Below are 55459 nucleotides of genomic sequence, written 5' to 3'. Positions count from 1 at the left end.
TTCGGCGACCGGAACACCGACTGACTTGGCAATCCGCTTGGCCTGCTCCTTGTTCATGGCCAGCGCCGAGGCGAGCACGCCGGAATGGGTGTAGGGAATGCCGAGATATTCAAGGATGCCCTGGATCGTGCCATCCTCGCCGAATGGACCATGCAGCGCGTTGAAGGCGACATCGGGCCCGAGTTCGGCGAGCACCGACCCGACATCACGCCCGACATCGACGCGTGTGACCTGATAGCCTTCCTTCTCGAGTTCATCGGCGCAAGCCTTTCCCGAGGACAGAGACACGGGCCGCTCGGACGAAAAACCACCCAGCAGGACGGCCACATGCTTGCTTTTCATTCCCCGGCATCCCCTCTCACGGCGGACCAAAAACCAAGATTTTCCGCAACATTGAGTCCGAGTCTCCCGGCAGGTTGCCCCCCAGACGGAAAACGCGGGTAACGCGTCGAACGACTCAAATCAGGAAACGCTTTCCAGCAGAGAATCAGAGAGTTGATTCACTGGCAAGTGCTTACGATTCCGAGAGATTCACTTTCTGAGAAAATGGATGCGAAAACCGTGCCGTTGAGCCATTACGGCAACGGTCACACGGCTATTTTTGGCCTCGTTGAAGTTCATGCATCACTTGAACTTCAACGGTGCTAAAGTAGCTGTCCAAGAAACTCCTGGACGGCATGGCCCGGCCGGAAATTGCCGATGCGCTTGATTTCCCACTGCAGCCGGATGCCCGAATTCTCCAGCACCCGCGTGCGCACCGTCTCGCCGAGATATTCGAGGTCGTAGCCGGTCGCGGTTCCGGTGTTGATCATGAAGTTGCAGTGCATCGGCGACATCTGCGCGCCGCCGATCATCAGACCGCGGCAGCCCGCCTTGTCGATCTCCTTCCAGGCCGACGTGCCTTCGGGATTCTTGAAGGTCGAGCCGCCGGTCTTCTCGCGGATCGGCTGCACGGTCTCGCGGTGGCTCTGCACCGCATCCATCGCCGCCTTGATCGCCGCCTTGTCCTCGGCAAAGCCTTCGAAGACGGCCGAGGTGAAGATCAGCCCGGAAGGCGCCGACGAATGACGATAGGCGTAACCCATTTCGGCGTTGCTCAGGGTCTGGATATTGCCCTTGCGGTCGAGCGCCCGCAGTTCGACGACGCGCTCACGCGTTTCGACACCGTTGGCGCCAGCATTCATGACAAGCGCGCCGCCGATGGCGCCTGGAATGCCATGATAGAAATGGAAGCCGCCGATGCCAGCCTCGCAGGCGACTGCCGCGACACGCTTGTCAGGCGTCGCGGCCCCCGCCTTGATCGTGGTAGGGCCAATCACCTCGGCCTCGCCAAAGCCCTTGGCCGAAAGCCGGATGACGAAGCCCGGAATGCCGCCATCCCTGACCAGGAGGTTCGAGCCGATGCCGACGACGGTCAGCGGGATCTCTTCGGGAACCGCGCGCAGGAACGCGGCAAGGTCCTCCTCGTCGGCCGGCTGGAACAGCACTTCGGCCTGCCCGCCGGCGCGGAACCAGGTGATCTTGTCCATCTCCGCATTCGGCGTGAGCCGGCCGCGCAGGCCGGCGAGCCGGTCGCCAAGTCTGTCGATCAACGCCTGGCCGTGCATCATGAGACGGTCCCGCCCAGCTCCTTGGGCAGCGCATAGGCCCATTGGGTGATGTTGCCGGCGCCGAGGAAGACGACGAAGTCGCCGGGCTTGGCCAGGTCGCGGATGATCGGCGCGATTGCTGCCGGACCGTCGATGTAGCGGGCGTCGCGATGGCCGCCGGCGCGGATGCGCGATACCAGCGCGTCCGAGGTCACTCCCTCGATCGGCTCTTCGCCCGCGGCGTAAACCGGCGCCACCATCACCGTGTCGGCGTCGTTGAAGCAGGTGGAAAACTCGTTGAACAGATCATGCAGGCGGGTGAAGCGGTGCGGCTGGGCAATGGCGATGACGCGTCCCTTGGTGGCACTGCGCGCCGCCTTCAGCACCGCCGCGATCTCGACCGGATGATGACCATAGTCGTCGAAGATGTCGACGCCGTTCCAGGAGCCGGTATGGGTGAAACGGCGCTTGACGCCGGCGAAGGACGACAGGCCCTTCTTGATGGCCTCGGCGGACAGGCCGAGCTCATGCGCGACGGCGATCGCCGCCGTCGCGTTGGAGACGTTGTGACGGCCGGGCATCGGCAGGCGCAGGCCCGATATCGTCGTCTGGCCGCCGGTCTTGCGGTCGCGGATCACGACGTCGAATTCCGAAACGGCACCGGCCATGCGATGGTTGGTGAAACGCACATCGGCCTGCGCGTTCTCGCCATAGGTGATGACGCGGCGGTCCTCGATGCGGCCGACCAGCGCCTGCACCTCGGGATGGTCCGTGCACATCACTCCGAAGCCGTAGAACGGCACGTTCTCGACGAACTGGCGGAATGCCTCGCGCACCTTGTCGAAGCTGCCATAGTGATCGAGATGCTCGGGATCGATGTTGGTGACGACGGCGATCTCGGCCGGCAGCTTGAGGAACGTGCCGTCGCTCTCGTCGGCTTCGACCACCATCCACTCGCCATCGCCCATGCGCGCGTTGGTGCCATAGGCATTGATGATGCCGCCATTGATGACGGTCGGGTCGAGTCCGCCGGCCTCGAGCAAGGTGGCGACCATCGAGGTCGTCGTCGTCTTGCCATGCGTGCCGCCGATCGCCACCGCCTGGCGGAAGCGCATCAGCTCGGCCAGCATCTCGGCACGGCGCACGATCGGTAGCAGCTTCTCGCGCGCGGCCTTCAGCTCGGGGTTGGATTTCTTGATCGCCGTCGAGACGACCACGACCTCGGCATCGCCGAGATTCTCGGCCTTGTGGCCGACGAAGCATTCGATGCCCTTGTCGCGCAGCCGCTGTACATTGGCGCTCTCGGCCTGGTCGGACCCTTGCACCTTGTAGCCGAGATTGTGCAGCACTTCGGCAATGCCGCTCATGCCGATGCCGCCAATGCCGATGAAATGCACAAGGCCGATCGTCTGCGGCATCTTCATGCGTGCGTCCCCTTCCTGAAATCCGAAACGGTTTTTTTCGACGCAATAGCCTCTGTGAGATCGGCGAGCAACCGTGCCGCGTCCGGCCTGCCGGCCGATTTCGCGCCCGCGGCCATTGCCGCAAGCCGCTCGGGATCGTCCATCAGTCCGCCGACGAGCGTTGCGATGCGCTCGGGCGAAAGCGAGGATTGCGGGTGCACTTCGCCACCGCCGGCGGCGGCAAGGGCCGCCGCGTTGGCCGCCTGGTCGTGGTCCAGCGCATAGGGATAAGGCACCAGCAGCGCCGGCCGGCCGATGACGGCGATCTCCGAAACGGTCGAGGCGCCGGAGCGCGAGATCACCAGATGCGCCGCCGCGATGCGCGCCGCCATGTCGGTGAAGAAGGGCGAGACCTCGACACTGACACCAAGGGCCGCATAAGCCGCCTTCACCCGCGCCACGTCATCGGCGCGCGCCTGCTGCGTGATCACCAGCCGCCTGCGCTGGGCATCGGAAAGCAGCGCGATGGCCGCCGGCACGGCATCGGAAAAGAACTGGGCACCCTGGCTGCCGCCGAACACCAGCAGGCGGAACGGCTGTTCCCCGGTCGACGCCACATAAGGCGTCTTGGCCGCCTCCAGGACTTGCGGGCGAACCGGGTTGCCGGTCGTCACCGTCTTGGCGCCGGCCGCACTCGTGTCCTGCGGCAGGAAGCCGCCGGCGATTGCATCGACGCGGCCAGCCAGTGCCCGGTTGGCGCGACCCATCACAGCGTTCTGCTCATGAATCAGCGTCGGCACCTTGCGCCGCGTCGCCGCATAGAGCGGCGGCAGGGTCGGATAGCCGCCGAAACCAACAACGGCATCCGGCTTGATCCTGGCAATGATGGCCGAGGCCTGGCGCACGCCGCGCCAGATTTTCCAGAAGGCGCCAAGCAGGGCGAAAGGGTTTTTGGAACCCATCGTCGCCGACTGGATAGGATGGACGGCGGCAGCCGGGAAGTGGCCGGCAAAACGCTCGGCGCGGTCATCCGTCGCCAGATGCACTTTCCAGCCGCGCTCGTTCAGCTCATGCGCCAGCGCCTCGGCCGGAAAGAGATGTCCGCCGGTTCCGCCCGCCGCGAGAAGGATGACGCCCTTGGACATCCAGCCTCATTCCGCCGGCACGGCGCGTTGCGACAGGGCAAAGCCCATCTGCTTGCGCTTTTCCGGCCGCTTGCGCGTCAGCGCCAGAACCATGCCCATCGAGATGGCGATGGCGATCTGCGAGGAGCCACCATAGGAGATGAAAGGCAACGTCATGCCCTTGGCCGGTACCAGCTGCAGGTTGACGCACATGTTGATGACAGCCTGCAGACCAAAGACGGTCACGAGCCCGCCGACCGCATAGCGCGTGAAATCGTCATGCTCCTTCAGCGCCGTATTGAGGCCGCGCAGCACGATGAAGGCGAAGATCGACATGATGAAGAAGCACATGATCAGCCCGAACTCCTCGCCGGCGACCGAGAAGACGAAGTCGGCATGGCTGTCCGGAATGACCCGCTTGACTGTACCCTCGCCCGGCCCGACGCCGAACCAGCCGCCATTGATCAGCGCCTCGCGTCCCATGTCGACCTGAAAAGTGTCGCCTTCGCCGGTGAGGAACTTGTCGATGCGCAGGGCAACGTGCGGAAACACCGAATAGGCGGCGAACACACCGCCGACGCCCGCGCCGCCAAGCGCGATGATCCACAGCCATGGCAGCCCCGCCATGAAGAACATCACGCCCCAGGTGCCGGTCACCAGCATGGTCTGGCCGAGATCCGGCTGCGCGACCAGCAGCGAGACGACCAGGGCAAGCAGCAGCATTGCGAACAGATTGCCCGGAATGTCGGGCTGGCGCTTGTGCTCGGCGAACAGCCAGGCGCACATGATGACGAAGGCGGGTTTGAGGAATTCCGAGGGCTGGATCGACAGGCCGGCAAGCGACACCCAACGGCGCGCGCCCTTCACCTCGACGCCGATGTAGAGCACCGCCACCATCAGCACCAGCATGAGGCACAGCATGATCAGCGCCATGCGCCGGATCTGCCGCGATTCAAGGAAGGAGACGGCCAGCATCACGCCGAGCGCCGGAACCGTGAAGATGATCTGCCTGGTGGCGAAGTGGAAACTGTCGAGGCCGATGCGTTCGGCCACCGCCGGGCTGGCTGCAAAGGAAAGCACGATGCCGAGTCCCATCAGCGAAAGGAACGCCGCCAGGAACCAGCGATCGATCGTCCACCACCATGTCGCAACCGGGCTTTTGTCGAGACGGCTCTGCATTATCGTGCCCCTCCGATGGGTTTCACACCCTCGATAGCATTCGCAGCTTGCCTGAAGGCTTCGCCGCGAACTTCGAAATTCTTGAACTGGTCGAAACTGGCGCAGGCCGGCGACAACAGCACCACGACCTCGCCGCTGTCGTCACGAGCCGCATCATGCGCGGCGTGCTCGACCGCCGCCGCCAGCGTGCCCGATATCTCGTAGGGCACGGCCTCGCCCAGGGTCGCCGAGAAGGCAGGCGCCGCCTCGCCGATCAGATAGGCCTTGGCGATGCGCGGGAAGAAGCCGCGCAGCGGCTCGATGCCGCCTTCCTTGGGCAGGCCGCCGGCAATCCAGTAGATGCGCGGAAAGCTCGACAGCGCCGGTGCCGCCGCATCGGCATTGGTCGCCTTGGAATCGTTGATGAACAGCACATGGTCCTTGCGGCCGACCTGCTCCATGCGATGCGCGAGGCCGGGAAAGCTCTCCAGTCCCGACTGGATCTCGCCGAGGTCCAGCCCGACCCTGAGGCAAGCGGCAACCGCCGCCAGCGCGTTCTGCGCATTGTGCTGGCCGCGCAGCGAGCCGATGCCTTCGAGGAAGGCGACACGGCTGTAGCGGCCGTGCACCGCTTCCATCAGATTGCCGGCGTCGGCGAAATAGCCATCGGTCAGCGGCAGGCGCTTGGAAATGCGGATCACATGCCGCCCCGCCCGCTCCAGACGCTCGGCGATCTGCGCGCACCAGGAATCGTCGATGCCGATGATGGCCGTCTCGCTGCCGGCCACCAGCCGCTCCTTGATCGAAGCGTAGTGCTGCATGGTGCCGTGGCGGTCGAGATGGTCGGGCGTCAGATTGAGCAGGATGCCGGCCGTCGGGTTGATCGAAGGCGCGAGGTCGATCTGGTAGGACGAGCACTCGACCACATAGTGCCGACCGGGCTGCGGCGGATCGAGCGTCATCACCGCGCGGCCGATATTGCCGCCCATCTGGGTGTCGCGGCCAGCGGCTTTCAGGATATGCGCGGCCAGCGCGGTCGTCGTCGACTTGCCGTTGGTGCCGGTGATGGCGATGAAAGGTGCCGTCGGCGCCTGCAAAATCCGCTCGCGGCAGAAAAGTTCGATGTCGCCAATCACCTCGACACCTGCGCCCTTCGCCAGTTCCACCGTCCAGTGCGGTTTGGGATGTGTCAGCGGCACGCCCGGCGACAGCACGAAAGCCGAGAACTTCGCCCAGTCGGCGCCACGCAAATCGGCGGTTGCGATGCCGACATCCGCCGCCTTGGCGACGCTGTCGGGATTGTCGTCCCAGGCCAGCACCTCCGCGCCGCCGGCAATCAGCGCGCGCGCCGTCGCGATCCCCGAGCCACCGAGCCCGAAGAGTGAAACGCGCTTGCCTGCGAAGGATGCGGCGGGGATCAAAGGAGTTTCCTATCTCAGCTTCAGGGTGGACAGGCCGACCAGCGCCAGGATCACGGCGATGATCCAGAAGCGGATCACCACCTGGCTTTCGGTCCAGCCGAGCTTTTCGAAATGATGGTGGATCGGCGCCATCAGGAACACCCGCTTGCCGGTCATCTTGAAGTAGCCGACCTGGATGATGACAGACAGGATTTCGACCACGAACAGGCCGCCGACGATAACCAGCACGATCTCGTGCTTGGTGGCGACCGCGACGGTGCCGATCAGGCCGCCCATGGCCAGCGATCCGGTATCGCCCATGAAGATCGCCGCTGGCGGCGCATTGAACCAGAGGAAGCCGAGGCCGGCGCCGATGACCGAGCCGAGCACGACAGCCAGTTCACCGGTGCCGGGCACGAAATGGATCTGCAGATATTCGGCGAACACGGCGTTGCCGGACAGATAGGCGATGACGCCGAAGGAAGCCGCGGCGATCATGATCGGCACGATCGCCAGCCCGTCGAGGCCGTCGGTCAGGTTCACCGCATTGCCGGCGCCGACGATGACGAAGCAGGAGAACGGAATGAAGAACCAGCCGAGATTGATGATGAATTCCTTGGCGAAGGGAAATGTCAGCGACGACGAGAACGGCGCCTGGCCGTTATGCATGATCGCCCACGCGGCGATGCCGGCGATGACGAATTCAAGCGCCAGCCGCGCCTTGCCGGAAAAACCGAGATGCGACTGCTTCGTCACCTTCAGATAGTCGTCGTAGAAGCCGATCGAGCCAAAACCCAGCGTGACCAGCAGCACCACCCAGACATAGATGCTCGACAGGTTCGCCCACAAAAGCGACGAGCCGATGATGCCCGACAGGATCATCAGCCCGCCCATGGTCGGCGTACCGGCCTTCTTGAAATGCGTCTGCGGCCCGTCGGCGCGGATCGGCTGGCCCTTGCCTTGCCGCAGCCGCAGCGAATTGATGATCGTCGGTCCGAAGATGAAGACGATCAGCGCCGATGTGATCAGCGCCCCGCCGGTGCGGAAGGTGATGTAGCGGAAGACATTGAAGACCGAGATCTTGTCCGCAAAATCGACGAGCAGTGTAAACATGCGCTTTTCGTCCCCCGACTTGACCTAGGTCTGTTTGCTGGTTGTGGATTCCGCCGGGAATTTGCCCAGCAGCGCATCGACCAGTTTCGCAAAACCGATGCCCTTCGACGATTTGATCATTACCACGTCGCCCGGCTGCAGGGCGGCAAGCAGCACCGGCTTCAGATCCTCGACGCCGGCGCGGTATTCCGTCTTGACCTCGCTTGGCAGTGCCTCGGCCAGCGCCCGCATCTCCGGGCCACCGAGAAAGACGGTCTGCGTCCCGGTGCCGACGATGAGATCGGCGAGAGCGGCATGCAGCTTGGCCGAATGGTCGCCGAGCTCCAGCATGTCGCCGAGCACGGCGATGCGCCGGCCCTCGCCCGTCACCGGCGTCGCGTTGAGCAGCGCCATCGCGGCAGCCATAGACGCCGGATTGGCATTGTAGCTCTCGTCGATCAGCGTGATCGGCCCTTTGGGATGACGCAGCACATGGCGCTTGCCGCGCCCGCGCTCGGCCGAAAGATCAGCCAGCGCCAGGGCTACCCTGTCGAGATCGGCGCCGACCAGATGCGCCGCCCCCAGCACCGCCAGCACGTTCTGCACCATATGCCGGCCGGGAGCTCCGATACGAGCGATCATATCGTGGCCGCCGATCCTGGCGGCGATGTCGGAATGGTCGGCATGCAACTCGCATTTGACCAGCTTGAAGGTCGAGCGCGCATTCTCGCCGAAGCCGTAGACATGCTCGACGCCGGCGGCATGCGCCATCTTGTCGAGAAGCTTGAAACGCGCGTCGTCGCGGTTGAGGACCGCCGCGCCATCGGGCTCCAGCCCTTCGAAAATCTCGGCCTTGGCCCTGGCGATCTCGTCCAGGTTGCGGAAGAAGCCGAGATGCGCCGCCGCGATCATGGTGACGATCGCAACATGCGGTCTCACCATTTTCACCAGCGGCCGGATCTCGTCGGGATGGTTCATGCCGATCTCGAACACGGCATAGTCGCAATCATCAGGCATGCGCGCCAGCGTCAGCGGCACGCCCCAGTGGTTGTTGAACGACTGCGCCGAGGCATGCACCTTGCCGACGGCCGACAGCACGTGGCGCAGCGCTTCCTTGGTGGTGGTCTTGCCGGCCGAACCGGTTACCGCGATGATCTTTGCCGCCGAGCGGGCGCGTGCCGCGATACCAAGCTTTTCCAGAGCGGCCAGCACATCCTCGACGACGATGATCGGCGCCGTCAGCCGGCCGAGCGATGGCAGCTTGCCTTCGGCCACCACCAGCACGCCGGCACCGGCCTTGATGGCTGATGTGGCGAAGTCGTGACCGTCCATCGCCTCGCCCTTGATGGCGAAGAAGGCATCGCCCGGCTGCAGGCTGCGGCTGTCGATCGAAATGCCCGATATGCCGTCCGGCATCGGCCCGAGCGGCCGCCCGTCCATGGCAGCAACCAGAGCCTCGGAGGTCCAAAGCAAGCTCATGCGGCACGCTCCCGCAACGCGGCGCGCACTTCCTCATGATCGGAGAAATGCAAGGTCTCGGAGCCGATCGTCTGGCCTTCCTCGTGGCCCTTGCCGGCCACGATGAGCGTGTCGCCGGCATGCAGCATGCCGACGGCCTCGTGGATCGCCTGGCGCCGGTCGCCGATCTCGATCGCCCCGGGTGCGGCGGCAAGAATGGCGGCGCGGATCGTCTCGGGTACTTCCGAGCGCGGATTGTCGTCGGTGACGATGACGACATCGGCGAGCCGCGTCGCGATCTCGCCCATGATCGGCCGCTTGCCGCGGTCGCGGTCGCCGCCACAGCCGAACACGACCATGACACGGCCGGTGGTGAACGGGCGCACCGAGGCCAGCACATTTTCCAGCGCGTCGGGCTTGTGGGCGTAGTCGACATACACAGGCGCACCGTTGGCAGTGGTGCCGACGAGATCGAGCCGGCCCGGCGCGCCCTTCAGTTTCTCCAAGGACATCAAGGCCTTGGCGACAGGTGTTCCGGTTGAAATGGCAAGCCCCGCCGAAACCAGCGCATTCGAAATCTGGAAATCGCCCGCGAGCGGCAGGTCGATCTCGTAAAGCACGCCGTCAGCCTCGACCTCGGCGCGCTGGCGATGGCGCTCGTGTTCGACCCGCTTCAGCGTGAGGAAATCGCCATGGCGGCCAACCGTCAGCACCTCGAGCCCGGCCGCCTGCGCCGCCTGGATCGTCGGCGCCGACCACGGATCGTCGGCGAAGATGACGGCCGGTGCGCCCTTCGGCAGCAGCGTGTCGAACAGGCGCAGCTTGGCGCGGTGATAGTCCTCGATCGTCGGATGATAGTCCATATGATCGCGGCCGAGATTGGTGAAGCCGCCGGCGGCGAGCTTCACGCCGTCGAGGCGGCGTTGGTCGAGCCCATGGCTGGAGGCTTCCATGGAGGCGTGCGTCACGCCGGCATCCGCCAATTCCCTGAGCAGCTGGTGCAGCGCGACCGGATCGGGCGTGGTCAGCGAGCCATAGTCGTTGCGACCCGGCGCCACCACGCCGGTGGTGCCGATCGAAGCGGCGGCATGGCCTGCCTGTTCCCAGATCTGCCTGGTGAACGCAGCGACCGACGTCTTGCCGCTGGTGCCGGTCACCGCGACCATGGTCTCTGGCTGCTTGCCGAAATAGCGGGCCGCACTCAGCGCCAGCGCCAGACGCGGATCATCGACTGCCAGCACTGGAACCTGTAGCCCGGCAAGGGCGCTGCCGTTGCCTGCAACGATCGCGACCGCACCGCGCCCGGCCGCGTCGGCGGCGTAGGCCGCGCCATCCGCCTTGGTGCCGGCGAGCGCAAAAAAGACGACGCCCGGTTTTACCTGGCGGGAATCCGACGAAATTCCGGTAACCTCCAGGTCGGCGGAAGCTGTTCCTTCGACTGGCAGGATACCGGCTAGATCTTTTAGCTTCATCGAGTCCCGTTCACCGCAACAAAATAGCGCGCAGTTGCCGGCGCGCCCCAAGAATCACTGATAGGAAACCAGCGTTGCACCATTTTCATGGCTGAAATCTGGCTTGACGCCAAGTATGGCCGCTGAACGCCTGATGATATTGCCGGCTATAACCCCCGCATTCGCGGCCGCGACATCTGTCATGCCAGGCTTTTCCGGGTGCGGAGCGTCGGCAATGGTAAACACCAGGTATTGCGGATCGTCCATCGGGAAGGCGGCGACGAAGGTATTGAAATTCAAGTCCTTCGAGTAGCGACCATTGATGACCTTCTCCGCCGTTCCGGTCTTGCCGCCAACGCGGTAGCCGGGGACTCTGGCGTTTCTGGCCGAGCCCTTCTCGGCGTTGAGCGTATAGAGGTAGCGCATGCCTTCGACCGTCTTGTCGCTGACCACTTTCTTGGCCACCGCCATCGCATCCTGCTCGCTGCGGACCAGGAATGTCGGCTCGATCAGGTAGCCGCCATTCATCAGCGCCGCGCAGCCGACAGCCGCTTGCAGCGGCGTCGTCGACACACCATGGCCGAAGGCGATGGTGAACGAATTGACCTGTTTCCAGACCTTCGGTTCAGTCGGGCGGGCGACTTCCGGCAGTTCGGTCTGCATCCTGTCCAAAATTCCAAGGCGATGCAGGAATTCGCGGTGCCCCTCGATGCCGACCAGCTCGGCCTCCCTGGCCGACCCGATGTTGGACGAATAAAGGAACACCTCCGGCAACGACAGCACACGGTTCTTGCCGTGGAAATCGTGAATGGCCTGATGGCCGACCCGGATTGGATGCGAGGCGTCGAAGCGGCTCGCCATCGTCGCTTTGCCGGAATCGAGCGCCATGGCCGAGGTGAAGCTCTTGAAGGTCGAGCCCATCTCATAGAGGCCCGCCGACATCCGATTCAGCCGGTCCTTTTCCTGTGCATTGTAGGGATTGTTCGGATCGAAATCCGGCACCGAGCCCATGGCCACCACTTCGCCGGTCTTGACGTTGAGCACAACGGCGCCAGCACCGATGGCGCGATAGCGTTCCAGGCCGGCGGCGATCTCGTCGCGCACGATGTGCTGGACGCGCAGATCGATCGACAGCTTCACCGGCTTCAAATCCTTCGCCACCGCCAGGCCCGACGCCTGCAGGTCGCTCAGGCCCTGCTCATCGATATACTTCTCCATGCCGGAGATGCCCTGGTTGTCGATGTTGGTGAGGCCGACAATGTAAGATGAGGTCTCGCCGCTCGGATAGAAACGGCGCTTTTCGGTGCGGAAGCCAAAGCCCGGAATGCCAAGCTGCATGATGTCGGCCTGCTGCTTGGGTGTCAGCTGCCGCTGCAGCCAGACGAAGCCGGCGCCGCTCTTCAGCTTGTGGTAGGTCTGCTCGTAGTCGATCTCGGGAAGTACCGTCGACAGCTTCTCGATCGCCTCGTCGGCGTCGACGATGCGGCGCGGTTCGGCAAACAGCGACGCCGTCTTGATGTCCGTCGCCAGCACCTCACCATTGCGATCGACAATGTCGGGCCGCGATGCCGTCACCCGGCTCTGCGGGCCGCCCGACATGTCGGGGGTCTGGAAGCCGAGATAGACCAGCCGCCCGGAAATGATCGAGAAGATGCCGAAGAACACCGCCATCGTCATCACGATGCGCGTCCTGCCCTTGCCGCCGGTCGCCTTGCGGGCGCCCTCGACCACGATCGATCCGGCTTCACCCGTGCTCACGCGGCGCTTCAGCAGTTTGCCGATCATTGGGCGATGCCTCCGGTCATCACGGGATCCTTGCCGCCCGAGGGCGCCTTGTCGGAATTGTCGGCCATGCCGTCCTGGCGCCCTTTCAGGATGTCCTGAATGTCCAGGGCTTTGGCCGGCAGATCACCGATACCGACGATCTGGCGGGCACTGACCGGCTCGAGCTCGAGCTGCGATTTGTAGAGTTCAGCCAGCTTCTGCAGCCGCGACGGCTGGGTGAGCAGGCTCCAGTCGGCCTTGAGCAGGTCGATCGTGTCCTCCTCATAGCGGATCTGGGCGTGGATCTTCTGCACCGCCGCCAGCTGTTCCTCGGCCTCGCGCTTGGTCTTGTAGGTCAGGGCCGCCGCCGAAACCATGACGGCGATCAGGACAATGTCGCTGGTACGAAACACGTGCTCACCTCTCTCCCGGCCGGTCGATGCCAGGAAGCTTTGGAAGGCCGAAGATCGAAAAGTCGCTGCTGCGCGCCGGCGCCTCGGTACGGATCGCCGCGCGCAGCCTGGCCGAACGGGCGCGCGGATTGGCCGCGACCTCGGCGTCGCCGGCAGTCACGCCGCCACCCGCCTTGCGGAAGGTCGCGGTGCGCGCATGAGCCTCGGGCAGGTGACGCGAGCCGGTCGCGACGTCAGCCCGATCGGCGATGAAGCGCTTGACGATGCGGTCTTCCAGCGAATGAAACGTCACCACGGCGAGCCGTCCGCCCGGCTTCAGCGCGCGTTCGGCCGCGAACAGGGCCTTGGCCAGTTCGCCGAGTTCGTCATTGACGAAGATGCGCAGCGCCTGGAAGACGCGCGTGGCCGGATGGATCTTGTCCTTCGGCGCGCGGCCGACATGCGTCTCGATGGCGTCGGCAAGTTCCAGCGTGCGCTCGAACGGACGCTTTTCGCGGCGAGCCTCGATCATGCGCGCAATGCGCCCGGCATGACGTTCCTCGCCGAGGAAGCCGAAGATGCGGGCAAGGTCGCCCGGCTTGAAGCTGTTGACGACATCGGCGGCGCTGAGGCCCGCCTGCGCCATGCGCATGTCGAGTGGTCCATCGGTGCGGAATGAAAACCCGCGCTCGGCCTGGTCGAGCTGCATCGAGGACACACCGATGTCGAGCACGACGCCGTCGGCGCTCTCGACATGCTCGTCCAGCGTCGAGAACGGCGCCTGAACCAGCCTCAGCCTGCCGCCTGATTGCGCTTCGAGATCGCGCCCGGCGGCGATGGCGTCGGGGTCGCGGTCGATGGCCACCACGGAAGCCCCGGTGGCCAGAATGGCCCTGGTGTAGCCGCCCGCGCCGAACGTGCCGTCGATGATGATGTCGCCCTCCGCCGGCGCCAGTGCCTCAAGCACTTCGCCAAGGAGGACCGGAATGTGGCGGGCCGATCCGCCAACGGCGTGAAGGTCATCGCCGTGGCCCACCGTCATTCCGGTCGCTCCCCAGGCTTCGTCCCCTGCCGAAGCTGCAAAAGCCGGGCCCGCGCCTGCGCGCCATAGGCAGCAAGCCGTCCCGGCTCCCAGATCTGAAAGAAATTGCCGCGTCCGACAAAGGCCACTTCCGCCGAAATGCCGGTGTGCTCGCGAATGAAATCGCTCATCGTGATGCGGCCGTCCTGATCGAGCTTCAGGAAGGTGCCGTCGCCATGGCAAAAGAACGACATGTCGTCCGCCGTCTGCAAGAAGGGATCCTCGAGCGCGATTCGCTGCTCGTAGCGGTCGAGCAGGTCCAACCCGCCGACATCCATCGCCGGCAGGTCCAGGCAGCGCAGCGCGTAGAGCTCCGAATAGCCGCGCTTCTGCACGACGGCGCGGAAATGCGCCGGAACGGACACCCGTCCCTTCGCATCGATTCTGCTCACCGTGTTTGACAGAAACCGGTCCATCACGCGTTACAGCCGCTTGCGCCGCCGCACCCCTCTCCATCTTGTCAAACGCACCGCCGCAGCGCGTTCCCTGCCCCGTACCAACCTCATCCGCATGGGCAAAACCCGGCAAACGCGCAGCCGCCGCGGCTGCCCGATTGGCGTACGCTTTACCCTGACGCGGAACGAAGGCTTGAGTATGCAAATGGGATATCATGGGGCACTATGGGCGTCAACGGGAATAGGCTTCACAAACATGCGCATCGCGGCCAATGAGAGCAGCCTTGAAGGCACGTCTCGTCTTTATGGTCCATTAAGCCTAACGAAGCGTTTAGAGCCGCCTGGCCCAACCGGACGAAGCTTGCCGAGACCCGCTGCCGGGCATAGCGTCGCGCCACATCTCGTCGGTCGCCAACAGGGTTAGAAATTCGATGTCTGAAACAGCAAAATCCCGCGCGGCGGCACTTCCTCATCTGCGTCGCAGCGGGCTTGCGACAGGCGATTCCATCCCGCTGCCCCTGACCATGGCCGCCATTTTTCACGCGCCTGGCGACGCCACCGGTTTCAACCAGTACGGCCGCTTCAGCAACCCGACCTGGGACGCGGTTGAGCATATGCTGGCCCACCTGGAAGACGCGCCCTGCGTCGCCTTTCCTTCGGGAATGGCGGCAATCTCGGCGGCGTTTTTTGCCGTGCTCAAAGCCGGTGACCGCATCCTGCTGCCTTCGGACGGCTATCACACGACAAGGGCGCTGGCCGACCGCTTCCTCAAGCCGCTCTGCATCGCCTACGATGTCAGGCCGACCTCGACCTTCCTCGATGGCGGCTTCGAAGGCTACCGCCTGGCGTTTGTCGAAACTCCCGCCAATCCGGGGCTGGACATCTGCGACATCGCGGCCGTCGCCGAAGCCACTCACGGAGCGGGCGCGCTCCTTGTCGTCGACAACACGACGATGACGCCCTTCGGCCAGCGGCCGCTCGACCATGGGGCCGATATCGTCGTTGCCGCGGACACCAAGGCGCCCAATGGCCATTCCGACGTGCTGTTCGGCCATGTCGCTAGCCGCAATGCCGATATCATCAGCGCCGTGACCGGCTGGCGCGAAGTTTCCGGCAGCATTCCCGGACCGTTCGAAGCCTGGCTGGTGCATCGCGGCCTCGAAACACTGGATGTGCGCTTCGACCGCATGTGCTCTTCGGCGGAAGTGATCGCGCGGCGGCTGAAAGGCCACCGGGCGATCAGCGGCCTGCGTTTTCCGGGCCTCGAAAGCGATCCGTCGCACAACCTTGCCCGCGCCCAGATGGAGCGCTTCGGCTTTCTGATCTCCTTCGAACTCGCCTCGGAAGACAAGGCCGAGGATTTCATCAACAACTGCGACCTGATGCAGGCGGCGACATCTTTCGGCGGCGTCCACACCTCCGCCGAGCGCCGGTCAAAGAGAGGCGATGCGGTGCCCGCCGGTTTCGTTCGCCTGTCGGTGGGCTGCGAGCCTGTGGAAGAACTCTGGAAGGCGATCGAGGCGTCGCTGGATAAAATCAGCGGCTGACAAATCGACTACGAGCCGAGATCATCGGCTTCGATGTTGCGCTTGCCGTGCAGCACGCGGATGATTTCGATCGCGCCACCGCCGACACGATACAAGGTGAGGTAGTCGCCAACGACCAGATGACGGATTCCGGGCGCGATATCGTCGCGCGGCGCGCCTGAGAAAGGATAGATCGCCAGTTGCTGCCACCGTGCCTCGATGCGGTCGAGCAACCGATCAGCTGCAGCCTCGCTGTCGCGCGCAACATGGAGCCAGATCGCGATCAGATCGTCTTCAGCGCGCGCGTTCCGAACGATGGGCAGCAAATTCATGCCGCGTCGTCAGATCGCAAACGTCTCCGTGCCTCGGCCTTGATTTCATCCATCGACGCAAATCGTCCGGGTCCACTGTCGATCCCCTCTTGCACAAGCTTTCGCAATTCCTCGACGGTATAGCCATGCAGATCGCGCCGGTCCTTCCATTGCCTGAGCGCATCGCGGATCACTTCGCTCGCCGAGGCATATTCGCCGGCAGCGACCACATCGTCCACCGCGGCCGCCAGTTCCGGCGACAGCGTGATGCTGCGTTTGTCGACCTGTCCCATATTTAGGCTCCTGATGGCATTCGATGATCGATGGTACGATTTAATCGTACCAGGTTCAAGCAACGACCAGTCCTCCATCGCCCGGATGACCAGCTGACAGCTTGAATCAACAGCCGCGCCGGAGGGCGCAACCTGCTGATCTCAAGAGATTTCTCTTCGATATCGCGGGAGAAAATTGCCAGCTGGCCTGTAAGCCGGGTTCTGTATGGCCCTCGCCCCTTGCGGTGCGAGAACGTGGCGGCCATTCATCTTGGGCACATGTTGCCATGCGCCTCACGCAACCTACCCGGACGGTGAGCCGGAAACAGCCCTCGAGGGTTTCCCCTCGCACCGCCCCTATTCGGTCTTGCTCCCGGTGGGGTTTACCGTGCCGCTCCTGTTGCCAGTCGCGCGGTGGGCTCTTACCCCACCCTTTCACCCTTGCCCCGAATCCGGCAAGCCGGATCGTGGCGGTTTGCTTTCTGTGGCACTTTCCCTGGGGTCGCCCCCGCCGGCCATTAACCGGCACCGTGTTTCCATGGAGCCCGGACTTTCCTCACCCACAGCCTTTCGGCATTTGTGGGTGCGGCCGCCCAGCCAGCTGGCAAGGCGTATAAAGGGGTTCACGTCCGAAAACGCAAACGAAAAAGCCGGCATAGCTCAAAGTGTTAGAGTGTACTTTGTGCGGTCGAATGACCACACGTCGGTCCAAGCGGCCGGCTTCTCACAGGCAGTCGACTACAGCGCCGCCATCTGCACCTTGACCTTGCTGCAATAGGCGGCCGACACCGGGTTCATCCGCGTCGCGGCATGGCCGGCATTGTATTTCAGGATCGTGCCGCAGGTGGTGCCACCGCCCAGATCCTGCGCCATGGCGAGATACTTCATCCCGTATTTGATGTTGGTATCCGGATCGAAGAGCCCCTTGGCCGAACCGCTGTAGCCCATCATCCGTGCCGTTGCCGGCTTGATCTGCATAAGGCCGATCTCGCCGGCGCTGCCGACCATGTTCGGCCGGTAGTTGCTCTCGATCCTGATGACGGCCTGCGCGAGTGAAACCGGTACGCCGTAGCTCGCGGCATAGCGTGCGACGATCGCGGAATACTGACCGCTGTTGGCCACCGCGGCCGTCGACGCCGCCGCGTTCCTGAGACCAATCGATGCCGTTGTCGTCATGTCGATGGTCTTGCGGCCGCGCTTCGTCTGCCTTTTGGCGGTGGACTTCTTTTTCCAGCTCACCTTTTCCGCTTTGGCGGAAACCCGCTTCGCGCCGTGGCTTGCCTGCGTCTTGCCGCCTCTAGCCAGCGTGGCCTTGCCGCTTTTTGCCGATACCGCGATGAACCCTTGATCGGCCCGCTGGCTGAGTGGCGCGGCATTGGCGGCGCTGAAGGCAAAAGTCACTACGCCGGCAGCAAGAGCTGCCGTTACAACGGTCAATTTTCGCATGTGATCCTGTTCTGTCTGAACCGCGCGAAGACATTCGCGCAGCAACGCTCAATTAATATCGGAACATCCGGGGGGGCTGGAGGTCCGATATCTGCACGTCAGCCGTTTGACGCTCGATTTGGTGCCAAACAAGGCCAGGCAAGTCACTTTGCGTGACACGTTGTAACTAAGGATTGGAAAAGGATTACTTGGCCGAGACCTTCCTTCGGGTCAGGGTCTCACGGAAGCCAGCAGCCTTTGCAGCGTTCGCAGCGTCGAGCCATCGGCAACGCCATCCACTTTGCGCGGCCGGAAATGCCGCTGAAACGCCTCGACGACGATCTCCGTTCGCCGGTCGAAAATGCCCGATATTTCGACACCATAGCCATAGAGCGCCAGCATCGACTGCAGCGCCTCGACCTCGGCGCCCACGGCGCCGACCTCGAGCGCGGCCCCTCGCCTGACCGGGGCTGCCGGCACGAAATGGCCGATACCGGCTTCGAACAGGGCTTTCCACGGAAATTTCTCGCCCGGATCGATCTTGCGCCCCGGCGCCACGTCGGAATGCGCCAGCACCCGCTCGGCAGCGATCGAATGCCGCCTGGCGATCCCCCTGCACAGGTCAATCACGGCGTCGATCTGTCGCCCGGGGAAATCGCGATAGCCGAGCGAATGTCCCGGATTGACGATCTCGATGCCCACCGAACAGGAATTGATGTCGGTGCGTCCGAACCACGAGCCCTTGCCGGCATGCCAGGCGCGGTCGCTTTCCCTGACCATCTGCACGATGTGGCCATTCTCATGGACGAGATAGTGCGACGAGACTTCGCTGGCCGGATCGCACAGCCACGCTTCAGCCCCGGCCCCTGTCGCCATGCCGGTGTAGTGCAGCACGATCATGTCGGGTCCGAGCATGTCGCGCCTTGGCCCGAAATTCGGCGACACCCTGACCTCGGCACGTGGCTCGTCGGGCAGGAAGCCGCTCATGCGTGCCGCAGGCCCCGCTCGATCATCTCATAGGCCGCATTGATCGCAGCGACCCTGGTCGTCGCAATCTTGATGAACTCCTGCGGCAGGCCGCGTGCGATCAGCCGGTCGGGATGGTTGTCGGAAACCAGCTTGCGATACCGCTTCCTGACCTCCTCGAACGGCTTGCCGCGCTCGATGCCGAGAACAATATAGGGGTCCCCGGCGCCGAGATTGACGTGCCGCGCCATGATGCTTTCGTAATGCGCCTCGTCGATGCGGAAAATCTCGGCAATACGGTGCAGGAAAACGCCTTCGCGCTCATGCACCAGCCCGTCGGCCTTGGCGATGTGGAACAGGCCGTCGAGTATGTCCTCCAGCATCACGCAGTTCGAATGGCCCGAGCCGCAAAGCTGCGCCATCCGCTCGGCATAGGTCTCGAAACCGGCCACGTCGCGCTGGGCGAGGTCGAACAGCCGCGCCACGTTGCGCGCTTCTTTCTGCGGCACTTCGAATATTTCCTGGAAGGCACGCACCTCATCCTGGGTGACGATGCCATCGGCCTTGGCCATCTTGGCCGATAGCGCGATCATTGCCACCGAGAAGGCGACGCGGCGACGCAGATCGGCATCGCCGGAGAAAACCGTGCGCACGGCCTCGACGACGTCGGCGACACCCGACGTGGCTGAAGACGAAACCCGCGTGATGAAGTCGCCGAGGCGATCCCAAATCGACATGGCCCGCTTCATAGAGCCAACCGGTCCCCGCTATCAAGCCAATAACGGCCGGTATCGGGGTTGTGAAGGGCTGGCAAAGAGGACCCCGGCAAAGAGAAGGCCGGCGCGAGGCCGGCCTTCTCTCCCAAGACACACTTACCGATACAAGTACTGCTACTGAGACTAACTACTGCGCGGGGGCAGGAGCAGGCGTTGCCGGAGCCGGCTCGGCGGGCTTGGTGGAATTATCGGCCGGAGCAGCGGGCTTCATCGGCTGTTCGGCGGCCGGCGGGTTGGTGCTCTGGGTGGTGGTGTTATCTTTGCCGCTGTCGCTGCAGGCTGCGACGCCAAGCAAGGCAAGAGCCGAAACTGAAGCAAGAATAAGTTTCTTCATGATATCTCTCCTTCTAGCAACGCCCCCGTTGCCGGTAGGCGGTTGAAGAGAAAATGCATCAGATGGATATGAGTTTCGTAACGTTGCGTGTCCGCATGTAACATCATGCGCATGGCCGTTGCAGGCCAAGCCATTGCGAACTAACAGATTGCATCGACAAGAATGCCGGAGCATGCCGCATGACCCCGAAGTGGGATTTCTGGATCGACCGCGGCGGCACCTTCACCGATGTCATCGGTCGTGACCCGCAAGGCGGGCTGCATCCGCGCAAGCTTCTATCGGAGAATCCCGAAGCCTATGCCGATGCCGCCATCCAGGGCATTCGCGACCTTCTCGGCCTGCGCTCCGGCGCCGCGATCCCGCCCGGCCTGATCGGCGACATCAAGATGGGCACCACGGTCGCCACCAACGCATTGCTGGAGCGCAAGGGCGACCGCGTCCTGTTGCTCATCACCAAGGGGTTTCGCGATGCGCTCAGGATTGCCTACCAGGCGCGGCCCGACATCTTCGCCAAGGAGATCATCCTTCCCGAGCAGCTCTACGAGCGCGTCATCGAGGTCGACGAGCGCGTGCTCGCCGACGGCTGCGTCGAACGATTGCTCGACGTCGCAGCCTGCCGGCCGGTGATCGAGCAGGCGAAAGCCGATGGCATCGATGCCGTGGCCATCGTCTTCATGCATGCCTGGAAATATCCCGATCACGAGAAAGCGGTGGCAAAAATCTGCCGCAAGCTTGGATTCGGCCAGGTTTCGGTCAGCCACGAGGTGTCGCCGCTGATCAAGCTGGTCGGACGCGGCGACACCACCGTGGTCGACGCCTATCTGTCGCCGATCCTGTCGCGCTATGTGCAAAGGGTGGCGGGGGAACTGGGCGTCACGGCGGGAGAGAGCGGCCAATCCCCGCATCTCATGTTCATGATGTCGTCGGGCGGCCTCACCGCCGCCGACATGTTCCAGGGCAAGGATGCGCTGCTGTCCGGGCCGGCCGGCGGCGTTGTCGGCATGGTCGAGACGGCGAAGCTCGCCGGCTTCGACAAGGTCATCGGCTTCGACATGGGCGGCACGTCCACCGACGTCGCCCACTATGACGGCGAGTATGAGCGCGCCTTCGATACCGAAGTCGCCGGTGTGCGCGTTCGGGCCCCGATGATGCGCATCCACACCGTCGCCGCCGGCGGCGGCTCGATCCTGCACTACGAGGCAGGCCGCTTCCGTGCCGGGCCGGACTCCGCCGGCGCCAATCCAGGCCCGGCAGCCTACCGGCGCGGCGGCCCCCTGGCCGTTACCGACGCCAACGTCATGCTGGGCAAGCTGCAGCCGGAATTCTTCCCCGCGATCTTCGGCCCCGGCCAGGACGAGCCGCTCGATGTCGGGATCGTGCGCGAGAAACTCGCGGCGCTCGCCGCCGAGATCGGCGACGGCCGGCCGCCGGAAGCGGTTGCCGAAGGCTTCATCACCATCGCCGTCGAGAACATGGCCAACGCCATCAAGAAGATTTCCGTGCAGCGTGGCTACGACGTCACCGAATATCTCCTGAACTGCTTTGGTGGCGCCGGCGGCCAGCACGCCTGCCTGGTTGCCGACGCACTCGGCATGGAGGCGGTGCTGATCCACCCGTTCTCCGGTCTGCTTTCAGCCTACGGCATCGGTTTGGCCTCGGTCTTTGCCTCACGCCAGCAGGCACTGCTCAAGCCTCTTGCCGAAGAGTCCAGAACCGAGATCGACACCCTCATTGCTACCTTGAGAAAAGCCGTCATCGCCGAGCTCGCGGCGCAAGGCATCGCCGAGGGTGCCGTTGCCGCGAAACCCGTGCTGCACATCCGCTATGACGGCACTGACACGACATTGCCGGTGAGTTTCGAGGCGGACTCGATTTTCCAGGCCAAGCGCGATTTCGAGATCGCCCACAAGGCGCAGTTCGGTTTCGTCTATGACGACAAGCCGATGATCGTCGAGACAGTCGGCGTCGAAGGCACCGACACCGGCAGTGCCCGCCGCGACGAGAATGATTCAGCGACCGAAGATCTCACCTTGAGCCCTTCGCAGGCCCGCGAAATCTTCACCGAAGGGGCGTGGCGTGCTTCCGGCGTCTTCCTTCGCGACGCGTTGAAGCCGGGCAACAGGATTGCCGGTCCCGCCTTGATTATCGAGCCGAACCAGACCGTTGTCGTCGAGCCGGGCTGGCAGGCCCAAATCACCGCCAGGAACCATGTGCTCTTGCGCCGCGTCGAGAAAAAGCGCCGGCAGGCGGCGCTCGGCACCGAAGCCGACCCGGTCATGCTGGAAGTCTTCAACAACCTGTTCATGTCGATCGCCGAACAGATGGGCGTGACGCTGCAAAACACCGCCTATTCCGTCAACATCAAGGAAAGGCTGGATTTTTCCTGTGCCGTCTTCGACCACAGCGGCGCCCTGGTCGCCAATGCGCCGCACATGCCGGTGCATCTGGGCTCCATGGATCGTTCGGTCGAAACCATCATCCGGCTCAATTCCGGCGACATCCACCCCGGCGACGTCTTTGCCCTCAATGCTCCCTACAATGGCGGCACGCATCTGCCCGATATCACCGTGGTGACGCCGGTGTTCGACGACATCAAGCAGAACATCCTCTTCTGGGCGGCCTCGCGCGGCCATCATGCCGACATCGGCGGCACGGCGCCCGGCTCGATGACGCCGCTCGCCACCACGGTCGACGAGGAAGGCGTGCTGTTCGACAATTTCCGCATCGTCGATCGTGGAAAATTCCGCGAGAAGGAATTGCATACGCTGCTCACGGACCACCGCTACCCGGCCCGCAACCCGCACCAGAACATCGCCGACCTCAAGGCGCAGATTGCCGCCAACGAGAAGGGTGTCGCCGAACTGCGCAAGATGGTCGCGCATTTCGGCCTCGATGTCGTCGAGGCCTATATGGGTCATGTCCAGGACAATGCCGCCGAAAGCGTGCGCCGCGTGCTGGAACGGCTGCCGGATTCCTCGCAATATGAGTACCCGACCGACACCGGCCAGGTCATCAGGGTGAAGATCACGATCGACCGGCAAAAGCGCGAGGCAACCGTCGACTTCACCGGCACCTCGCCGGTGATGAAGAACAATTTCAACGCGCCCGAGCCTGTGGCGCGCGCGGCGGTGCTCTACGCCTTCCGCGTCATGGTCGAGGACATGATCCCGATGAATGCCGGCTGTCTGCGGCCCATCAACATCATCATCCCCGACGGTTGCATGCTCAAACCGTCCTATCCGGCGGCAGTCGTCGCCGGCAATGTCGAGACCTCGCAGCATGTCACCAACGCGCTGTTCGGCGCCATGGGAGCCATGGCCAATGCGCAGGGAACGATGAACAACCTCACCTTCGGCAACAAGCAGTATCAATACTACGAAACGATCTGCTCCGGCTCACCGGCCGGGCACATGAACTCCGGACGCGGCTTTGCCGGCACCTCCGGCGTCCACACCCACATGACCAATTCGCGCCTCACCGACCCGGAAGTGCTGGAACTGCGCTTTCCCGTGCTGCTCGAGGATTTCCACATCCGCGAAGGCTCGGGCGGCAAGGGCCGATGGAATGCCGGCGACGGCACCAAACGCACCATCCGCTTCCTCGAAAAGATGGAATGCGCGATCCTGTCCTCGCACCGCAACCGGCCTCCGCAAGGCCTGGACGGCGGCGGCAACGGTGAGGTCGGCTCGACCAGGATCCGTCGCAAGAACGGCACGATCGAAATGCTGAAGGCCTGCGACCAGACCGTGCTTCAGGCGGGCGACGCCGTCATTCTGACGACGCCGACGCCGGGCGGGTTTGGCCGCGCCTGAGGAAGCTTCGAGAATTCGCTGCGGCGAGTCAGGTGACGTGGCTTTCGAGAACCGGAGCGGAGCGGACATTGAAGTCCGTGAGCACCGGAAGCGCAGAAAGCCGCGTCAGATGACCGCCGCAGTAGAATTATCGATGCTTCCGACTGTCACCGGGCTGTCATGACCCTGGGTTACCCGCTTGCGACAAAGCAAATGGGGAATCACTTTGTCATGACGGACGTCTCCTCGGATCTGGTTTTTCGCCGCGGCAAGGAAGTTGGAAAAGCCGTCTACCAGAACCGCCCGCTCTCAAAAGCCGGCATTTCCGAACGGCTGTTCGCCTTCCTGTTTTCCGGCCTCGTCTATCCGCAGATCTGGGAAGATCCCAATGTCGACATGGAAGCGATGCAGCTTGGCCAAGGCCACCGCGTCGTCACCATCGCCTCGGGTGGCTGCAACATCCTCGCCTACCTCACCCGCTCGCCGGCACGGGTCGACGCAGTCGACCTCAACGCGGCCCACATCGCGCTGAACCGCATGAAGCTGGAGGCGGTGCGCCATTTGCCGTCGCAGGGCGACCTGTTCCGCTTCTTCGGCGCCGCCGATACCAGCCACAATTCGCAAGCCTATGACCGTTTCATCGCACCGCATCTCGATCCAGTCAGCCGTCACTATTGGGAGCGCCGCAACTGGCGCGGCCGCAGGCGCATCGCAGTCTTCGACAGCAATTTTTACCAGACCGGCCTGCTCGGCCTGTTCATCGCCATGGGCCATCGCACGGCGAAATTCTTCGGCGTCGACCCGGCCGGCATCATGCAGGCCCGCAACATTGGCGAGCAGCGGCGCTTCTTCAATGAGGAACTGGCGCCGGTCTTCGACAAACCGCTGCTGAAATGGGCGACCTCGCGCAAGGCTTCGCTGTTCGGCCTCGGCATTCCGCCGGCACAGTACGATTCGCTGATCACCTCGGGTGACGGCACCATGGCCAGCGTGCTGAAAGCCCGGCTGGAAAAGCTCGCCTGCGATTTTCCCTTGCAGAATAACTACTTCGCCTGGCAGGCTTTCGCCCGCCGCTATCCCGAACCCGGCGAGGCCGCCCTGCCCGCCTATCTGGAAAAGCAGAACTACGACACCATCCGCGGCAACATCGACCGCGTCGCCATCCACCATGCCAATCTGATCGAGTTCCTCGCCGGCAAGGATGCCGGCTCGGTCGACCGTTTCGTCCTGCTCGATGCGCAGGACTGGATGACCGATGACCAGCTCAATGCCCTGTGGTCGGAAATCAGCCGTACCGCCTCGGCCGGCGCCCGCGTCATCTTCCGCACCGCCGCCGAGCCCAGCCTGCTGCCGGGCCGGGTCTCAACCTCGCTGCTCGATCAGTGGGACTATCAGGACGAGGCCTCGCGCGAATTCTCGGCCCGCGACCGCTCGGCCATCTATGGCGGCTTCCACCTCTATGTGAAGCGCCCGGCATGAGCACGACGGAGCTGCCGGCCAGCCACGCCGAACTGATGGACGGCGTGTACCGCTGGCAGCGTCACATCTACGACCTGACCCGCAAATACTACCTGCTTGGCCGCGACCGGTTGATCGACGGGCTCGATGTACCGGTCGGCGGCAGCGTGCTGGAACTCGGCTGCGGCACCGGCCGCAACATCATCCTCGCCGCCCGCCGCTATCCCGATGCCCACTTCTTTGGCCTCGATATTTCAGCCGAAATGCTGGAGACGGCCAGCGCTGCGATTGCCCGCGAGGGCTTGCTCGATCGCGTCACGCTTGCCCAGGGCGACGCCACGGCATTCGATGCCAAGGCGCTGTTCGGACGCGTTGGCTTCGATCGCATCTTCGTGTCCTATTCACTGTCGATGATCCCCGGCTGGGAGAAGACGGTGTCGGCGGCACTTGCCGCCCTCTGCCCCAGCGGTTCGCTGCATGTCGTCGACTTCGGCCAGCAGGAGGGCCTGCCGCGCTGGTTCCGGACCCTGCTGCGCGGCTGGCTCAGGAAATTCCACGTCGCACCGCGCTCGACCCTGCGCGAGGTTCTGGAATCGGAATCGCGGCGAACCGGCGCAAGCTTCCGTTTCCGCACGCTTTATCGCGGTTACGCCTGGCTGGCGGTCATCAAGATCGCCAGATAATATTGCGGTTGGGACGACGATCCAATCCGTCGATGGTGCGATGGCAACTGTGCCGCGCTGGGTCGCACGTTGTTTTTTGACCCCAGGAGTGGTACACCGCCTCCATGCTGGAAGCATGTAATGATCGTCGGCTTTAGGGACGGATGGCTGCGGGCCTTCTTCGTGGAAGACGTCCATTCCCGCAACATCCCGTCCGATCTCGAAAGCCGTCTGTTCCGTAAGCTCCAGATGATTGACGACGCGATGATCGATCAGGATTTGCGTGTCCCGCCCAGCAACCATTTCGAGAAATTGCGCGGCAATCTCGAAGGCTTGCATTCGATCCGCGTCAACAAGCAATGGCGGCTGGTCTTCCGCTGGGATGGCGGCCGGGGTGAGGCATCGGACATCTATCTCGACGACCACAGCTATAGGTGAGGTGAAACATGTTGATGACCGCACGCAAGCCAGCAACGGTTGGCGAAATTCTCACGGAAGAATTCATGCAGCCGCTTGGCTTGACGCAGGCGGCTTTGGCCGAGGCAATGGGCGTTCAACGCAAGCATGTGAACGAATTGTGCAACGACCGCCGTAGCGTAACGGCGGCAACCGCGCTTATTCTGGCGCGGGTGTTTGGCAACAGCCCGGATTTCTGGTTGAATACCCAGCGCCGCAGCGATCTTTGGGCAGTTATGAATTCGCCCGACGAGCGGGCACGTGTTGATCGCGCCAAGCCCTTGCCGACAGCTGCCTAGACAAGAATTGCGGCGATCGACCGCCGTGTTCCTCTAATGCAGCGCCTTCACCAGCGCCCCCACCATCGTCTGCGGGCGGTAGCCGAGCTTGGTCGGCGTCAACCCAAGCCGCACCACGACCAGTTGCTCTGATGGAATGATGGTGACCGTCTGCCCGTCATGCCCTTCCATCCAGTAGGTGTCCTTGGGCAGGCCGGCGGCCACGCCTGCGCCGGGGCTATCCTCGTCGCCCGGTGCCTCGATCCACAGCTGGCCCTTGCCGTAGACTTTCGAGGCGGGCGCCGGCTCCCGCATCCAGTCGACGAAGCCGGCCGGCAGCACCTGGTTGCCGTTCCACACACCACCCTGCAACAGGAACTGGCCGAAGCGCGCCCAGTCATGCGCCGTGGCGTAGAGATAGGACGAGCCGACGAAGGTGCCCTGCTCGTCGGTCTCGAGCACCGCGCTGTGCATGCCGAGCGGCTCGAACAGCGCCGTGCGCGGCCACGTCAGCGCCTTGGCCTTGTCGCCGATCGCGCCCTGCCACAGCCGCGACAGCATCACCGCCGTGCCGCTCGAATAGGAAAACACCTTGCCCACTTCGGCCGCCAGCGGCTTTGATTCGGCAAAGCCCGCCATGTCGGGTTCGAGATAGAGCATGCGCGTGACATCGGCGACGTCGCCATAGTCCTCGTTGAACTCCAGCCCACTCGACATCGCCATCATGTCGGCAAGGCTGATCGCGGCGCGACCGTCGGCCTTCCACGGCGCGAACAGCCCCTTGTCGGTGACAGCCATCTTGCCGTCCTTGACCAGCGTGCCGATGAGCGCGGCATTGACCGTCTTGGTCATCGACCAGCCGAGCAGCGGCGTCTTGGCCGAAAAGCCGTCGCCATAGCGCTCGGCGACGACGCGGCCGTTCTTGACCACCACCACCGCGCGCATGCCGGTGCCGGTCAGCGCCGCATCGTCGAGCAGTTTTGCAATCACCGGGTCCTGCGATGCATCGACCCGCTCGCCGTCCGGCCACAGTGCATCCTGGCTAACCGCCGACGGCTCGCTATGGATCGCCGTGTGCCGCGCCTTGCCGACATCGCCATCGGGAACCGAGGCGCAGCCCAGCCCGTCGCGGGCAACGGCGACGCTCTTGCCGAGGAAGCCAAGCAGTCCCGCCGAGACCGTGCCCCGGTTCTTGTCGACCGAGACCCGCATCAGCCGCAGCAAAGGATGCCCGGGCGCCTGCACGTCGACGGCAAGCACCTCGTTGGGGTCGCGGCCGGCGATGAAGACGTTCGAGCACACGATCTTGGCCGAATAGCCCGCGCCGACACGGATCAATTCGGGCGGCGCGATGTAAAGCCAGGCAAACAAAGCAGCGACCGCCAGCACGATCAGGCCGAGAAGCCATTTGATGAGCTTGACGACAAACCGCATTTATTTCCTCCCAGGCTCTCGCCTGAGCCTTATGTCATCGATTTGCCGCCATTGCTTCCGCAAATCGTGGTGCTTGTCGAGCGCCGTCAACCGATTATCAACCATGATCGGCGATCACAGGGATGCATGTCGCCCAAAAGTGCGCAGCGGTTTTGGGACAACGACATGCACGAGAAAATGAAGATGCTGGGCGATGCTGTGGGGCGATCGCTCGGAGGGGGCCAGACCAAGCGGCGGCCATCAGTGCACAGACCCATCAGCGACCGGCTGAATCCGGCTCGGGAATTGCGATGCGCCGTCTTGCGGCCCTTTTCATGCTGACGCTGCTCGGCGCCTGCTCGACCGTGGACGATCTCTCGCCGCTGTCGCCGTCCAGCAGCCAGACGGTCGCCGTGCGCGCGCCCCGCTTTGCCGATTCCAAGCCGCATGAATGGGACAGCGGCGCGCCGTGGAACTATGCCGTTCACGGCACCGACGTCTCCAAATACCAGACCTCCGTCGACTGGCCGGCGGCCAAGGCCAGCGGCATCTCCTTCGCCTTCATCAAGGCGACGGAGGGCGGCGACCGCTTCGATGAATATTTCAACGAGCATTGGGCCCGCACGAAAGCCAACGGTGTTCCGCGCGCGGCCTATCATTTCTTCTATTTCTGCACTCCTGCTGCCCAGCAGGCGCGCTGGTTCATCCAAAATGTCCCTGTCGATCGCTCGGCGATGCCGCCGGTCCTCGACATGGAATGGAACCCGAAATCGCCGACCTGCAGGCTGCGCCCCGACGCCGCCACGGTGCGCGCGGAGATGACCACCTTCCTCGAAATCGTCGAACGGCACTACGGCAAGAAGCCGATCATCTACACCTCGGTCGATTTCTTCGACGACAACCAGCTGTCGACCTTCCGCGGCTACCCCTACTGGCTGCGCTCCGTCGCCGGCCATCCGCGCGAGAAATACGGCAGCCACCCCTTCACCTTCTGGCAGTATACCGGAACCGGCATCGTTCCCGGCATGACCGGCAAGTCCGACATCAACGTCTTCAACGGCAGTGAAGCCGCCTGGAACAAGTGGCTGCGGCAGAACACCCGTTGACACCGGGCTTGCCGCCTGCTTTTCGACACAGCCAGCGGTAAAGTCTGCAACCGCCGGTACTCCAGAGCTCCGCGCCCCGATTGCTGCGCAAGGACGCCCTGGAATTCTGAATGTCGAAAGGAAGCCGATGCGACTGCGTTCGAAAGCCCTCGCGGCGCTGTTCTTGTGCGCCACGGCCTTGCCGGCGATGGCGCAGGAATGCGGCGGCGACTTCGAAGCCTGGAAGCAGGGCGTGGCGGCGGAAGCCAAGGCGGCCGGCGTCGGCACCGCCGGCCTCGACGCGCTGGAGGATGCGACCATCGACGACAAGGTTCTGGCGCGCGACCGCGCCCAGGGCGTCTTCACCCAGACCTTCATCGAATTCTCCAACCGCATGATCTCGGCCTACCGGCTGAAGCAAGGTGCGGCAAACCTGAAGAAATACGCCGACGTCTTCGCCCGCGCCGACCAGCAGTTCGGCGTCCAGGCACCGATCATCGCCGCCTTCTGGGCGCTGGAAACCGATTTCGGCGCCGTTCAGGGTGATTTCCACACGCTGAGCGCCCTGGTGACGCTCTCCCATGATTGCCGCCGCCCACAGCTTTTCCGACCGCAACTCATTCCTCTTTTGACGCTGATCGATCGCGGTGTGCTGCCGGAGAACGTCACGGGCGCCTGGGCCGGCGAGATCGGCCAGACACAAATCCTGCCTTCGGACTATCTGGCGCGCGGCGTCGACGGCGACGGTGACGGCAAGGTCGACCTGCGCGACAGTGTCCCGGACGTCATCATGACCACGGCCAACAAGGTGCTGTCGCGCGGCTGGAAGCGCGACCAGCCCTGGATCGAGGAAGTCCGCCTGCCCGACGACATGCCGTGGGACCAGACCGGACGCACCAACAAATTGCCGCTGTCGCAATGGGCGCTGTGGGGGGTCACCAACCCGAACGGCACGCCGCTGGTCGACAACGGCCTGAAGGCCGGCCTGGCCTTGCCGATGGGGCGCAAGGGTCCTGCCTTCCTCACCTACGACAATTTCGACGTCTATCTCGAGTGGAACCAGTCCTTCACCTACGCGCTGACCGCGGCCAATCTCGCCAACAGGCTGGCGGGCGCGCCGCAGTTCGATCCGCGCGATCCCGAGACCGGCCTCGACAACGACCAGATGAAGGCTTTGCAGACCAAGCTGGAAGCCAGGGGCTACGATGTCGGCACAGTCGACGGCATCCTGGGCACCAACACCCGCGAAGCGATCCGCAAGGAGCAGATGCGGCTTGGCCTGCCAGTGGATGGCTGGCCAACGCCGGATCTGCTGGCGAGGCTTTAGCGAGTAGCGAGTAGCGAGTAGCGAGTAGCGAGTAGCGAGTAGCGAGTAGCGAAGAAGATAAATCCCCCATTCGCTACTGCCTACTGCCTACTGCCTATTCCCTACTCACTAGTCAGCCATCGTCTCCAGGCTGGCAAACCCTTGTGGCGCGTCGCCCTCGTCGAACGGCGTCGTCACCTCGACGAACGTGTCGGGATAAAAGCCGTTGAAGCGGGTCCTGAGCGACAGCGAATAGGCGCCGATATGGCCGATCTCGATCCAGTCGCCGGTGTCGACCGTTTCCGGCAGCCAGAACGGTCGCGACAGGATGTCGACGGAATCGCAGGTCGCCCCGCAGACCTTGAACGGCACGATGTTCTTTTCCTCGCCATTGCGCGAGCGGATCGCCGGGTCGGGAATGAAGCGTGCCGGCAGCGTGATCTTGCCGGTCCACGAATCCGACAGCGATGCCCAGATGCCGTCATTGATGTAGAGCCGCTTGCCCTTGCGCAGCAGCACCCGCACGATCAGCGACAGGCAGCGCGCGACGATCACCCGGCCCGGCTCCGCGACCAGCGGCATCTGGTCGAACTGGTATTCTTTCAGGTCGCCGGACAGCCGTGACATGATCTGGCCGAGCGACGGCATCTCGATCTGCTTGCGGTTGGGATCGTGCCCGTATTCGGCCGGAAAACCGCCGCCGACATCGAGCCCGGCAATGTCGAAGGTCAGCCGGTTGCGCACCCAGTCAGCCGAGGCCAGCGCCCGCTCATAAGTGTCGGGATCCTCGATCTGGCTGCCGACATGAAAGCACAGGCCAACCTTGTAGCCGGTGCGGTTGAGCCGCTCCGCCAGCTCGACGGCATAGGCAGGCCCGGCGCCGAACTTCTTCGACAATTCGTAGGCGGCGAGGCCCTTGGTCTGCACCCGCACGAACACGCTGATCGAACCCGGATCGATGTCGAGCGCGCGCACCACCCGCGTCAGCTTGGTGATCTCGTCCTCATGGTCGAGCGAAATGACGCGGATGCCGTACTTCTCCAGCGCCAGCTTGATGTCCGACTGCGCCTTGACCGGGTGCATATAGAGCATCTCGGCATCGGCGGAGACGGCGCGCACGGCGGCGAACTCGCCGGGCGAAGCGACGTCGAAGGCATTGACGCCGGCCTCGACCAGGGTCTTCAGCACAATCTGCTCGCCATTGGTCTTGACCGCATAGGCGGTCTTGCCCGGGAACATGCCCATGAACTGTCGCGCGTCGGCCTTCAGCACCTGCGGGCGGAAGCAATAGATCGGATCGTCCGGGCGAAGCGCCAGTGCCGCCTCGCGGGCATTCTCGAATCGTTGCATGGACGAATCCTCACCTCGGCTGCGCACAATTAATCCAAGCTAGCGGCTAATGAAAACAATTCTGTGTCTCGCGGCGCTGAGGCGGCGGCGCTAGGTCTTTGGCGGCAGCGTCTGCCATCAATCAGGTTTCGGGTGGCCCTTGTCGCCGAACCCGATATGCCTTCCGCCTGACTGGCTAGCATTCAGGCTGTCTGGGAGGACGATCACATGGCAATAGCCGCGACATCCACGCCACGCGGGCCGATGGTGCTCAAGGACTGGGGGCAGCTCCTGCTGCTCGGCGCGATCTGGGGCGGCTCGTTCTTCTTCGCCCGCATCGCGGTGGCTGAGCTTCACCCGCTGGTGCTGGTGCTGTTTCGCGTCGCCATCGCCGCGATCGCGCTGCAGGTCTATCTCGGTCTGCGCGGACCGTCCTTCCGGCTCGCCTTTCCTCACGCCGGCCTGTTCTTCCTGCTGGCGCTCACCAACAACGTCATCCCCTTCTCGCTGATCTTCGCCGGCCAGACCCAGCTTGGCGCCGGTGTCGCCTCGGTGCTCAACGCGACGACGCCATTCTGGACGCTGATCCTCGCCAATGCGCTGACATCAGACGAAAAGCTGTCCTGGAACAAGTTCGCCGGCATTGCACTCGGCATCGCCGGCACGGCGGTGATGATCGGTCCCGGCCTGCTTGCCGGGCTCGGCGGCCCGGTCTGGGCCAAATTCGCGCTGATCGGCGCTTCACTGTCTTATGGAATTGCCCTGATGGTCGCCCGCCGCTTCAAGGGCGTGCCCTCGCCGGTCATCGCCACCGGCCAGCTGACCGCCTCGACCATCATCATGATCCCGATCGTGCTCTTCACCTATGGCCCCGCTGGCCTGGTCTCGGCCTCGCCCCCGGTGTGGGCGGCGGTGCTGGCGCTGGCGCTGCTGTCCACCGCCTTCGCCTACATCCTCTATTTCAACCTCGTCGCCTCGGCCGGCGCCACCAACGCCTCGCTGGTCACGCTCATCGTGCCGGCCAGCGCCATGCTGCTTGGCTTCCTGTTCCTCGGCGAGCGGCTCGAACTGTTCGAAATCGGCGGCGTGGTGCTGATCGCGCTTGGCCTCGTCACCATCGACGGGCGAGTGTTCGGTCGAGGTTAGAGCGCCGCGCCAACTGGACGCGCGAAGGACGCTCCAAACACTTAAATTGAATCGCCTCATGGTGCTTTCCGGAAGTCGAATTCGACTTTCGGGCCGATACGGTAGCGCTGCCATGACACGGCAGCGACACACCACCGCCACAATTTATTCACAGGTCCGAAGCCGGGTTTTGCCTAGGAGTTTCAACGTCTAACGGCAAAACCGAGGTCGCAAATCCCACAATCACGTCGCAATGCAGCACATTTTCCGCTTGCCTGTGGCACAAATGAACCTAGACTCCCAAGCATAGCTCTTTAAGAGGAGGCTATGCCATGGGACTTACGAGGCCAATCAACGCATTGATGATCTGTGCTGCGTTCGCCTTCATCGGAGCCCTTATTATGGGCTTTCTTCCCTGACCCGCCAAGACGGGAAGACCAGCACCCAATAGTCCAACCGATTCGAAAGGCCGGGTTTTTACCCGGCCTTTTGCTTTTTCAGCCTGTTCATGCCGCGGCTGACCCGGCAACCTCCACGTCATGCGAGCGGATGCCGATCATGTGGCAGATCGCGAAGACAAGGTCAGCCCGGTTCATGGTGTAGAAGTGGAAGTCGCCCACCCCGCGCTCGACCAGGTCCAGCACCTGTTCGGCCGCCACCGCCGAAGCCACCAGCGCATGCGTTTGCGGATCGTTCTGCAAACCGTCGAAGCGCTCGGCCAGCCAAGCCGGCACCAGCGCACCGCAGCGCGCCGAGAAATTGGCGACCTGGGTGAAATTGTGCACCGGCAGGATGCCCGGCACGATCGGGATGTAGATGCCGGCGCGGCGCGCCCGCTCGACATAGCGCTCGTAGAGATCATTGTCGAAGAAGAACTGGGTGATCGCCCGCGTCGCGCCATTGTCGACCTTGCGCTTCAGCATGTCGATGTCGGTGGCGAAGTCCGGGCTTTCCGGGTGCTTCTCCGGATAGGCCGAAACCGAGATGTCGAAATCGCCGGCATCCTTCAGCGCCCCCACCAGTTCGGCGCCGTTGGCGTAGCCGTCGGGATGCGGACGATAGGCGGTTCCGACGCCGGCGGCCGGATCGCCCCGCAAGGCGACGAAGCGCTTGACGCCCATGTCGGCGAATTCCTGGATCACCGCGTCGACCTCATGGCGGGCGGCGTCCACACAGGTCATGTGCGCCGCCGGGGTCAGGCTGGTCTCTTTCAGGATGCGGCCGATGGTGCGTGCGGTGCGCTCACGCGTCGAGCCGCCGGCGCCATAGGTCACCGAGACGAATTTCGGCTTCAGCGGCTCCAGCCGGGTGACCGTGTCCCACAGCCTGGCTTCCATCTCGTCGGTCTTCGGAGGGAAGAATTCAAAGGAAACGCTGACCTTGTCGCCAATGTCCGGGCGGCGGGAAAAACGGAACTGGTTCATCAGGCGATTTCCCCTATCGAGCTAACTTTGGCCTGGCGGCTTTCATTGGAAGGGTCGGCGATCAGCAGGCGCCGGTCGCGGCCAAGCCACAGCTTGACGGTGAGCTTGGCCTCATTGCCGCCGCGCGGTTCGAACTCTTGGGCATCCTCGAGATCGAGGCCGGCTTCGGAAAACCACTCCTTGATCTGCCGGTCCGAAAAGCCGAGCCGCATATGCGCGTGTTCGTCACGCAGGAACTCCAGCGCATGCGGCGCGAAATCGACGATGACCAGCCGCCCGGCCGGGCGCAAAAGCCGCGCGGCCTCGTGGATGGCGCGGGCGGGGTCGTCGAGATAGTGCAGCACCTGGTGGATGGTGACGAGATCGAAGGCATCGCGCTCGACCGGCGGCGCGAAGATGTCGCCCTGCCGCACCTGCGCATTTGAAACGCCTGCCTTGTCGAGATTGGCGCGCGCCACGGTCAGCATCTCGCGCGACATGTCGATGCCGACACCGCGCCTGTAGAGCGGCGCGAAGATCTCGAGCAGTCGCCCGGTGCCGGTGCCGAGGTCGAGCATCGACTGGAACGGCCGCTTGCCGACCAGTTTCAGCATCGCGGCTTCGACGGCGCGGTCCGGCACATGCAGCGATCGGATATGGTCCCAGCTCGCCGCGTTCACGGAAAAATATTCGGTGGCGCGGTCCTGACGCTTGCGCTTGACCGAGGCCAGCCGCTCGAGGTCGCGCTCGACCTGCGGGTCGGCACCTCGAATGCCGGAAACCAGCCCCATCACGAAGTCGCGCGCGGAATCGGTGTCCGACAGGCGGAAGAACGCCCACGACCCTTCCTGGTAGCGGCCGATCAGCCCGGCCTCCAGAAGCAGCTTGAGATGCCGCGAAACGCGCGGCTGCGACTGGCCGAGAATTTCGGTAAGATCGGAAACGGTGAGGTCACCGCGCGACAACAGTGCCAATATGCGCAGCCGGCTGGATTCGGCCGCCGCCTTTAGTGTGTCCACCATGGTGTCGAGCGAAACATGCATCAGCGTATTCTCTTTGAAAAAGATATAAACATATGTTTATGTCGATTTTCCAAACCTTGCAAGCGCTATGTCGCTTCCGGACAAGAAAATGCCGCATGCGTGATTTCCCGCTCCATGTCTCCCAAAACTGTGTAGCGATCTTGGGACAAGGACATGCACCAACAGGAAGATGGGCAGAATGACCGCACCGCGTGAAATGTTCGAGGCGCGCGAAGGCGAGCAGAGACTGGAAACCGACCCGGCAACGATGCCGCCGGATGGCGGGATCGTCTTCATCGGCCGCATCGCCTCGCCATGGACGACGCGCGAGACCTGCCCGAAGAACATGCGCTCCGCGCGCGAGACCGGGCGGCCGGCGGTGCTGACCATCGACGCGCCTTACCGTGAAGGCCTGCGGGGCCTGGAGCGCGCCAGCCACGTCATCATCCTGTCCTGGCTACACCACGCGCCGCGGAATCTGATTGTGCAGAAACCCCGCCATGCGGCTGAAGCGAAAGGCGTATTCGGCCTGCGCTCCCCTGCCCGGCCGAACCCGGTCGGCCTGCATGTGGCCAGGCTCGTCGGGCTCGACATCGCCACCGGGCGCATCGACCTTGACGCCATCGACGTGCTGGACGGCACGCCGGTCATCGACATCAAGCCTTATTTCGCTTCGACCGACGCCATAGCAGAGGCGACCATGGAAGGGCGCGACGAGCGATGAAAGCGCCGACTGGCCGACGTCGCGCCATCGCCAAGGCGCTGACCGCGCTTCTGCCGCTCGCGCCCTATGCCGACATGGAGAAGATCCGTACCGACGCCGGCGCGGTTCATATGAAGACCTTGCCGCCGACCATCGCCGTGTGGCTCGCAACCATTGCCCATATCCGCCACATGCACACCGATTACGAGAGGCTGCTGAGCGAGGGCTATGACCGCGACTCGGCGCGTTTCTTCGTCATCGAGCAGACCAACATCGTGCTCACCCGCTGGCGCGCGACACGGCTGCTCGACGCCGATGACGAGGATGAATAAGGCAGAGTCCGCCTATTGCCGCGTCAGGACGGCGACCGCATTGTAGGGCTGGCCGTCCGCCTGGCCGACCCACGTCCAGGACAGGTTCCCCTTGAAAAACCTGACGGTGATGTCGCCGCCGTCGATGCACTTGTCCTGGCCGTAAGTGATGCTCTCATGATATTGCGCCGATGTGTCGTCCCTGGACGTTTGCGACAGCGATCCGCCGCAGCCGAGCGATGGATAGTCGATCGACGCGCCGTCCTCATTGATCGTCATGGCGATCGACCAGTCGGCGCCGGCGTCGCCGGCCGGACTCTGGTGACCGTTGCCGACCCAGGTGCCGGTAAGCGTCTGCGCCGGCACATTCACCGTGCAAGGGACGTTCTGGAAGATCGGCGTCAGTTCGCTGCCGGTCTTCTCGCAGCGATAGGTCTGGCCGTTCTGGCAGAGTTCGCCGCCTTGTTTCACGCACTGCGCGCTGGCCTCGCGCGCGGCGGCGAAAATCATCATGGTCGCGATGACCGTCCCAAGCCTGCCCATATATCCCCTCCCGTCCTGAGCGTTTGGATTATAAGGCAATTCCAATCCGGTGTATCGATCGGATCGAGGAGGACGAACAGCGCCGGGCGGCTGGCTCTATGCCTTCTGTCCGGGGCCAGTAGGCTGATGACCCGCCCTACCCGCGAGGAGGCCCCGATGGACCGGACGACGGCAACACAGGCTTCAAAGCCGCGGCCTGCGGTGAGCGATCGCCATATCGACCCGCATTCCTATCCCGACGGCATCGCCTTCCTCGACGGCCAATACCTGCCGATGTCGCAAGCCAAACTGTCGGTGCTGGATTGGGGCTTCCTGCATTCCGACGCCACCTACGACACGGTGCATGTCTGGAACGGCCGCTTCTTCCGCCTCGACCTGCATCTCGACCGCTTCTTCGGCGGGCTGGAAAAGCTGCGGATGACGATCCCCTTCGACCGCGAAGGCGTGACTGAGATCCTGCACAATTGCGTAGCACTTTCGGGTCATCGCGCAGCCTATGTCGAAATGCTGTGCACGCGCGGCGCCTCGCCGACCTTCAGCCGTGACCCACGCCACGCGGTCAACCGCTTCATGGCCTTCGCCGTGCCGTTCGGCTCGGTCGCCAATGCCGAGCAATTGCGGCGTGGCCTGCATGTCGCGGTCAGCGACAAGGTGCGCATTCCGCCGGCCTCGATCGACCCGGCGATCAAGAACTACCACTGGCTCGACCTGGTACGCGGCCTCTATGATGCCTATGACCGTGGCGCCGAGACCGCGCTCATCCTCGATTTCAACGGCAATGTCGCCGAAGGGCCGGGCTTCAACGTCTTCTGCGTCAAGGACGGCAGGCTGTCGACGCCGGCCATCGGCGTGCTGCCCGGCATCACCCGCCGCACCGTTTTCGATCTCTGCGCCGAAGCCGGACTTGCCGCTGCGGCCGCCGATGTCAGCGTCGCCGCGCTCGCGGCGGCCGACGAAGTCTTCATCACCTCGACCGCCGGTGGCATCATGCCGGTGACGCGGATCGACGGCGCCCCGGTGGCGGACGGCAAGGTCGGCGCGATCACCAGCCGGCTGATGGCGCGTTACTGGGAGAAGCATGACGATCCGGCATGGTCGAGCGCGGTGCGCTATCCCTGATCAAACGGGGCGGCTGTTCAAAAAGATTTCCCCTCACCTCTGGAAAATCCCGGGATAGGCCATATATGGCCGAAAGCGGAGAAGCCTCCGCTTTCATCAGAAAAAAATCGCGCCCGCAGGGGCAAGGATTCCCATCATGACAAACAAGGTTTGGTTCATCACCGGATCGTCGAAGGGTTTTGGCCGCGTCTGGGCCGAGGCCGCACTGGCGCGCGGCGACCGCGTCGCCGCAACCGCCCGCGATGCCGGCAGGCTCGCCGATCTCGTAGCAAAATATGGCGACAACATCGCCGCCATAAAGCTCGACGTCACCGACAAGAAAGCAGTGGATGCCGCTGTCGCCGAAGCGCACAAGCGCTTTGGCCGGCTCGACGTCGTCATCAATAATGCCGGCTATGGGCATTTCGGCGCCATCGAGGAAGTCAGCGAACAGGAGGCCCGCGACCAGATCGAAACCAATGTGTTCGGTGCGCTGTGGGTGACCCAGGCCGCTCTGCCGATCATGCGGGCGCAGGGTTCCGGCCACATCATCCAGATCTCGTCGATCGGCGGCGTCAATGCCTTTGCCTCGCTCGGCCTATACCACGCCTCGAAATGGGCGCTCGAAGCCTTCAGCCAGTCGCTTGGCATCGAGGTCGCGGAATTCGGCATCCATGTCACGCTGGTCGAGCCGGGCGGCTTCTCCACCGACTGGGCCGGCCCGTCGGCCAAGGTCTCCCAACCGATCGAAGCCTACGCTCCCGCGCGCGCCAAGATGGCCGAGCGCCGCGCCAATTCGGTCGCCGGCGATCCCGAGGCCACCGGCCCGGCGATGCTGGCCATTGTCGATGCGGCCGAGCCGCCGCTCAGAGTCTTCTTCGGCGATGGCGGCCTGCCGATGATCAAACAGGAATACGCCAACCGTCTCGCCACCTGGGAAAAGTGGGATCACGTTTCCATCATGGCGCAAGGCGCCAAGAAGAACCGCAAAGCAGCCTAGACGGTGCAAAATCCAGCTACGCCGCCCCGGCGGCGTAGCCACGCCCTGCTAAGCCGGGTAGATCCACTGCTCCGGCACGCGCACGGATATCTCCTCGCCGGTCCTGATCGCTCCGGGTTTCTCGACCCAGGCGACGAGGCCGCGAAGCCGCTTGGCGGCCTTCGGGAACAGCAGCGCGCCGGCTTCAACGTCGGCCATGCCGGCGTTTTCGGCGATCGACCGGCCGGAGAGGCGGCAAGGTCCGTTCTGCGCGTCAACCTTGATGGTCACGCCGCCCTTGAAGAACAGCAGCGTGCCGGCCGGCAGCATGGACAAATGCGGCACGCCTTCGATCACCAGATTGGCGCCGATCCACTCCGGCTTGATTTCGGCGAGACTCATCCGATCGGCGACGATGGCCAGTTCATCCGCCGCCACGACAGACAACTGCCGTTCGTTGCGCATTTCGGTGCCGCGCGGATACCATGGCTCGCGCCCGCCCGAACGCCGCGTCGATCCGGCATGGAAATCGCCTGATATGCCGTCGAAGCCCAGGCGCAATTCATCCACCGGGCGTGTCTCGAAATGATCCGATGGCGCAAGGTAAAGCGCTGCCGCCTTGGCGGCAAGCTTTCGCGCCGGGATGATTTCGACCGGCTTTTCAGCCTCGGGGAAGAGATCCAGCATGGCTTCATTCCTTGGATGATGCCGCTTGGTTTTGCCCTTCGGCCGGCAAGGCCGCAAGGGCAGTTTGGGCCAAAACGCGCAACTCTTCGACTGAAGCGCCGTCCCTCGCCTGGATCGACATGCCGTTCATGACACCTGCCAGGTATTTGGCGAAGCCCTCGACCGAGAGGTTTTCCGGCAGGTCGCCTACTGCCTTGCCCTTGGCCAGCCGGTTCGCGATCGCCGCCTCACTCGCCTTGCGATAGGCCTTGAGCTCATCCGCAATGGCCTGCGCCTGTGGCGATGTTGCCAGCGCAGCGCTGACGAACAGGCATCCGCCAGGTTTGTCGGGCCGGGAATAGGCCTCCGCCGCGCCGAGCAGCAACCGCCGGATCGCCTCCCGCGTCGGCACCGGCGCGCTCAATGCCTCGAGCGCAAACCCTATCTCGGTCTGGTGGTAGCGCGTCAGCGCCTTGCGGAACAAAGTCTCCTTGTCGGTGAAGGCGTTGTATATCTGCGGCGGCGTCAGCCCCATCGCCTCGCGCAGCATGGCCAGCGACGTTGCCTCATAGCCGTGCTCCCAGAACAGATGCATCGCCGCATCCAGCGCCCGGTCGGGGTCGAAGGCGCGCGGCCGGCCACCCCTAGGCCTTTCCATTTTATCCATAGCGATCGATACGAAACCTGTTGACTCGCCTTCCCCGTATAACGTAACAATTGATACGAAACATGGCAAGCAGAATGAAACCCTGCCAGCAAGGCCATGCAACCAAAGGCAAAGGAGAGCCAAATGCCAATCACCGTGACCGCGCCAGAAGGCGTCCTGACCCCGGCGGGAGAGCGCGAAATCCTGCCGCGTCTTAGCGCCGCCCTCATCGAAGCCTCTGGCGCCACCGGCAATTCGTTCTTCACCGCGATCGTCGGCGGCACGGTCCAGGTCCTGCCGCCGCACCACATCTATGCCGGCGGCGCCAATCGGCCGGTGGTCATGGTGGAACTGAAATTGCCCAACATCGGCCTTGGCTCGATCGACGCCCGCAACGACTTCATCACCGCGGCCTCCGGTATTGTCGCTGAGCTCTGTGTGCCCGGCCACCGGCCTGAAAACACCTGGATCAACATCGTCAACGCGCCCGACGGCGGCTGGGGTATCGGCAACAGGCAATATACGGGTGACGCGCTAATCTCTGCCGCCACGGCAGCCGCGCACTGATCTGGCGATGAACGGAAGCGAACCGATGCGGCTCTCCCCTTCGCTGTTCTTCACCACCAATTGCGAACCCGCTCTGGCCTTTTATGAACAGTGCGGCCTTGGCCGAGGAACGATCCTGCTGCGCTGGGGCGACGACAACATGCCGGTGCGGACCGAAGCCATGCGTGGAAAGGTCTTGCATGCCCGGTTCGAAGGTCCTGGGGTGCTGTTTCATGCTTCCGACAATGATGACGCGGAGCCGATGAAAGGCTCGGCATTGATGCTGGACTTCGACGACCTCGCCGCCATGCAGGCTCTTTTCGATCGTATGGCGGCGGGTGGCCGGATCACCGTGCCGTTGGCGCCGCAATACTGGGGAACCAGCTTCGGCATGATCGTGGACGCATTTGGCGTGCAATGGATGTTCAGCTGTTCTGGCGGCTGATGTTGCCAGGCTCTTCCATCAGGAGTGCTTCCAGCCATCCAAGTTCCAGTGCGTCGGTTTCGATGCTAGCTTTCAGAACAGCAGGAGGCGGCAATGGAACAAAGCGAAATCGTAAAACGATCAGCCGGAAACTTCTTGATCTTTGCGGCTTGCGCGTTCCTGCTATGGATTTGGGCCGCGCTCATTGACCGGATTGCACAGATCGTGCGCCTTTCCACACCCAATCACCTTACCGGCGTTGCCGCCTCGATAGCGAGTTCCGCCACGCTTCAGGCGATCATCAGCATTTGGCTTCTGACAGCTGCCGTCGCGATCGCATTTCCCGTAATCTGGCGACCGCTCTCCATGACCACGACGCTGATGTTCGACGTTGGCTATGGCATTCTTGGCGCCTTGACGGGCTTCGGCTTGGCCATCGGCCTTTTTGGTGGGGGGTGGCACATATTCCTGTGGGCGTTGATCTACAGCATAGCCATCGCCGTCGGCTATGCGCTGGTACGCTGGTGGCTGCCGCTTTCGGAGGTGCAATCTTACGGCAGCAGCCGGTGGATCCTTGCCGGCATTCTGTTCCTGGCCTCCCCGGTGATCCTTATCTGGGGATAGGCGGGCGAATGCTCCGGCCGCGCGAACGCATCGGGATTCGATCACGACCTTCTTACCTGAAACCGACCTGTTTCGGCACCGCGCCGCATTGCTGCCGCGCCACGACGGTTTGATGATGCAGCCCAGATAGGAGGAGCTCATCATGCGTCCGGGGACGGCAATCACACTGCTTTGGCTGCTCTGGGCCGCGACATGGGCCGCCGCCGCCTTCTGGACCGACCGGGTCGAGAAGCGCGCCGGCTTTCAGGCCGAGGCGCCTTACCGGGCGGTCCTGATGCTCGGTACCATCCTGCTCTTCATTCCGGCGCACGGCTATGTCGGGAGGCTCCGCCTGTGGTTTCCCACTCTTGCCGAGGCCTGGATCTGCGTCGCGTTGATCGCCGTCGGCCTCGCCTTCTGCTGGTGGGCACGCGTGCATCTCGGCCGATTGTGGTCAGGCACGGTCACCGCCAAGGCCGAGCACCGTGTCGTCGACACCGGCCCGTACCGTCTCGTCCGCCATCCGATCTACACCGGACTGCTCCTGGCGATCCTCGCCACCATGGCGGCGAAAGGCACAGTCTGGGGTGTTGCCGGCGCCATTCTGCTGACCATCGGCATCGTCATGAAGGCAAGACTGGAAGAGCGCTTCCTGCGCGGCGAGCTGGGCAGCGCCTATGACGACTACGCCAGGCGCGTGCCGATGCTGGTGCCGTTCGCGCCAGTCTGACGCGACAAGACGTGCTGAACGCCGGCTCAGTTTGAATGTCTTGCCACGCTGCTTTGCTGGAAGTGTTCGACGGCACCATCAATTTGAACCCAGTCATGTTTCGACTGCTCAAAAACCGACCTGATGGGGGCCGGATATTTTGGGTCCGCCAGCGCACCGACCGCAACGCCGATAAGCGACGGCAGCTTGTCGGCCTTCCAATAGATCGTCGAGCCGCAGTTTGGACAAAAGTAGCTGTGGACCTTCCCGCCGCTTGCCGCATCCCTGGTGAACTCTTTGGCCGTTCCGGAAATGGCGACGGCGTCGACCGGATAGAAGGCGCCGACGCCAAATGGCGCGCCGGTTCTGCGCTGGCAGTCAAGGCAATGACAGGCGACAACCAGTTTCGACGCTCCTGGAAGCGTTAAGGTGAGAGCCCCGCAACTGCATCGGGCATCGGCCATTGGAAAACCCTCCTTTTTGAAGTGAGATCGCGTTGATTTCAAAGTGAGACCCTCCCGAACGCCAGGGTGCGTTGAGATTCAGGTCAGGCTGAGGGGGAGTAGAAGGCGGGCGCGAAGCGACCGGGCTAACGGGTTTCGAGAACCCGAACGACGTGCACTTTGGCACACCGGAAGCGCAGAAAGCCGCCATTTGCAGGCCGGCTGAATATCAGCACACGTTAGAGCATTCTCAGAAGCGCGCCACCTATCGAGTATCCCGCGCCAAAGGCGCAGATCAGGCCGTGGTCGCCTGGCTTCATGTCGGCATGGTTCTGCGACAGCGCGACGATGGCGCCGGCGCCCGCCGTGTTGCCAAGCTTTTCCAGCACCATCGGCGCGCGGTCATGCTCGACCTCGTGGCCGAACGACAGCTTCAGGATCATGGCATTCATGCGGGCATTGGCCTGATGCAACCAGAAGCGCCTGACAGCCAGCGGCGTCAGCCCGTGCTCGGCGAGGAACTCGACAATGAATTTGTGCCCGGCGACGGTGACTTCCTTGAACACCTTGTTGCCGACCTGCTTTATCAGATTGCCTTCCAGGTTGATCATATAGGGATCATCCTGGGCGGTACGGGTGTAGTAGCCAAGATTGGTGCGGATGTTGTTCGACATCTGCGTCCAGATCCGCGTGTCGAGCACCTCGAAGCGCCCCGGTCGCCTCTCGCCCAGGGCGAGCCCCTCGACAACCATCGACACCGAGGCATCGCCGAAGATGAAATGCGTCTGCCGGTCGCGGAAATTGAGATGGCCGGTGATGATTTCCGGCGTCGTCACCAGAATGCGCTTGTGCGCGCCCGAGCGCACCAGGTTGACCGCCATGTGAAGTGCCGCCGCCGCCGACGAACAACCAAGCCCCATGTCGAAGCCGGCGCCCTTTGTGCCCAGCGCCTCCTGCATTTCGATGGCGATCGCCGGATAGGGTCGCTGGTGATGCGAGGCCGAGCAGATGATCAGGTCGATATCGGAAGGCTGCAGCCCGGCATGGTCGAGCGCTTTCCTGGCCGAGGCGATGCCGAACTCGGCTTCGAGCGACAACGCATCGTCCGGGCGCGCTGGAATGCGCGGCGTCATGCGGGTCGGATCGAGAATGCCTTCGCGCTCGATCACATGGCGGGTGCGCACGCCCGAGGCATGGACGATGAAATCGCTGTCCGATTTCTGCAGCGGCGGCTCGTCGGTGCCCTGGCGGCGCGCATTCTCCATGTCGACCCAGGCATTGAAGCTGGCGACCAGTTCTTCATTGGTGATCGAGGGTTCAGGAATTTCAACGCCGATGCCGCTGATGATGACGCGATGCATTTTCCAGTCTGTCCCATCCGCAGCGTTGCGGCTTCATGTGGGCGCCGTAACGCTCCGGCGCAACACTTTTCTCACTGAGGCGGTTTACGCCAGCTTAAGCCAGATTTCACCAGGCGCAGAGCTTGGTGTTGGTCTGCGGGTTGTTCCAGCAGGCGCCATCGTCGCGGCTGCGCACGAACTGTCCCGGCAGCGGCACGTTGCGGCGGCCGAGATTGACATAGCCATAGGCGAAGCCTGGCCCGTCGATCTCCAGCACATAGGTCGGATAGCCCGGCGCCGAGATGCGGAAGCTGCCGGCACCGTCGATCGCGCGATAGCTGCACGGAAAATAACCGTCATCGCTGGTGAAGCAGCGCGCCCGCTTGGCCTCGGCCGAGACCGACAAGGCCAGAAATGTCGCCGCGCACACGCTGCCGGCGAAAAGCAATTTCCCCAATGTCATCATCCACCCCCCTGCCGCGTAAGCTTGACCAAATTCCCGCGGCAATGAAATGCGCACGGTGGCGAAACCGGGTCAAGCAGCGGCGATTGGCTGCTGGCGATGTAGATAATTCTTTCCTAGCCGGCCCGCTTGGCGACGATAAAGATACGAGGGAAGCGCAGCAGCACCTTGCCGTTCGCCGTCCTCGGATAGGCCTTGGCGATCTTGGCCGTGTAGCTGTCGAGGAACATCTTGCGCTCGTCGGCTTCCAGCGGATCGAGGAAAGGCTTCAGGCCGGTCGATTTCACCCATTCGACGATCGCCTCGGCGTCGGCCAGAGGATGATTGTAGACCGTGTGCCATATGTCCAGCCGATCGCTGAGCGGCGACAGGAGGTCATAATAGAACGACACCGGCGGCAACGGCGCGCGCGCCGCCCCCCTGATCTTTGCGGCAAACGGCATTTCGGTGGCGGTCTCCCGCATCAGGCGATGGGAGTCCTCGCCCATATTGTCGGGCATCTGGATGGCGAGCGCGCCGCCTTGCGCCAGAAAGCCCATCAGCCGCTGGAACACCGCCGGGTGCTCGGGCAGCCACTGGAAGACCGCATTGGCGAAGATCACGTTGACCGGCTCGGCCGGCTGCCATTTGGACGCATCGGCGAGATCGAAGCTGACTTCAGGCAGGCGCGCCCTCGCCTTTTCGATCATGTCGGGAGAGGTGTCGAAGCCGCTCACCTCGGCATCCGGCCAGCGCTCGACCAGGAGTTCGGTCGAGTTGCCCGGCCCGCAGCCGATGTCGACGACCCGGCGCGGAAAGTCCACCGGCACTTGCGCGACGAGGTCACGCGCAGGACGCGTGCGCTCGTCTTCGAACTTCAGATATTGGGCGGCGGACCAATCAGCCATTTGAACTCCTCATATCACCTTGAGAATTCGCCGCCCCAATGCCCTTACCGCCTCAGAGTGATCCCCTTACCGCGTCAGCCTCTTGTAGGTCATGCGGTGCGGGTTGACGGCATCGGGCCCGAGCCGGCGGATCTTGTCCTGCTCGTAGTCCTCGAAATTGCCCTCGAACCATTCGACATGGCTGTCGCCCTCGAAGGCGAGGATGTGCGTCGCCAGACGGTCGAGGAACATGCGATCGTGCGAGATGATGACGGCGCAGCCACCGAAGTTTTCCAGCGCGTCTTCAAGTGCCGCCAGCGTTTCCGTGTCGAGATCGTTGGTCGGCTCGTCGAGCAGCAGCACATTGCCGCCGGTCTTCAGCATCTTGGCCAGATGCACGCGGTTACGCTGGCCGCCGGACAGATTGCCGACCTTCTGCTGCTGGTCGCCGCCACGGAAGTTGAACGACGCGCAATAGGCGCGCGTGTTGGCCTCGAACTTGCCGAGCTTGACCACTTCTGCACCGCCGGAAATCTCTTCCCACACGGTCTTCGAAGGATCGAGCTGGTCGCGGCTCTGGTCGACATAGCCGAGCTTGACCGTTTCACCGACGCGAATCGTGCCAGCGTCCGGCTTTTCCTGGCCGGTGATCATGCGGAACAGCGTCGTCTTGCCGGCGCCGTTCGGGCCGATGACGCCAACGATGCCGCCCGGCGGCAGCTTGAACGACAGATTGTCGATCAGCAGCGTGTCGCCAAAGCCCTTCGACAGGCCTTCCGCCTCGATCACCACATTGCCGAGCCGCTCGCCATGCGGAATGACGATCTGCGTATCGCTTGGACGCCGCTTGTCGGCGGCATCGAGCAGATCCTGGAATGCCTGGATACGCGCCTTGGACTTGGTCTGGCGGGCCTTGGGGCTGGACTGGATCCACTCGCGCTCGCGACCGATCGCGCGCTGGCGGGCGTCGTCCTCGCGGCCTTCCTGCTTGAGGCGCTTGGCCTTGGCTTCGAGGTATTTGGTGTAGTTGCCCTCGTAGGGAATGCCGCGACCACGGTCGAGCTCGAGGATCCAGCCGGTGACATTGTCGAGGAAGTAGCGATCGTGGGTGATGATCATCACAGCACCCGGATAGGCGCGCAGATGCTTTTCCAGCCACGCGGTCGTCTCGGCGTCGAGATGGTTGGTCGGTTCGTCGAGCAGCAGAAGATCAGGCTGGCGCAGCAGAAGCTGGCAGAGCGCGACGCGGCGCCGCTCGCCGCCCGACAGCTTGGTGACGTCGGCATCCTTGGGCGGGCAGCCGAGTGCTTCCATCGCCATCTCGACCTGCTGTTCGAGGTCCCAAAGGTTCAGCCGGTCCATCTCGTCCTGGAGCTTGGCCGACTCGTCGGCCGTCTCGTCGGAATAGTTCATCATCAATTCGTTGTAGCGCTCGATGATGGCGGTCTTGGCGGCGACGCCTTCCATGATGTTCTCGAACACCGTCTTCTTCGGGTCGAGCGCCGGCTCCTGCGCCAGGTAGCCGACGGTGGCGCCTTCCGCCAGCCATGCCTCGCCGTTCCACTCCTTGTCGAGCCCGGCCATGATCTTGAGGATCGTCGACTTGCCCGAGCCGTTGGGGCCGAGAATGCCGATCTTGGCATCTGGATAGAAGGACAGATGGATGTTCTCGAGCACCTTCTTGGTGCCATAGGCCTTGTTGAGGCCGGCCATGTGATAGATGAACTGGCGTGCCACGCGCGCTTTCCCTGAAAAACTGACTGGATTGTCACATTGGATGGAGGTTGGCCGCTATGTAGGCGATGCAGCGGCGAACGGCAATCGCTTTCGCCGCTTCGGTCCGGTCACACGAGGAAGTGTCCGCCGAACCGGGCGGTTTTCCACCGGTCACCGAACGCGTGAAAGCTCCGGTTAACCCTTCCGCGTCAAAACAGGGATGGGGTGGAATCGCTGACTGGCCGCGATTTCGAGAGAGAGATCGGATCGACGGCATTGCTGAACAGTTTCCTGCTCCTTGCCGAGGCGGTCGTCTACTTCAGCGTCATGGTGACGCTCTTCCGCTTCAGAAAGCGTATCGGCCTCGGCGTGTTCGTCTGCGCGCTCGGCGTCATGCACTTCCTCGAGACCTATCTCGCCAGCGTCTTCTATGTCGCCTTGCCGTTCGGCATGGTCTCGCCCGGCTCGGCGGTACTGTTTTCCGGCAAGCTGGTGATGCTCTTGCTGCTCTATATGAAGGAAGACGCCGCCACCGTCCGTCAGCCGATCTATGGGCTGCTGCTCGGCAATACGCTGATGGTCGGGCTTGTCCTGCTCCTGCGGATGCACGCCATCGCCGAGCTTCCCGATGGCAGGCTTCCCGACATCGGCTTCATCGACGAGATGGGCTGGCTGATGGTGTGGGGCACGACGCTGCTCTTCGTCGACGCCATCCTGATCATCCTGCTCTATGAAAAGCTTGGGCGCACCCTGCGCAAGGCACAGTTCGCGCGCATCCTGATTTCGGTCGCCTGCGTGCTCACCTTCGACCAGGCCGGCTTCTTCGCCGCGCTGCATTTCGTTGCCGGCGCGCCGATCGCGGTCTTTTTCGGTGGCTGGTTTGCCAAGATGGCGGCGGCGCTGGCCTTCAGCGGCATGCTCGTGGCCTATCTCCGATGGTTCGAAGCCCGGGAGATTTCGGTGCCGCGTGGGCTCACCGACATCTTCGACACGCTGACCTATCGCGAGCGCTATGAAGCGCTGGTCGAACATGTCGGCCGTGACGGCCTCACCGGCCTGCTGCACCGGGGCCGCTTCGACAGCGACGGTGAAGCCGCGGTTCAGGCCAGCCTGCGCACGGCCAGGCCACTCAGCCTGCTGATCATCGATGTCGACCACTTCAAGTCGATCAACGACCGTTTCGGCCATGCCGAAGGCGACAAGGTGCTGAAAGCCATTGCTGCATTGCTCGGCGAAATGACTGGTGCCGAAGACCAGGTGTTCCGGATCGGCGGCGAGGAATTCGCCATCCTCAGTTCGCGTCCGCACTCGGTCGCCAAGCTGTTCGGCGAAAGCATCCGCAACGCGGTCAAGACGTCAGCCACCACCAGCCGCTTCGAGCTGACCGTCAGTGCCGGCGTTTCCAGCGTCAGCGAAACGACCCGCAGCCTTGCCGATATCTTCGCGCTTGCCGACCAGCGCCTCTACAGGGCCAAGTCCACCGGACGCGATCGCGTCGTCGGCGAACCCGTTGGCCATGAGGCCGATACCGCCGTTGCATGGACGAAGCCCGCGCAGCTGTAATCGTGGTTCTTGCCAGACTTCTTCTGCCGCCGAATGCCTGTCGCCACGCCACCGGATGATGCGCGACGCACCTCGTGGACGAGACGACAGTCCCTGCCGGCTTACTGCACTCCGCGCCTGTACCTACTGGAACCCGATCGCGTCGACGGTGCCTGTCGGGCAACCGGCCTTGTTGGTCGGCACCGAAGCCAGCAACAGATCCTTGAGCGAACTGTCGGGGCCGATCGGGCCGGCAAGGCCGAGCGTCAGTTCGCCGATCAGCCGCCGGCCGCTCGACGGATCGATGACGCAGGACACGCGCACGCGGTCGCCTGCACCAGCGCCGAAGGCAGTGTCAAAGGCGCCGCGGATCTGGTCCGCCGTCAGCTTGCCGCCGATGTTCTTGGCAAAGAGATCACGCACCGGCGAGCTGTTCACCGCACGCATCAGGTTGAGCGCGTCGGAGAAGTATTCCTGCTGGCTCTTGCCGTAGCAGGTGCCGTGCTTGATCCATTCATGCCGCTCGAGCTGAGAAGCCGTACCCGGCATCACCCGGTCGAGTTCCGAGCGAGTGTCGGCATCCAGATTGACCGGCGGCAGATCCTTCCAGTGGGCGGGATTGTCGTTGGCCTTGTCGCCTGCCGTCACCTGGCAATAGAAATTGCCGCTCGGTTGCGGCCACAGGCCGTGCAAGGTGAAATGCGTCGCGTCGAAATCGTTCGCGCTCTGCGCCTTGCATTCTGTCTTGCTCGACTTGGTCTCGCAAAAGGCCGGTTGCCAGCTCAGGGCGAAGACATAGTCGGGTTTCCCCGAGGCGGATGTCGCCGGCTTGCCCTGCCCGCCCGGCGCGGCCGGCACAGTCGCCGCGCTGCTGCCGGACACATGGCCGCAACTGACCTTCACCCAGCGGCGCTCCGGATTGGCGCCCGGCACCAGGATGAGATAGTGCGTCGGCGCATCCTTGTTACCGGCAAGCAGCTGATAGCCCTGCCCGGCATTGGTCGAGACATTGCCCGGATTCTTGCCGTTCTTGATGGCTTGCGTTGCCGGACAGGCAGCGTCGGCAACGAAGGTGCCGCTCAGCTTGACGTCGGCATGCGCAGCACTGGCCAGCGCCGCCGTCAGCATGGCCAATCCGAAAACAAAACCAATGCGCATATGGAATCCCCGGCTGAAGAAAGTGGGCGACAGACTGCCGCTGTCTCCGTGTCAGAATTGCGATATTTCGCCGGTCAAACGCAAGAAACATCGTCGCGCAAAAGCAGCCGTGGCGGATTGACGCAAAACCGGCGCCGGCGCAAACAATGCCTGCGCCGCGAAGGTCGGCGGAACCTGGAGACCGAGCGGCATGTCATTCAGCCAGCAGCGCGTGGTTCGCTCGCCGACCGGTGCCGACCTCAATCTTTTCGTCAGGCAGGCCGATGGCCGGCCACGCGCTGTCGTCCAGATCAATCACGGACTGGCCGAACATGCCGCGCGCTACGCCCGCTTTGCAGATTTCCTTGGGGAACGCGGCTTCCATGTCTATGCACATGACCACCGTGGCCATGGCGAGACCCGGGCGCCCGACGCACCGCTCGGCAGGTTCGCCGACAAGGACGGCCCTGCCAAGGTGATCGCCGATGTCGACGCCATTCATGATCTGATCGCCAGCGAACAGCCAAACCTGCCGGTCATCCTTTTCGGCCATTCGATGGGTGCGTCGGTGGCGCTGAACTTCCTGTTGCGCCATTCTGCCCGCGTCCACGCCGCCGCCATCTGGAACGGAAATTTCTCGGCCGGCCTGCTCGGACAGGTAGCGCTCGGCATCCTCGCCTGGGAACGGTTCCGGCTCGGCTCCGACGTCCCGTCGCGCATACTGCCCAAGCTGACCTTTCAGGCCTGGGGCAAGGCAGTGCCCAATCACCGCACCTTGTTCGACTGGCTGTCGCGCGACGAGGCCGAGGTGGCGAAATACATCGCCGACCCGCTGTGCGGCTGGGATGCCTCGGTATCGATGTGGCGCGACGTCGTCGGCATGGCGCTGAACGGCGGCAAGGATGTCGGCTTTGCCGGGATGCGGCGCAACCTGCCTGTCAGCATCGTCGGCGGCGAGAAGGACCCCGCTTCGGATTACGGCAAGGCTGTCGACCACCTCGCGAAACGCATGCGCGCGATGGGCTTTTCGAATCTCGTTTCAAAGGTTTACGCCGACACCCGCCACGAAAGCCTGAACGAGGTGAATCGCGACGTCATCATGGCCGATTTCGCCGCCTGGGCCGACGGTGTGCTGAAATCGTGACCCCGTCACGCGGTGCATCTTCTTCGAACCGGTGCGTTGGCCTATCGCAAGGGCCGTGACAGCCACTGCCGGGCTTGATAGAGGCTCTGCTTTCGCAGCAATCACGGTGATTGCGGCAACCACGGTGATTTATGGCCGAACCCCCGCTGAAAGGCGTCCGCGTCGTCGAACTCGCCCGCATCCTTGCCGGGCCGTGGGCCGGGCAATTGCTTGCCGATCTGGGCGCCGACGTCATCAAGGTCGAAAGTCCCGATGGCGGCGACGACACCCGCAAATGGGGTCCACCCTTCGTCATCGGCAAGGACGGCGAGAACCTCTCGGCCGCCTATTACCATTCCTGCAACCGCGGCAAGCGCTCCATCGCCATCGATTTCTCGACACCGGATGGCGCCGAGACGGTGCGCCGGCTGGTCGCCACGTCGGACGTGCTGATCGAGAACTTCAAGCTCGGTGGCCTGAAGAAATACGGGCTCGATTACGACAGCCTGCGCAAGATCAATCCGCGCCTCGTTTATTGCTCGATCACCGGCTTCGGCCAGGATGGGCCCTACGCGCCGCGCGCCGGCTACGACTTCATAATCCAGGCCATGGCCGGCATGATGTCGATCACCGGTGAGGTCGGCCGCGAGCCGCAAAAGGCTGGCGTCGCCATATCGGACATCTTCACCGGTCTTTATTCCGTCATCGCCATCCAGGCCGCATTGCGTCATGCCGAACAGACCGGCGAGGGTCAGCACATCGACATGGCGCTTTTCGACACCCAGATCTCGGCGCTCGGCAACCAGAACCTCAATTATCTCGTCTCCGGCAAATCGCCGGTCCAGATGGGCAACGCGCACATGAACATCGCGCCCTACGAGGTGGTGCCCGTCAGGGATGGTCACATCATCCTGGCGGTCGGCAATGACGGGCAGTTCGCCAAATTCTGCGCTGCCGTCGGGTTGGACGATTTGCCGACCAATCCCGATTTCGCCACCAATCCGGCCCGGGTCGCCAACCGGGTAAAGCTGCGCGAACACGTGATCGAGGCGCTGAAGACTTTTGATCGTGACCCTCTGCTGGCAAGACTGGAGGCGGCAGGCGTGCCGGCGAGCCCGATCAACACGATTGGCCAGATGTTCGCCGACCCGCAGACGATCGCGCGCGGCATGCGGCTCGATCTCGACGACGGCCACGGCAATCTCCTGCCTTCGGTGCGCGCGCCGATGGTCATGTCGGGCACGCCGCTGGTCTATGAGCGCCCCTCGCCGCGCCTGGGCGAACACACCGAAGAAATCCTAGCCGAACTGGAGAGGTCCAAGAAATGAAGACCGGCGGACAGTTGATCGTCGACGCACTCGAAGCCAATGGCAGCGACCGTATCTATTGCGTGCCCGGAGAATCCTACCTCGCTGTGCTCGACGCACTGCACGACTCGCCGATCCGCACCATCGTCTGCCGCCAGGAAGGCGGTGCGGCGATGATGGCCGACTGTCACGGCCGCCTGACCGGCAAGCCCGGCATCTGCTTCGTCACCCGCGGCCCCGGCGCGACCAACGCCTCGGCCGGCATCCACATCGCCATGCAGGATTCAATTCCGGTCATCCTGTTCATCGGCCAGGTTGCCAGCCACGCCAAGGAGCGCGAGGCCTTCCAGGAGGTCGACTACAAGCGCTTTTTCGGCGACATCGCCAAATGGGTGGTCGAGATCGACGATGCCTCGCGCATCCCTGAATTCGTCACCCGCGCCTTCGCCGTGGCGACATCGGGCCGTCCTGGTCCCGTGGTCATCTCGCTGCCTGAAGACATGCTGACCAGTGTCGTCGAAGCGCCCGCTGCCTTGCCGCACACCCCGGTCGAAACGCGGCCGGGCGAAGCTGAACTCGATGCGCTGGAAAAGCTGCTCGGCAAGGCCAAGCGGCCTTTCGTCATCCTTGGCGGCACGCGCTGGGACGCCGAGGCCGTGGCACGGATGCGAACGATCGCCGAGGCGTGGTCACTGCCGGTCGGCTGTTCCTTCCGCCGCCAGATGCTGTTCGACCATCTGCATCCGAATTATGCCGGCGATGTCGGCATCGGCATCAATCCGAAACTGGCGACGGCGATCAAGCAGGCCGATCTCGTGCTGCTCATCGGCGGCCGCATGGGCGAGATGCCGTCCTCCGACTACACGCTGTTGAAGAGCCCCTACCCCGACCAGACGCTGGTCCATATTCATGCCGACGCTGGCGAGCTCGGCCGCGTCTATCGGCCGACACTGGCAATCAACGCCTCGCCCGCCGCCTTCGTCGAAGCCTTCGCCAAGCGCAAGCCGGCCTCGGCACCCGTCTGGGCGGACGAGACGCCAAAACTGCATGCCGCCTATCTCGACTGGTCGACACCGCCGGAAAGCGGTCCAGGTTCGGTCCAGATGGGGCCGATCATGAACTATCTGGAAAAGATGCTGCCCGACGACGCCATCCTCACCAATGGCGCCGGCAACTACGCCACCTGGGTCCATCGTTTCCATCGCTTCCGCCGCTTCGCCACCCAGGGCGCGCCGACCTCGGGCTCGATGGGCTATGGCACCCCTGCCGCGGTCGCCGCGAAAGGGCTGTTTCCGGACCGGACCGTGGTCGCCTTCGCCGGCGACGGCTGTTTCCTGATGAACGGGCAGGAATTCGCCACAGCCGTGCAGTATGACCTGCCGATCATCGTCGTGGTCGTCAACAACGGCATCTACGGCACCATCCGCATGCACCAGGAACGCGAGTATCCCGGCCGCGTCGTCGCCACCGATCTCAAGAACCCCGACTTCGCGGCCCTGGCCCGCGCCTATGGCGGCCATGGCGAAACGGTCGAGAAGACGGCGGACTTCGCCCCGGCCTTCGAGCGTGCCCGCGCCAGCGGCAAGCCTGCGATCGTCGAGATCAGGCTCGACCCGGAGGCGATCACGCCAACACGGACGATGACGCAGATTCGCGACAAAGCATAAGAAACAAAAAAGGGGCGGTTGCCCGCCCCTTGCGTTGTGGCTTCCCTACATCGCCTTTTCGATCTGGCCGCGGATCTCGCCGTCCTTGTTGGCGGCGGTGTGGACGTTGACGTAATATTTGCCGGCCTCCAGGTCAGCCGCCTGGGCATCGGTCAAGACAGCCGAACCCTTGATCGGGCTCTTGAGCTTCTTGAACGGGATTACCGGTCCGGCGTTCTCACCCACCGCCGCCGGGCCGTGAATGTGCCCAGCCACCGCAGGCCCGCTTAGACCGGAATACTTGACGTTCCAGCTGAGTTTCTTCTTGGCCGTGTCGAACGTGAAAGTGGCAGTTCCCTTGCCTTTCGTGGTGACGGGCGGATTTTGCTGGGCGCCATCGAGCGTCGCCTTGAACTTTTCCATGTCGGCCAGGGCCGGCGAGGCAAGGAAGATGGCAGCAGAGACGGCAAGTGCCGAAACGATCGGCGAAAAGGAATGCATTCGCATTTTAGAGACCTCCGTTGGATGTGACACCCTTGCGGCCCCCCGGCCGCATGGATGTATCAGCACAACGGTCGGCTGGCCAAAAGTATCCGTGGGCGCACGCATATGTGATGACCAATGGAACGAAAGAGGTGGTCGCCCGCCTCTCCCGAGATCATCCATCAACGCCTCGACGTGACTACCCGGTCGCATAGTGACCCGGATAAGCGAAAGGCAATGGTCAGACGGCCGCCAGCGCCTGCGTGAGATCAGCGATCAGGTCGTCGGGGTGCTCGACACCGATGGACAGCCTGACCGTTGTCTCGAGCACGCCGATGCGCTGGCGCACGTCGAAGGGAATGCCCGAATGGGTCATGGCCGCCGGGTGACTGGCCAGTGATTCGGTGCCGCCGAGACTCACCGCCAGCTTGAAGATCTGCAATCCGTTGAGAAAGGCGAAAGCCGCCTTCTGCCCGCCCCTGATATCGAAAGAGAATGTCGACCCTGCGCCGCTGCATTGCATCCGGTAGACGCGACCCGCCGGTGAATCCTCGCCCAGGAACGGCAGATAGTGCACCTTCTCGACCTTGGCATGATCGCGCAGGAATTCGGCGACGAGGCGCGCATTGTCGTTGGCCCGCTCCATGCGGATCGACAACGTCTCCAGCGAGCGGCCGAGCATCCAGCAGGAATGCGGGTCGAGCTGCGTGCCGATCGCGCCGCGCAGCGCCTTGATCGGCTTGGTGACCGCCTTGCTGCCCATGGCGGCGCCCGCGATCAGGTCGGAATGGCCGCCGACATATTTGGTCAGCGAATAGACGGAAACATCGGCGCCGTGCTCGATGGGCCGCTGGAACACCGGGCCAAGCAGCGTGTTGTCGCAGACGACGATCGGCGTCGAACCTTGGCTCGCGCCGATC

55 protein-coding genes and 1 other RNA gene (2 of these 56 only partly in view) are annotated in these 55459 nt (G+C 63.5%); 21 read left to right on the top strand and 35 right to left on the bottom strand.

The features are described from left to right. The 13 genes from NR193_RS12370 to mraZ form a co-directional block, all read right to left on the bottom strand. Positions 1-342 carry the start of a D-alanine--D-alanine ligase gene (locus tag NR193_RS12370; protein ID WP_256751111.1) on the bottom strand. It extends 585 nt beyond the left edge of the window, so only the first 342 of its 927 coding nucleotides appear in the window; it begins with the start codon at positions 340-342; the stop codon falls past the left edge of the window. Between the two features lie 302 nt (positions 343-644). Then, entirely contained in the window at positions 645-1610 is a 966-nt protein-coding gene (murB, locus tag NR193_RS12365; RefSeq protein ID WP_256751110.1) for a UDP-N-acetylmuramate dehydrogenase, read from the bottom strand. Next, a complete protein-coding gene (murC, locus tag NR193_RS12360; protein ID WP_256751109.1) occupies positions 1607-3013 on the bottom strand; it encodes a UDP-N-acetylmuramate--L-alanine ligase in 1407 nt (468 codons plus the stop codon). The genes murB and murC overlap by 4 nt, the downstream gene beginning before the upstream one ends. Continuing rightward, positions 3010-4137, bottom strand: a complete 1128-nt coding sequence (gene murG, locus NR193_RS12355; RefSeq protein WP_256751108.1) for an undecaprenyldiphospho-muramoylpentapeptide beta-N-acetylglucosaminyltransferase — start codon at positions 4135-4137, stop codon at positions 3010-3012. The genes murC and murG overlap by 4 nt, the downstream gene beginning before the upstream one ends. A gap of 6 nt (positions 4138-4143) precedes the next feature. Continuing rightward, positions 4144-5295, bottom strand: coding sequence for a putative lipid II flippase FtsW (gene ftsW / locus NR193_RS12350; protein WP_091580325.1), 1152 nt, complete (start codon positions 5293-5295; stop codon positions 4144-4146). Then, positions 5295-6695, bottom strand: coding sequence for a UDP-N-acetylmuramoyl-L-alanine--D-glutamate ligase (gene murD, locus NR193_RS12345; RefSeq protein WP_256751107.1), 1401 nt, complete (start codon positions 6693-6695; stop codon positions 5295-5297). The genes ftsW and murD overlap by 1 nt, the downstream gene beginning before the upstream one ends. Before the next feature lie 9 nt (positions 6696-6704). Beyond that, entirely contained in the window at positions 6705-7787 is a 1083-nt protein-coding gene (mraY, locus tag NR193_RS12340; protein ID WP_027029717.1) for a phospho-N-acetylmuramoyl-pentapeptide-transferase, read from the bottom strand. 24 nt (positions 7788-7811) lie between these two features. Continuing rightward, positions 7812-9245, bottom strand: a complete 1434-nt coding sequence (locus NR193_RS12335) for a UDP-N-acetylmuramoylalanyl-D-glutamyl-2,6-diaminopimelate--D-alanyl-D-alanine ligase (RefSeq protein WP_256751106.1) — start codon at positions 9243-9245, stop codon at positions 7812-7814. Beyond that, on the bottom strand, positions 9242-10696 hold the full coding sequence (locus NR193_RS12330; RefSeq protein WP_256751105.1) for a UDP-N-acetylmuramoyl-L-alanyl-D-glutamate--2,6-diaminopimelate ligase: 1455 nt from the start codon (positions 10694-10696) through the stop codon (positions 9242-9244). Before NR193_RS12330 ends, NR193_RS12335 begins: the two co-directional genes overlap by 4 nt. 54 nt (positions 10697-10750) lie before the next feature. Further along, positions 10751-12460, bottom strand: coding sequence for a penicillin-binding protein 2 (locus NR193_RS12325; RefSeq protein WP_256751104.1), 1710 nt, complete (start codon positions 12458-12460; stop codon positions 10751-10753). Beyond that, positions 12457-12852, bottom strand: coding sequence for a hypothetical protein (locus NR193_RS12320; RefSeq protein ID WP_256751103.1), 396 nt, complete (start codon positions 12850-12852; stop codon positions 12457-12459). Before NR193_RS12320 ends, NR193_RS12325 begins: the two co-directional genes overlap by 4 nt. Positions 12853-12856: 4 nt before the next feature. Further along, positions 12857-13873: a 16S rRNA (cytosine(1402)-N(4))-methyltransferase RsmH gene (gene rsmH / locus NR193_RS12315; protein ID WP_256751102.1), complete on the bottom strand. Its 1017-nt coding sequence runs from the start codon at positions 13871-13873 to the stop codon at positions 12857-12859. Beyond that, entirely contained in the window at positions 13870-14328 is a 459-nt protein-coding gene (mraZ, locus tag NR193_RS12310) for a division/cell wall cluster transcriptional repressor MraZ (protein WP_056582893.1), read from the bottom strand. The genes rsmH and mraZ overlap by 4 nt, the downstream gene beginning before the upstream one ends. Positions 14329-14738: 410 nt before the next feature. Between mraZ and NR193_RS12305 the strand changes: the two genes are divergently transcribed. Further along, complete coding sequence (locus NR193_RS12305; RefSeq protein ID WP_256751101.1) at positions 14739-15854, top strand: cystathionine gamma-lyase; 1116 nt, start codon at positions 14739-14741, stop codon at positions 15852-15854. A gap of 8 nt (positions 15855-15862) precedes the next feature. Here NR193_RS12305 and NR193_RS12300 read toward each other — a convergent pair whose 3' ends face one another. From NR193_RS12300 to NR193_RS12270, 7 genes are all read right to left on the bottom strand, one after another. Continuing rightward, the gene (locus NR193_RS12300) at positions 15863-16165 is read right to left on the bottom strand and encodes a type II toxin-antitoxin system RelE/ParE family toxin (RefSeq protein WP_256751100.1); all 303 of its coding nucleotides are present in this window, start codon (positions 16163-16165) and stop codon (positions 15863-15865) included. Further along, entirely contained in the window at positions 16162-16437 is a 276-nt protein-coding gene (locus tag NR193_RS12295) for a type II toxin-antitoxin system ParD family antitoxin (RefSeq protein ID WP_126042949.1), read from the bottom strand. Before NR193_RS12295 ends, NR193_RS12300 begins: the two co-directional genes overlap by 4 nt. Positions 16438-16611: 174 nt before the next feature. Further along, an RNA gene (gene rnpB / locus NR193_RS12290) (RNase P RNA component class A) lies at positions 16612-17021 on the bottom strand. 133 nt (positions 17022-17154) lie between these two features. After that, positions 17155-17862, bottom strand: a complete 708-nt coding sequence (locus NR193_RS12285) for a lytic transglycosylase domain-containing protein (RefSeq protein WP_256751099.1) — start codon at positions 17860-17862, stop codon at positions 17155-17157. A 210-nt stretch (positions 17863-18072) separates the two neighbouring features. Next, positions 18073-18828 carry an N-acetylmuramoyl-L-alanine amidase gene (locus NR193_RS12280; RefSeq protein WP_256751098.1) on the bottom strand — a complete coding sequence of 252 codons (756 nt, stop codon included), beginning with the start codon at positions 18826-18828 and terminating at the stop codon, positions 18073-18075. Continuing rightward, positions 18825-19544, bottom strand: coding sequence for a DnaJ family molecular chaperone (locus tag NR193_RS12275; protein ID WP_091580597.1), 720 nt, complete (start codon positions 19542-19544; stop codon positions 18825-18827). Before NR193_RS12275 ends, NR193_RS12280 begins: the two co-directional genes overlap by 4 nt. A gap of 166 nt (positions 19545-19710) precedes the next feature. Then, entirely contained in the window at positions 19711-19917 is a 207-nt protein-coding gene (locus tag NR193_RS12270) for a hypothetical protein (RefSeq protein WP_256751097.1), read from the bottom strand. A 179-nt stretch (positions 19918-20096) separates the two neighbouring features. Between NR193_RS12270 and NR193_RS12265 the strand changes: the two genes are divergently transcribed. From NR193_RS12265 to NR193_RS12245, 5 genes are all read left to right on the top strand, one after another. After that, positions 20097-23729 (top strand): hydantoinase B/oxoprolinase family protein, encoded by a 3633-nt coding sequence (locus NR193_RS12265; RefSeq protein WP_256751096.1) that lies wholly within the window; start codon positions 20097-20099, stop codon positions 23727-23729. 159 nt (positions 23730-23888) lie between these two features. Beyond that, positions 23889-25187: a DUF3419 family protein gene (locus tag NR193_RS12260; protein ID WP_256751095.1), complete on the top strand. Its 1299-nt coding sequence runs from the start codon at positions 23889-23891 to the stop codon at positions 25185-25187. Beyond that, positions 25184-25849 carry a class I SAM-dependent methyltransferase gene (locus NR193_RS12255; protein ID WP_256751094.1) on the top strand — a complete coding sequence of 222 codons (666 nt, stop codon included), beginning with the start codon at positions 25184-25186 and terminating at the stop codon, positions 25847-25849. The genes NR193_RS12260 and NR193_RS12255 overlap by 4 nt, the downstream gene beginning before the upstream one ends. Positions 25850-25969: 120 nt before the next feature. Continuing rightward, a complete protein-coding gene (locus tag NR193_RS12250) occupies positions 25970-26266 on the top strand; it encodes a type II toxin-antitoxin system RelE/ParE family toxin (RefSeq protein WP_256751093.1) in 297 nt (98 codons plus the stop codon). An 8-nt stretch (positions 26267-26274) separates the two neighbouring features. After that, positions 26275-26583, top strand: coding sequence for a HigA family addiction module antitoxin (locus NR193_RS12245; protein ID WP_256751092.1), 309 nt, complete (start codon positions 26275-26277; stop codon positions 26581-26583). Positions 26584-26616: 33 nt separating this feature from the next. Here NR193_RS12245 and NR193_RS12240 read toward each other — a convergent pair whose 3' ends face one another. Beyond that, on the bottom strand, positions 26617-27996 hold the full coding sequence (locus NR193_RS12240; RefSeq protein ID WP_256751091.1) for a serine hydrolase: 1380 nt from the start codon (positions 27994-27996) through the stop codon (positions 26617-26619). Between the two features lie 290 nt (positions 27997-28286). Here NR193_RS12240 and NR193_RS12235 point away from each other — a divergent pair, with 290 nt between their 5' ends. Then, a complete protein-coding gene (locus NR193_RS12235; RefSeq protein ID WP_256751090.1) occupies positions 28287-29081 on the top strand; it encodes a glycoside hydrolase family 25 protein in 795 nt (264 codons plus the stop codon). 127 nt (positions 29082-29208) lie between these two features. Then, on the top strand, positions 29209-30387 hold the full coding sequence (locus NR193_RS12230) for a lytic murein transglycosylase (RefSeq protein WP_256751089.1): 1179 nt from the start codon (positions 29209-29211) through the stop codon (positions 30385-30387). A 108-nt stretch (positions 30388-30495) separates the two neighbouring features. Here NR193_RS12230 and NR193_RS12225 read toward each other — a convergent pair whose 3' ends face one another. After that, positions 30496-31716 (bottom strand): alanine racemase, encoded by a 1221-nt coding sequence (locus NR193_RS12225; protein ID WP_091580275.1) that lies wholly within the window; start codon positions 31714-31716, stop codon positions 30496-30498. Positions 31717-31923: 207 nt separating this feature from the next. On the opposite strand from NR193_RS12225, the gene NR193_RS12220 reads away from it, so the two are divergent. After that, positions 31924-32841, top strand: a complete 918-nt coding sequence (locus tag NR193_RS12220) for a DMT family transporter (RefSeq protein ID WP_256751088.1) — start codon at positions 31924-31926, stop codon at positions 32839-32841. A 485-nt stretch (positions 32842-33326) separates the two neighbouring features. Here NR193_RS12220 and metF read toward each other — a convergent pair whose 3' ends face one another. After that, complete coding sequence (gene metF, locus NR193_RS12215; protein ID WP_256751087.1) at positions 33327-34244, bottom strand: methylenetetrahydrofolate reductase [NAD(P)H]; 918 nt, start codon at positions 34242-34244, stop codon at positions 33327-33329. Then, on the bottom strand, positions 34244-35266 hold the full coding sequence (locus tag NR193_RS12210; protein ID WP_256751086.1) for a metalloregulator ArsR/SmtB family transcription factor: 1023 nt from the start codon (positions 35264-35266) through the stop codon (positions 34244-34246). The genes metF and NR193_RS12210 overlap by 1 nt, the downstream gene beginning before the upstream one ends. 178 nt (positions 35267-35444) lie before the next feature. Here NR193_RS12210 and tsaA point away from each other — a divergent pair, with 178 nt between their 5' ends. Together tsaA and NR193_RS12200 are read left to right on the top strand one after the other, a co-directional pair. Further along, positions 35445-35969, top strand: a complete 525-nt coding sequence (gene tsaA / locus NR193_RS12205) for a tRNA (N6-threonylcarbamoyladenosine(37)-N6)-methyltransferase TrmO (protein WP_256751085.1) — start codon at positions 35445-35447, stop codon at positions 35967-35969. Beyond that, positions 35966-36280, top strand: a complete 315-nt coding sequence (locus tag NR193_RS12200; RefSeq protein ID WP_256751084.1) for a DUF2293 domain-containing protein — start codon at positions 35966-35968, stop codon at positions 36278-36280. The genes tsaA and NR193_RS12200 overlap by 4 nt, the downstream gene beginning before the upstream one ends. Positions 36281-36292: 12 nt before the next feature. On the opposite strand, the gene NR193_RS12195 is transcribed toward NR193_RS12200, so the two are convergent. Next, positions 36293-36802 carry a hypothetical protein gene (locus tag NR193_RS12195; protein ID WP_256751083.1) on the bottom strand — a complete coding sequence of 170 codons (510 nt, stop codon included), beginning with the start codon at positions 36800-36802 and terminating at the stop codon, positions 36293-36295. Positions 36803-36958: 156 nt separating this feature from the next. Between NR193_RS12195 and NR193_RS12190 the strand changes: the two genes are divergently transcribed. Both NR193_RS12190 and NR193_RS12185 read left to right on the top strand, forming a co-directional pair. Beyond that, on the top strand, positions 36959-37921 hold the full coding sequence (locus tag NR193_RS12190) for an aminotransferase class IV (protein ID WP_256751082.1): 963 nt from the start codon (positions 36959-36961) through the stop codon (positions 37919-37921). Between the two features lie 136 nt (positions 37922-38057). Continuing rightward, positions 38058-38900, top strand: coding sequence for an SDR family oxidoreductase (locus NR193_RS12185; protein ID WP_256751081.1), 843 nt, complete (start codon positions 38058-38060; stop codon positions 38898-38900). Positions 38901-38948: 48 nt separating this feature from the next. Here the strand turns inward: NR193_RS12185 and NR193_RS12180 are convergent, their stop codons facing one another. Then, entirely contained in the window at positions 38949-39566 is a 618-nt protein-coding gene (locus NR193_RS12180) for an MOSC domain-containing protein (RefSeq protein WP_256751080.1), read from the bottom strand. A gap of 4 nt (positions 39567-39570) precedes the next feature. Next, on the bottom strand, positions 39571-40203 hold the full coding sequence (locus tag NR193_RS12175) for a TetR/AcrR family transcriptional regulator (RefSeq protein WP_256751079.1): 633 nt from the start codon (positions 40201-40203) through the stop codon (positions 39571-39573). A 132-nt stretch (positions 40204-40335) separates the two neighbouring features. Between NR193_RS12175 and NR193_RS12170 the strand changes: the two genes are divergently transcribed. The 4 genes from NR193_RS12170 (at position 40336) to NR193_RS12155 (ending at position 42494) form a co-directional block, all read left to right on the top strand. Then, on the top strand, positions 40336-40758 hold the full coding sequence (locus NR193_RS12170; protein WP_256751078.1) for a hypothetical protein: 423 nt from the start codon (positions 40336-40338) through the stop codon (positions 40756-40758). A gap of 25 nt (positions 40759-40783) precedes the next feature. Beyond that, complete coding sequence (locus NR193_RS12165; RefSeq protein ID WP_091580592.1) at positions 40784-41182, top strand: VOC family protein; 399 nt, start codon at positions 40784-40786, stop codon at positions 41180-41182. A gap of 93 nt (positions 41183-41275) precedes the next feature. After that, positions 41276-41785: a hypothetical protein gene (locus NR193_RS12160; RefSeq protein ID WP_256751077.1), complete on the top strand. Its 510-nt coding sequence runs from the start codon at positions 41276-41278 to the stop codon at positions 41783-41785. A gap of 142 nt (positions 41786-41927) precedes the next feature. After that, a complete protein-coding gene (locus NR193_RS12155; RefSeq protein WP_256751076.1) occupies positions 41928-42494 on the top strand; it encodes an isoprenylcysteine carboxylmethyltransferase family protein in 567 nt (188 codons plus the stop codon). A 26-nt stretch (positions 42495-42520) separates the two neighbouring features. Here the strand turns inward: NR193_RS12155 and NR193_RS12150 are convergent, their stop codons facing one another. The 5 genes from NR193_RS12150 to ettA form a co-directional block, all read right to left on the bottom strand. Next, complete coding sequence (locus NR193_RS12150; protein ID WP_256751075.1) at positions 42521-42937, bottom strand: GFA family protein; 417 nt, start codon at positions 42935-42937, stop codon at positions 42521-42523. A 218-nt stretch (positions 42938-43155) separates the two neighbouring features. Continuing rightward, positions 43156-44277, bottom strand: coding sequence for a beta-ketoacyl-ACP synthase III (locus tag NR193_RS12145; protein ID WP_256751074.1), 1122 nt, complete (start codon positions 44275-44277; stop codon positions 43156-43158). A gap of 106 nt (positions 44278-44383) precedes the next feature. Beyond that, positions 44384-44719, bottom strand: coding sequence for a hypothetical protein (locus tag NR193_RS12140; RefSeq protein WP_256751073.1), 336 nt, complete (start codon positions 44717-44719; stop codon positions 44384-44386). A 116-nt stretch (positions 44720-44835) separates the two neighbouring features. Continuing rightward, a complete protein-coding gene (gene tam / locus NR193_RS12135) occupies positions 44836-45606 on the bottom strand; it encodes a trans-aconitate 2-methyltransferase (RefSeq protein WP_256751072.1) in 771 nt (256 codons plus the stop codon). Positions 45607-45672: 66 nt separating this feature from the next. Then, positions 45673-47322, bottom strand: a complete 1650-nt coding sequence (ettA, locus tag NR193_RS12130) for an energy-dependent translational throttle protein EttA (protein ID WP_256751071.1) — start codon at positions 47320-47322, stop codon at positions 45673-45675. 255 nt (positions 47323-47577) lie between these two features. On the opposite strand from ettA, the gene NR193_RS12125 reads away from it, so the two are divergent. Further along, positions 47578-48864: a diguanylate cyclase gene (locus NR193_RS12125; RefSeq protein WP_256751314.1), complete on the top strand. Its 1287-nt coding sequence runs from the start codon at positions 47578-47580 to the stop codon at positions 48862-48864. Positions 48865-48987: 123 nt separating this feature from the next. Here the strand turns inward: NR193_RS12125 and NR193_RS12120 are convergent, their stop codons facing one another. After that, on the bottom strand, positions 48988-50001 hold the full coding sequence (locus NR193_RS12120) for a ribonuclease (protein WP_256751070.1): 1014 nt from the start codon (positions 49999-50001) through the stop codon (positions 48988-48990). Between the two features lie 190 nt (positions 50002-50191). On the opposite strand from NR193_RS12120, the gene NR193_RS12115 reads away from it, so the two are divergent. The 3 genes from NR193_RS12115 (at position 50192) to NR193_RS12105 (ending at position 54077) form a co-directional block, all read left to right on the top strand. After that, a complete protein-coding gene (locus tag NR193_RS12115) occupies positions 50192-51124 on the top strand; it encodes an alpha/beta fold hydrolase (RefSeq protein WP_256751069.1) in 933 nt (310 codons plus the stop codon). 131 nt (positions 51125-51255) lie between these two features. After that, positions 51256-52431, top strand: coding sequence for a CaiB/BaiF CoA-transferase family protein (locus NR193_RS12110; protein WP_256751068.1), 1176 nt, complete (start codon positions 51256-51258; stop codon positions 52429-52431). Continuing rightward, positions 52428-54077, top strand: a complete 1650-nt coding sequence (locus NR193_RS12105; RefSeq protein ID WP_256751067.1) for a thiamine pyrophosphate-binding protein — start codon at positions 52428-52430, stop codon at positions 54075-54077. The genes NR193_RS12110 and NR193_RS12105 overlap by 4 nt, the downstream gene beginning before the upstream one ends. Positions 54078-54122: 45 nt before the next feature. Here NR193_RS12105 and NR193_RS12100 read toward each other — a convergent pair whose 3' ends face one another. Both NR193_RS12100 and NR193_RS12095 read right to left on the bottom strand, forming a co-directional pair. After that, the gene (locus tag NR193_RS12100; protein ID WP_091580224.1) at positions 54123-54563 is read right to left on the bottom strand and encodes a CHRD domain-containing protein; all 441 of its coding nucleotides are present in this window, start codon (positions 54561-54563) and stop codon (positions 54123-54125) included. Positions 54564-54780: 217 nt separating this feature from the next. Further along, a protein-coding gene (locus tag NR193_RS12095) for a cystathionine gamma-synthase family protein (protein WP_256751066.1) crosses the window boundary here: on the bottom strand, positions 54781-55459 show its 3' portion. It continues 605 nt past the right edge of the window; only the last 679 of its 1284 coding nucleotides appear in the window; its start codon lies beyond the right edge, outside the window; the stop codon is at positions 54781-54783.

The organism is Mesorhizobium sp. Mes31 (assembly GCF_024519675.1).
GTDB lineage: Bacteria > Pseudomonadota > Alphaproteobacteria > Rhizobiales > Rhizobiaceae > Mesorhizobium.
This window is presented reverse-complemented; position numbering and strand designations above follow the sequence as displayed.

Excerpts from the sequence above, each read along its gene's own strand:
- NR193_RS12250 (WP_256751093.1), top strand. The coding sequence starts at position 25,970 with ATGATCGTCGGCTTTAGGGACGGATGGCTGCGGGCCTTCTTCGTGGAA.
- NR193_RS12240 (WP_256751091.1), bottom strand. The coding sequence starts at position 27,996 with ATGCGGTTTGTCGTCAAGCTCATCAAATGGCTTCTCGGCCTGATCGTG.
- NR193_RS12150 (WP_256751075.1), bottom strand. The coding sequence starts at position 42,937 with ATGGCCGATGCCCGATGCAGTTGCGGGGCTCTCACCTTAACGCTTCCA.
- NR193_RS12295 (WP_126042949.1), bottom strand. The coding sequence starts at position 16,437 with ATGGGACAGGTCGACAAACGCAGCATCACGCTGTCGCCGGAACTGGCG.
- NR193_RS12180 (WP_256751080.1), bottom strand. The coding sequence starts at position 39,566 with ATGCTGGATCTCTTCCCCGAGGCTGAAAAGCCGGTCGAAATCATCCCG.
- NR193_RS12325 (WP_256751104.1), bottom strand. The coding sequence starts at position 12,460 with ATGATCGGCAAACTGCTGAAGCGCCGCGTGAGCACGGGTGAAGCCGGA.
- NR193_RS12265 (WP_256751096.1), top strand. The coding sequence starts at position 20,097 with ATGACCCCGAAGTGGGATTTCTGGATCGACCGCGGCGGCACCTTCACC.
- NR193_RS12160 (WP_256751077.1), top strand. The coding sequence starts at position 41,276 with ATGGAACAAAGCGAAATCGTAAAACGATCAGCCGGAAACTTCTTGATC.
- NR193_RS12255 (WP_256751094.1), top strand. The coding sequence starts at position 25,184 with ATGAGCACGACGGAGCTGCCGGCCAGCCACGCCGAACTGATGGACGGC.
- NR193_RS12210 (WP_256751086.1), bottom strand. The coding sequence starts at position 35,266 with ATGCATGTTTCGCTCGACACCATGGTGGACACACTAAAGGCGGCGGCC.
- NR193_RS12195 (WP_256751083.1), bottom strand. The coding sequence starts at position 36,802 with ATGGGCAGGCTTGGGACGGTCATCGCGACCATGATGATTTTCGCCGCC.
- murG (WP_256751108.1), bottom strand. The coding sequence starts at position 4,137 with ATGTCCAAGGGCGTCATCCTTCTCGCGGCGGGCGGAACCGGCGGACAT.
- NR193_RS12335 (WP_256751106.1), bottom strand. The coding sequence starts at position 9,245 with ATGAGCTTGCTTTGGACCTCCGAGGCTCTGGTTGCTGCCATGGACGGG.
- NR193_RS12175 (WP_256751079.1), bottom strand. The coding sequence starts at position 40,203 with ATGGAAAGGCCTAGGGGTGGCCGGCCGCGCGCCTTCGACCCCGACCGG.
- NR193_RS12165 (WP_091580592.1), top strand. The coding sequence starts at position 40,784 with ATGCGGCTCTCCCCTTCGCTGTTCTTCACCACCAATTGCGAACCCGCT.
- NR193_RS12115 (WP_256751069.1), top strand. The coding sequence starts at position 50,192 with ATGTCATTCAGCCAGCAGCGCGTGGTTCGCTCGCCGACCGGTGCCGAC.
- NR193_RS12220 (WP_256751088.1), top strand. The coding sequence starts at position 31,924 with ATGGCAATAGCCGCGACATCCACGCCACGCGGGCCGATGGTGCTCAAG.
- tam (WP_256751072.1), bottom strand. The coding sequence starts at position 45,606 with ATGGCTGATTGGTCCGCCGCCCAATATCTGAAGTTCGAAGACGAGCGC.
- mraY (WP_027029717.1), bottom strand. The coding sequence starts at position 7,787 with ATGTTTACACTGCTCGTCGATTTTGCGGACAAGATCTCGGTCTTCAAT.
- NR193_RS12170 (WP_256751078.1), top strand. The coding sequence starts at position 40,336 with ATGCCAATCACCGTGACCGCGCCAGAAGGCGTCCTGACCCCGGCGGGA.
- NR193_RS12275 (WP_091580597.1), bottom strand. The coding sequence starts at position 19,544 with ATGTCGATTTGGGATCGCCTCGGCGACTTCATCACGCGGGTTTCGTCT.
- NR193_RS12260 (WP_256751095.1), top strand. The coding sequence starts at position 23,889 with ATGACCCTGGGTTACCCGCTTGCGACAAAGCAAATGGGGAATCACTTT.
- NR193_RS12155 (WP_256751076.1), top strand. The coding sequence starts at position 41,928 with ATGCGTCCGGGGACGGCAATCACACTGCTTTGGCTGCTCTGGGCCGCG.
- NR193_RS12100 (WP_091580224.1), bottom strand. The coding sequence starts at position 54,563 with ATGCGAATGCATTCCTTTTCGCCGATCGTTTCGGCACTTGCCGTCTCT.
- NR193_RS12200 (WP_256751084.1), top strand. The coding sequence starts at position 35,966 with ATGAAAGCGCCGACTGGCCGACGTCGCGCCATCGCCAAGGCGCTGACC.
- NR193_RS12305 (WP_256751101.1), top strand. The coding sequence starts at position 14,739 with ATGTCTGAAACAGCAAAATCCCGCGCGGCGGCACTTCCTCATCTGCGT.
- NR193_RS12285 (WP_256751099.1), bottom strand. The coding sequence starts at position 17,862 with ATGCGAAAATTGACCGTTGTAACGGCAGCTCTTGCTGCCGGCGTAGTG.
- NR193_RS12120 (WP_256751070.1), bottom strand. The coding sequence starts at position 50,001 with ATGCGCATTGGTTTTGTTTTCGGATTGGCCATGCTGACGGCGGCGCTG.
- mraZ (WP_056582893.1), bottom strand. The coding sequence starts at position 14,328 with ATGGACCGGTTTCTGTCAAACACGGTGAGCAGAATCGATGCGAAGGGA.
- NR193_RS12185 (WP_256751081.1), top strand. The coding sequence starts at position 38,058 with ATGACAAACAAGGTTTGGTTCATCACCGGATCGTCGAAGGGTTTTGGC.
- murB (WP_256751110.1), bottom strand. The coding sequence starts at position 1,610 with ATGATGCACGGCCAGGCGTTGATCGACAGACTTGGCGACCGGCTCGCC.
- NR193_RS12280 (WP_256751098.1), bottom strand. The coding sequence starts at position 18,828 with ATGAGCGGCTTCCTGCCCGACGAGCCACGTGCCGAGGTCAGGGTGTCG.
- NR193_RS12270 (WP_256751097.1), bottom strand. The coding sequence starts at position 19,917 with ATGAAGAAACTTATTCTTGCTTCAGTTTCGGCTCTTGCCTTGCTTGGC.
- NR193_RS12300 (WP_256751100.1), bottom strand. The coding sequence starts at position 16,165 with ATGAATTTGCTGCCCATCGTTCGGAACGCGCGCGCTGAAGACGATCTG.
- NR193_RS12190 (WP_256751082.1), top strand. The coding sequence starts at position 36,959 with ATGGACCGGACGACGGCAACACAGGCTTCAAAGCCGCGGCCTGCGGTG.
- NR193_RS12110 (WP_256751068.1), top strand. The coding sequence starts at position 51,256 with ATGGCCGAACCCCCGCTGAAAGGCGTCCGCGTCGTCGAACTCGCCCGC.
- tsaA (WP_256751085.1), top strand. The coding sequence starts at position 35,445 with ATGACCGCACCGCGTGAAATGTTCGAGGCGCGCGAAGGCGAGCAGAGA.
- NR193_RS12330 (WP_256751105.1), bottom strand. The coding sequence starts at position 10,696 with ATGAAGCTAAAAGATCTAGCCGGTATCCTGCCAGTCGAAGGAACAGCT.
- ftsW (WP_091580325.1), bottom strand. The coding sequence starts at position 5,295 with ATGCAGAGCCGTCTCGACAAAAGCCCGGTTGCGACATGGTGGTGGACG.
- NR193_RS12145 (WP_256751074.1), bottom strand. The coding sequence starts at position 44,277 with ATGCATCGCGTCATCATCAGCGGCATCGGCGTTGAAATTCCTGAACCC.
- NR193_RS12235 (WP_256751090.1), top strand. The coding sequence starts at position 28,287 with ATGCGCCGTCTTGCGGCCCTTTTCATGCTGACGCTGCTCGGCGCCTGC.
- metF (WP_256751087.1), bottom strand. The coding sequence starts at position 34,244 with ATGAACCAGTTCCGTTTTTCCCGCCGCCCGGACATTGGCGACAAGGTC.
- NR193_RS12140 (WP_256751073.1), bottom strand. The coding sequence starts at position 44,719 with ATGACATTGGGGAAATTGCTTTTCGCCGGCAGCGTGTGCGCGGCGACA.
- NR193_RS12225 (WP_091580275.1), bottom strand. The coding sequence starts at position 31,716 with ATGCAACGATTCGAGAATGCCCGCGAGGCGGCACTGGCGCTTCGCCCG.
- rsmH (WP_256751102.1), bottom strand. The coding sequence starts at position 13,873 with ATGACGGTGGGCCACGGCGATGACCTTCACGCCGTTGGCGGATCGGCC.
- murC (WP_256751109.1), bottom strand. The coding sequence starts at position 3,013 with ATGAAGATGCCGCAGACGATCGGCCTTGTGCATTTCATCGGCATTGGC.
- NR193_RS12230 (WP_256751089.1), top strand. The coding sequence starts at position 29,209 with ATGCGACTGCGTTCGAAAGCCCTCGCGGCGCTGTTCTTGTGCGCCACG.
- NR193_RS12245 (WP_256751092.1), top strand. The coding sequence starts at position 26,275 with ATGTTGATGACCGCACGCAAGCCAGCAACGGTTGGCGAAATTCTCACG.
- NR193_RS12105 (WP_256751067.1), top strand. The coding sequence starts at position 52,428 with ATGAAGACCGGCGGACAGTTGATCGTCGACGCACTCGAAGCCAATGGC.